The following is a 54366-nucleotide window of genomic DNA, read 5'->3' as shown; positions in this document are numbered from 1 at the left end:
GCAGCCGGTGCGCAGGGCCCGCGAGCGCACAAAGTAGATCTGACAAGGATCGTCTGTAATAAAACTATCTGCTACGGTCTCTCTCATGACCGTGCCTACTCTGCTGCGATCCCGCTGGGCCGCGCTCGGCGTGCTGTCCGCCACGATGTTGATGACCATCCTGGACGGTTCGATCGTGACCGTCGCCATGCCCGCCATCCAGGACGACCTCGGCTTCTCGCCCGCCTCCCTCAGCTGGACGATGAACGCCTACCTCATCCCGCTCGGCGGCCTGCTCCTCCTCGCCGGACGTCTCGGCGACCTCATCGGCCGCCGGACGCTCTTCCTCACCGGGAACGCGCTGTTCACGGCGGCGTCCGTGCTCGCGGGCGCGGCGACGTCGTCCGGACTGCTGATCGCCGCGCGGTTCCTGCAGGGCGTCGGCAGCGCGCTCGCGTCCGCCGTCGTCCTCGGCATCATCGTCACGCTCTTCACCGACGCCCGCGAACGGGCGACGGCCATCGGCGTCTTCAGCTTCACCGGCGCCGCCGGAGCGTCCATCGGGTCGGTCCTCGGCGGGGTGCTCACCGACGCGCTGAGCTGGCACTGGATCTTCTTCATCAACCTGCCGATCGGCCTCGCCACGATCCTGCTCGCCCTCCCGGCCCTGCCGCGCGACCGCGGCCTCGGGCTCGCCGCCGGGGCCGACCTCGCGGGCGCGCTGCTCGTCACGTCCGGGCTGATGCTCGGGATCTACACGATCGTCAAGGTCGAGAGCCACGGCTGGCTCGCCGCGCACACGCTCGGGCTCGGCGCGGTGTCGCTCGCCCTCCTCGCCGGGTTCGCCGTCCGCCAGGCCGGTGCCGCGACCCCGCTGATGCCGCTGCGGATCCTGCGCTCCCGCAACGTGTCCGGCGCCTACGCCGTGCAGTTGCTGACCCTGTCGGCGATGTTCGCGTTCCAGGTCGTCGTCGCCCTCTACATGCAGCAGGTCCTCGGCTACGGCGCGCTCGACACGGGCCTGGCGATGCTCCCGGCGGCCGTGGCGATCGGCGCGGTGTCGCTGCTGGCGTCCGCGCGGCTGTCGAACCGCTTCGGGGAGCGCTTCGTGCTGATGGCAGGCCTCGCGCTCCTCATCGGCGCCATGGCGTGGCTCACGACCGTCCCGGTGGACGCCGACTACGTGACCGACCTGCTGCCCGTGTTCGTGCTGGTCGCCGGGGGCGGGCTCGTCCTGCCGTCGCTGACCGCGCTCGGCATGTCCAGCGCCCGGCCGGACGACGCGGGCGTCGCGTCCGGGCTGTTCACGACCGTCCAGCAGGTCGGGATGGCGCTCGGCGTCGCGGTGCTGACCACGCTCGCCGCGTCCCGCACCGAGACCCTCCGGGCGGACGGACGGGACGCCGCCGCCGCGCTCACCGGCGGCTACCACCTGGCCTTCCAGGTCTCCGCCGGGCTGCTGGTCGCCGCGCTCGCCGTCTCCGCCGTCGTCCTGCGCCGCCCGCCGAAGGCGCCGTCCGCGGACGCCGCCGCGGAACCGTCCGGTACGGAAGCGTCCGGTACGACCGTGAAGGCGTGAAACCGGTTTGTCCGCCGCTCCGGCCCGGCGTTACCTTGCCGAAGTGGATCTCTTCTCACGCTCTTGGACAGCGCTCCGCGCGGCGGTCGACGACCTCTCCGACGACGACATGGGACGGCCGTCCGGCTGCACCGGCTGGCTCGTCCGGGACCTGGTGTGCCACCTGATCATCGACGCCCAGGACGTCCTGATCACGCTGGTCACGCCCGCCGACGCCGACGCCGAACCGACCGCGGACGCGGTGACCTACTGGGACCTCGTCGAGCCCCCGACCGGCGACGACCCCCTCGACGCGCTCATCCCGCGGCTGGCCGCCGCGTACGGCGAGCCGAGGCTGCTGAAGTTCCACTTCGACGACGTGGGGTCCGCCGCCGGGCGCGCGGCGGAACTCGCCGACCGGGCCGCCCGCGTCAGCACCCAGGACAAGGTGCTGACGGCGGGCGACTACCTGTCCGCCTACGTCATGGAATGGACGCTGCACCACCTCGACCTGATCGCCCACCTCCGATCGGCCGCCGGGCCGCCCGCCGAGACCCTCGCGGCCGCCCGCGCGTCGCTGGAGAAGATCGCCGGGGTGTCGTTCCCGGCGTCGTTCTCCGACACGGACGCGCTCCTGGTCGGGACCGGCCGCCGCGCTCCGGCGGAAACGGAGAAGGCCGCCCTGGGCGACCTGGCCGACAAGCTCCCCTCCGTCCTCGGCTGACGGCGGCGCTGACCGCGCGCTGATGGCCGCGCGCCGAAGGCGGCGTTGAGGCGGACGCGGCCCGCGCTCGCCGCGTCAGTGGGGCAGGACGACGAGGAGCAGCGGAACTCCGGCGATCACCGGGACGGCGACCATGGCCGCGAAGCGGGACGTGCGCGGCAGCGTCTGCGGTTCGAGCAGCCGGTTCACCCGCGCCATCACCGGGATGTCGCCGTGCGACGCGACGCCGAGCGTCCCGGACGGAGCCGCGGCAGGGCGGGCGGCGGCGAACCGCAGCAGCGCGGTCGCCAGCTCGCGCGGCGGGCGGCCGTGCCTGGCCCGGTCGTCGGCGGCCATCTCGATCAGCAGCTCGACCGCGTCCAGGCAATGTCCGACCAGCCGGAACTGCGGGAACACCTGCCGCAGCGACGCGAACGGCAGCAGCACGAGATCGTGCCGCTCGCGCGCGTGGGCGCGCTCATGCGCGAGGACCGCGGCGAGCTCGCCGCGGTCGAGAAGCTCCATCGTCCCGGCGCTGACCACGACCTTCGATGACCGCACGCCCGGCACGCAGTACGCCGCCGCACCCGGATGGTCGAGGACGAGCGTGCCGGGAACGGCCGAGTCGGACCGCGACACCAGCGCGAGCAGCGCCCGGTGCCGCCGCCGCGCCCGTACGACCCGGACGACCGCGTACATCAGCATGACCAGCAGCACGCCGGTGAGGCTGACGGCGGCGAGCAGCGCCGCGACCTGCACGGCGTTCAGCCGCGCGGCCTGGTCGTCGTACAGGCCGGGCAGCCCGCCGAGGACGCCCTTCCCGTACGGCAGCAGGGCGAGCCCGAGCAGCGCCCCGATCGTGGCGACGCCCCAGCACAGCCCGAGGGCCTGCCAGAGCGCGATCCCGAGGCGCGGCGTGCGCCACGTCCACCGGGCCTGGGACAGCCAGTGCGCCCCGCCGACGGTCCCCAGTGAGATCAATGCGAGCAGGGCGGTGCCGGTCATGCCGGAGGTTCCTTGCTGGTGAGGCCGGCGAGGGCCTGCCGGATCACGTCGATCTCGTCCTCCGACACGGACTGGACGAAGTGGACGAGCGCCGCGTCGCGGTCGCCCGTCTCGTTCAGCGCGCCGAGCATCAGCTCGGTGACGTAGCCCTCCCGGCTCGCGACCGGACGGTACCGCCACGCGCGCCCGTCGCGCTCGCGCGCGAGGAAGCCCTTCTTGGCGAGCCTGTCGAGCACCGTCATGACGGTGGTGTGCGCGAGGTCGCGGGCGTTGGCGAGCGCACGGCTCACGTCACGGGCGGTCGCCGGGCCACGGCCGGCGTCCTCCCGCGCCCACAGGACCTCCATGACCGTGCGTTCAAGCTCTCCCAGACCTTTCACGCCAGCCAGATTATCCGACGTACCGGACACTGACCACGTCAGGTAGTACTACCACCGGTAGAGGGCGCGACGAGGCCCAGCTCGTAGGCGGTGATGACGAGCTGGACCCGGTCGCGCGCGTCCAGCTTGGCGAGCAGCCGCGCCACGTGCGCCTTCGCGGTCGCCACGCTGATGAACAGCTCCCCGGCGATCTCCTGGTTGGACATCCCCCGCCCGACCAGGGTGAGCACCTCCCGCTCCCGCTCCGTGACGCCGTCGGCCGGACGCGGCGGCTTCGTCCCGGCCCTCGGACGCGGCACTGGCCCGGCCGCGAACTCCTCGATCAGCCGCTTCGTCACGCTCGGCGCGATCAGCGCGTCCCCTCCGGCCACCACGCGGATCGCCGAGAGGATCTCCTCCAGCGCCATGTCCTTGACGAGGAACCCGCTCGCGCCCGCCCGGAGCGAGCCGTACACGTACTCGTCGTCGTCGAACGTGGTCAGCATCAGCACGCGGGCCGTGGTGATGCGGCGGGTGGCCTCGATGCCGTCCATGTCGGGCATGCGGATGTCCATGACGACCACGTCCGGCCGGACGTCCTCGACCAGCCGGACCGCCTCGGCGCCCGTCCCCGCCTCCCCGACGATCTCCAGATCGGGGGTGTCGGCGATCAGCACCCGGAGCCCGGCCCGGATCAGCGGCTGATCGTCCGCCAGCACGATGCGGACGCTCATGCCGCCGCCACCGGCGCCGCCGGTACGGCCGCCACCGGTGAGGGGATCCGCGCCGCCACCCGGAACCCGCCGCCCGGACGCGGCCCAGCCGCGAACTCGCCGCGCAGCAATCCGACCCGTTCCCGCATGCCGACGATGCCGTACCCGGTGCCGACCACCCCGCCGTGCCCGTCGTCGTCGACCTCGATGGACAGCTCTTCGTCCCCGTAGCCGATGGTCACCCGGCACTCGTCCGTGCCCGCGTGACGCACCACGTTCGTGACCGCCTCTTGGACGATCCGGTACGCCGACAGGTCGACGTCCGGCGGCAGCGCTCTCCGCTCGCCCTCCCAGCGGACGTCCACCCGCACGCCCGCGTCCTTCGCCGCGTCCGCCAGGCGGTCGAGATCGTCCAGGCGGGGGGACGGGCCGAGCGGCGCGGCGCCCGGGTCGTCCTTGCGGAGCGCGGTGAGCATCCTTCGCAGCCCCGAAAGCACGTCGCGGCTGGTGGCCTCGATGGCGTCCAGCGCGTTGCGGGCTTCGGCGGGCTGCGTGTCGATCACTCGTCCGCCCACCCCGGCCTGGATCGCGATGATGCCGATGCTGTGCGCGACCATGTCGTGCAGCTCGCGCGCGATCCGCAGCCGCTCGGCGGCCACGGCCTGCGCCGTCGCCTGGACGCGCAGCGTCTCGGCGTTCGCCCGCCGCACCCGGATCGAGTCGCCCACCAGCCACGTGACGGTCACCGCCAGGGTGATCGTCGTGAGCAGGATCGAGTCCGCGCTCAGGAACGCGACGGCGGCCAGGGCCTGGACGGCGAACGTCCCGGCGGCGACCGGAATCGAGACCCTGCGCGAACGGGTGGCCGCGATGTAGCCGACGCCGAGATCGGTGATGATCATCAGCAGCGCGGCGACGCCTTCGACGGGGAGCTGCAGAAGGGCCCAGGTCCAGGCCAGCAGCAGTATTCCCTGGGCCGGCAGCGGATGGCGCAGCAGCAGGGCGGCCACCAGCACCGTGAACACGGCCGACACGAGGATTTCCACGGCGACGAAGCCGCTCTGCCCCTTCATCACTGTGGCGATCAGGACGAAGGGATACAGGACGGCCGCGGACCAGAGCAGGACCTTCCACGCGACCTGGCGCACTCGGCGCACGCGGCTCAGCGTCTGGGCGGACATGCGCCGATCGTAACCGCGCCCGCCTCCGCGCACATTGGCCCGCGGGCCTAATCCCACGGGCTAACACGCCTTTCGCAAATGTGTTCGGCGGCCCGATGCCCTTCTTGCATGGCCACGGCCACCGTTATCCGCATGAAGCGATGGCTGACGTTGGTCCTGGCAATAGAGGTCCTGGGAATCGTGGTCTTCTCGCTTACCTACGACTCGCTGGACTTCCGTATCTATTGGTTCGGCGGCCACGCCGTAACGGACGGCCCGACCCTCTACGAGGAGCGACTGGCCGAGCACTGGTACACCAACACACCGTTCATGGCCGCGCTGTTCACGCCTTTGGCGATGCTCCCGCTCACCTTCGCCAGGGTCCTGTGGCAGCTCGCCTCACTCGCGGCGTTTACCTGGGCCTGCGCGACGACCCTGAAACTGAGCGGCCACGAGGCGCCCCTGAAGCTGAGCGGCCACGAGGCGCCCCTGAAAGTCGCGGTCGCCGGCGGCCTTCTCCTGGCGCCCGTCCACCATTCCTTCTTCCAGGGCCAGGTCAACCTGTTCCTGCTGGCGCTCATCGTCGCCGACATGCACCGCGTCGCGCAGGGCCGTCCGGCCGGAATCGGCATCGGCATCGCGACCGCCGTCAAGCTGACCCCGGCCATCTTCATCGTCCTCCTCCTGGTGACGAGACGAACCAAGGACGCTTTCACGGCCGCCGGAACATTCGCCGTCTGCACCCTCCTCGCATACGCCATCGCACCGGACGCGTCCCGCCTCTACTGGCTGCACACCTTCTACGACACGTCGCGCGTCGGCGTCCCGTACATCAGCAACCAGTCCCCGTACGGCATGCTCCACCGCGTCCTGAGAGGAACCGCCGAAGTAGGCGACTGGTACAACGCAATTCCCCTCACCATCGGTATTCTCGGGCTCACTCTCGCGGCCCTATGGGCGCGACGCGGCGACTGGCTGACCGCCACGGCCGTGACAGGCGTGACCGGCCTCCTCGTCTCTCCCATTTCCTGGGCGCACCACTGGGTGTGGATCGTCCCCGCCCTGGCAGTGCTAATCCGCAACAACAACCGACTCATCGCCGCCTGCGGTTACGTCCTCTTCGTCCTTGCCCCCATGTGGTGGACGCCCCACAATGGCCACCCGCTCCAATACGGCTTCCACCCATTCCTCACACCGGTCGCCAACTGCTACCTGCTGGCGGCCCTGTTCTTCCTGACCTACACAGCCATCCGCCTCCGCCGAGACCCGTCCCGGCCCGGGCTGAGTACACACTCGAAGGCCTCGGAGTGTGTATTGTGAGGGGCATGGCGAGAATCAACATCACGCTCCCGGACGAGCTCGCCGCCACGTTGCAGGGGCTCGCCGAGGAGAAGAAGATCGCCTCGGTGTCCGGTTTCCTCGCGGACGGGGCGCGGCTCAAGCTGGCGTTCCTGCGGGACGCCTCCACGATCGACGACCTGTTCGGGCCGCCGAGCCCCGACGAGCAGGCCATGGTCGACCGGCTCGTCGAAGGCGGCACGCCGAACCGCCGGGACGTCGCGTGATCACCGGTCACGTCTTCGACGCGACCGCACTCCTGGACCTCGCCACCGGCAAGACGATCTACGTCCGCGCCCGGCTGCGCGCCTCGATCGCCCAGCACGCCACGATCGTCATCCCCGCCACCGCGCTCGCCCGCGCCTGGCAGCTCGTCCCCGACCACGGGCGCGCCGTGCTGGAGCGCCTGCCCGGCATGCAGGTCGTGCACGTGGACGACCTGGACGACGTGATCGCCCAGCAGACCGGCCTGCTCGTCACCGCGAACCCGTCCCTCGGCATGGACGCCGCGCAGGCCGCCTGGTCGGCGCGCTGGCGGCGCTGGCCGCTGATCACCGCGGAGCCGGGGGTCTACGAGGACGTCCCCGGCGTCCGCGTCGAGCAGATCCCCTGATCGAGTCTGGAGCGGATTCCCTGATCGAGTCTGGAGCGGATCCCCCGACCGGGTCCGGGTCTCAGGCGTCGTTGATCTCTTCGGCGCGCTGGCCTGTGACCAGGTAGACGACGTTCTCCGCCACGTGCACGGCGTGGTCGGCGAACCGTTCGAAGTAGCGGCCCGCGAGGGAGATGTCCACGGCCGGCTCCACGCCGTGCTTCCACTTGGGGGAGAGCATCATGTCGAAGAGGCGGCGGTGGAGGCGGTCCATCTGGTCGTCGTCGGCGTCCAGTTCGAGGCCCATCTCGACGTCCTTGGACGCGATGACGCTGCCCGTCTTGGCGATCATGCGCTCGGCGATCTGGCCCATCTCCAGGACCGTGGCCTGCAGCTCCGGCGGCACGGCGGTCTCGGGGTGGCGGCGGCGGGCCGTCTTCGCGATGTGCACGGCGAGGTCGCCCATGCGTTCGAGGTCGCCGCTCATCCGCAGCGCGGTGATGAGGATGCGCAGGTCGCCCGCGACGGGCTGCTGGCGGGCCATCAGATCGAACACGGTCTCCTCGATCTCCGTGTCGACCTTGTTGACCTGCTCGTCACCGCTGATGACCTCCTCGGACAGCCGCAGGTCGGCGTCCAGGAGCGCCGTCACGGCGCGGGACATCGCGGAGCGGACGAGGCGGGTCATCTCCACCAGCCTGTCGGAGAGGGAGTCGAGCTCCTCGTGGTAGGCGTCGCGCAATTCGGGGTTCCTTCTATGCCAGGGCACCGGGTGAGGGCGGCAACTGGGTGCCAGAGCGGTGCATTTTGGGGCGAAACGGGCGGTGTTCTGGGGGTTCGGGCGGACTCGCCCACGCCACAGCTTGCCGTCCAGGCATGAACGCGTCCGGGAAAAGAGGTGAACTTTCGAGGAACGGGATCGCCATGACCAGGGCCTCTGGGTGGACCGGCGCCGGACGCCGCTTACGATCCGTGGTGTGGAGGTCGAGATTGTCGCGAGCCTGACCGGGCTTGCCGGGCTCGCGATCGGACTCGCGACTGGATTGGCGGTGCGGGTGAGCGAGCGTGCCCAGCAGGCTGCGGTACCGGCGGCGCCGGTGGGCGGTCTGCCGCCCGGCGTCGCGTCAGTGCTCAGCGTCCTGCGGTCGTCGGCCGTCGTCGTGGACGCCGAGGACCGCGTGCTGCGCGCCAGTTCCGCCGCGCGCGCGTTCGGCATCGTCAGCGGCGACCGCCTCGTCGTGGACGAGGTGCTCGCGATGGCCCGGCTCGTCCGCAGAGACGGGGAGATCCGCGAGACCGAGATCCAGGTCGGGCCGCAGAGCGTGCGGAGCCGGGCCGACGGGCGCTGGTTCGCGGTCCGGGTGGCCCCGCTCGGCTCGCACGGGCTCGTCCTCGTCCTCGCCGAGGACCTCACCGACATGCACCGCACCGAGGCGATCCGCCGCGACTTCGTCGCGAACGTCAGCCACGAGCTGAAGACGCCCGTGGGCGCGCTGTCGCTGCTGGCCGAGACCGTCGAGGTCGCCGCGGACGACCCCGAGGCCGTCCGGCGGTTCGCGGGACGGATGCAGTACGAGTCGGTGCGGCTGACCAACCTCGTCCAGGACCTCATGACCCTGTCGCGCGTCCAGGGGGACGAGCCGCTGCCCGCGCTGCGTCCCGTCATGCTCGACGACGTCACCGCGGAGGCGCTGGAACGCTGCCAGACCAAGGCGTCCGGCAGGGACATCGAGCTGACGTCCGGCGGCGAGAGCGGCCTCCAGGTGCGCGGCGACCAGGAGCTGCTGGTCACCGCGCTCCGCAACCTGGTCGACAACGCCGTCGCCTACAGCCCGGAGAACACCCGGGTCGTCGTGGCGACCCGGCGGCGCGACGACGGGCACGTCGAGGTCAACGTGACCGACCAGGGCATCGGCATACCGGACGGTGAGGTCGAACGGATCTTCGAGCGCTTCTACCGGGTCGACCCGGCCCGGTCCCGCCAGACCGGGGGCACCGGTCTCGGACTCGCGATCGTCAAGCACGTCACCAGCAAGCACGGCGGCGACGTGACCGTGTGGAGCAAGGAGGGCCACGGGTCGACGTTCACCCTCCGGCTGCCGCTGCTCGACACACCGTCTCGTACCGCCGGCGCGCACCTGGCCAGACTGGCCACCGAGAACGCGGACGCCAAGGCCAACGCCAAGACGAATGCGAACGCGGACGCGGGCGCGAAGAGAGACGCCGGCGCAGAAGAGACAGGCGCGGACGCGGGAAAAGTCGCGGACGCGGGGAAGAACACTAAGAACACCGCCCGGGAGGCAACACCGTGACCCGCGTGCTCGTCGTCGAAGACGAAGAGTCGTTCAGCGACGCACTTTCGTACAACCTGCGCAAGGAGGGCTTCGAGGTGGCCGTCGCCGCCACCGGCCCCGACGCGCTGGACATTTTCGAGCGCAACGGTGCCGACCTCGTGCTCCTCGACCTGATGCTTCCCGGACTCCCCGGCACCGAGGTGTGCAGGGAGCTGCGGGCCAAGTCGAGCGTCCCCGTCATCATGCTGACGGCCAAGGACAGCGAGGTCGACAAGGTCGTCGGGCTGGAGCTCGGCGCCGACGACTACGTCACCAAGCCGTTCTCCACCCGCGAGCTGATCGCGCGGATGCGGGCCGTCCTGCGCCGCCAGGGTGAGGTCGAGGAGCTGGCCCCCGCGACGCTGGAGGCGGGACCGGTCCGGATGGACGTGGAACGGCATGTCGTCAGCGTCGGCGGCGATCCCGTCCAGCTTCCGCTCAAGGAGTTCGAGCTGCTGGAGGTGCTGCTGCGCAACGCGGGCCGCGTCCTGACCCGGATGCAGCTGATCGACCGCGTGTGGGGCGCCGACTACGTCGGGGACACCAAGACGCTGGACGTCCACATCAAGCGCCTCCGCGCCAAGATCGAAGAGGTGCCGTCCTCGCCGCGGTACATCGTCACCGTCCGCGGCCTCGGCTACAAGTTCGAGCCCTGATGACATGGGAAACGGCCCGTCCCAGCCGGGACGGGCCGTTTCTCGTGCGTGGGCAGGACCGGGCTCAGTGGCCGGAGCCTCCAGGGGATTGGCCTCCGCCAGGCGACTGGGGCGCACCCGACTGCTCCGCGCCGGGCTGGCCCGCGCCGGGCTGGGGTGAGCCGTGCCCAGGCGAGCCGGGCTGCGTCGTCGTGCCCGTCGCGCCCGGCTGGGGCGCGCCGCCCGGGTTCGGCGATCCGGTCGCCGGGCCGACCGGGCTGGCCAGCGGGTAGCTGCTGTACTCGCCCTGCTGCGGCACGAGCGGCACCTGGAACTCGACGGCGCCGGCCTTCTCGAACTTCATCCACACGGTCACCCGGGAGCCGGCGAGCAGCTCCTGCTTGAGGCCCGTCAGCACCACGAGCGCCTGCTCACCGGTCGGGGTGGTAGGAGCGCCCGTCGCCTGCGCCCCGCCCGTGTTCCCGGACGTCGGACCGGTGGACGTTCCCGGGGTCGTGCCCGCACCCGTGGGCTCGGGCGTCGCGCCCGCACCCGTGCCCGTGCCCGTGCCCGTGGGCTCGGGGACGGGGGTCGCGCCGGTGGGTTCCGGGGTCGCGCCCGCGCCGCCCGGCTCAGGCGTCGCGCCGCCCGGCTGCCCGCCCGGCTGCCCGGACGGACGCGTCCCCGGCTTCTTGGTCTTGGTGTCGGCGGGAGGCGCGGGGTTCGGCTTCGCGGACGCCTTCCCGAGCAGCTTGACCGGGGTGCCCGTCCCGTCCGGCGCGGCGCCGGGCAGCACCAGGCCGCGGCCGCCGTCGACCTCGCCGGGGCCGAAGACCGGGGAGCCGACCGAGATCAGCCGGTCCTGCCCGCCCTTGACCTGGTTGATCATCACGCCGTAGAGCGCCAGCGACGACCCCGGGGGGATCGGCTCGCCGGGCCGCGGGCCCAGCAGGAACACGTTGCGCAGCGCGATCTGCGCGTCCGCCGGCCTGTCCTTCGGGACCGAGACGTTGACGCCGTCGGTCAGCTGCGTGGGGGCGGCGGACTGAGGGTCCTCGCCGGCGCCGCAGCCGGAGATCACCGGCGCGATGGCGACGGCGCCCGCGACGGCGAGCGCGACCATTCGACGGCTGTTTCGGATCACGGCGTCGGTCTCCTCGCGAAATGGCATGGACGTTGTGAGAACGGCGTCGCAGACGCCAGTGGGAAGCGTAGCGATACCTGACCGGAACCCCCGCCCCGGGGTACCTGACACGGGATACCTGACAGCCGTTCGCCCATCCGGAGCCGCGGGCCCCGATTCGGAGCCCGCGAGCGCCGATTCGTCAGCCGTGGGCGCCGATTCGTCAGCCTGTCTTCAGCGCCTTGACCTTTCCGGTGAGCTCCGGCCCGGCCCTCGGCGCCCGGACGATCTCGTTGACGACGCCGTCCGGCTGCACGAACACGGCGGTGAGGCTGGTGGCGGTCGGCCCCGGCGTGCCGGGCGGCGGCGAATAGGACGCGGCGAGCACGCCCCCGCGGTCTTCGAGGAGCTGCGGCGTCCCGTTGTGGGCGGTGCCCGCGCACGCCTTCAGTTCCTTCAGCGACGTGCCCTTCTTGCCGCCGATCGGCCGGGGGTCGGCGACCAGGTAGAAATTCAGCACATTCTCCTGCGTCCTGCCCGCGAGTTCCGCCACCACGCTTTCGCATTCGTACGCGGGCGGGACGATGCCGATGACGCCCGGGCGCAGATCGCGGAGCCGAACGGACGCGCGCTCGCCGGTCACCAGGTCGACGTCGCCCGCGGGCAGCAGCCCGCCGATCTTGCCCGGGCTCGCGGACGGGCGGGGCGCGAGCTGGGCGCCCGTCGGGCGCGGTGCGGGCCGGGGCCCGAACGCGGTCATCAGGACGCCGCTGAGCAGCGCGACCAGCAGCGCGCCCGCGATGATCGGGATCGCGACGCCGAACCGGGTCAGCGGACGGCCGACGCGGCGGAACCGGTCCCTGCGCCGGCGGCGGCGCTCCTCGCGGCGGTAGGCGACGACGTCGCGCTCAAGCTCGCGGGCGTCGTCGGGCACGACGACGTCAACGCGGGGGAGCCCGTAGTCGTCGGGCTCCGAGCCGTCGCCGTCCGGCCTCACGCCGCACCTCCGTCCTGGCTCGCCGGGGCGCTCCACGGGTCCGTCCGGCGGGGCCGCGCGCGCCGCCCGGGCCGCCGCCCAATTCGGACCCTTCCGGGCGCTTCGTACCCGGACCGCCCGGCATGTTCACCTCCAGTATGGAACGCATCTCGGCGGCCGGCAGGCGCGATGCTTGTAACCGGGACCCCCTTACCGGTAATGGCGGCGAGGTGGGATCCAGGTGGTCTCTCCACTACGCTGAGTACGGGGAACTGGACGGCGATGCACCATTAAAGGCCTTTGTCAATACCCCAATATGCAGCTTGACCTGGGCATTTGTCTGGAAGGTCGGTTCAGCCACCCTCGTTTCCGTGGTACCCTGGTTCTAGCGGAAGGGGTACTTGTCACATGACTTTCCAGGTCGGCGACACCGTCGTCTACCCCCACCATGGGGCTGCTCGGATCGAGGCCATCGAGACTCGCACCATCAAAGGTGAGGAAAAGACCTATCTGGTCTTGAAGGTCGACAAGGGCGACCTGACAGTGCAGGTCCCGGTCGAGAACGTCGAGGACGTGGGTGTCCGCGACGTCGTCGGCCAGGAGGGTCTGGAGAAGGTGTTCGAGGTGCTGCGCGCGCCCTACACCGAAGAACCCACCAACTGGTCCCGCCGGTACAAGGCGAACCTCGAGAAGCTCGCCTCCGGCGATGTGAACAAGGTCGCCGAGGTCGTCCGCGACCTGTGGCGGCGCGACAAGGAGCGCGGCCTGTCGGCCGGCGAGAAGCGCATGCTCGCCAAGGCGCGGCAGATCCTGGTCAGTGAGCTCGCGCTCGCGGAGAAGACCAACGAGGACAAGGCAGAGGCCCTGCTGGACGAGGTCCTGGCCAGCTGACGGCCGGCCGAGTTGAGCGCACGGTTTCCACGGGTGGGCGTCGGTACCGACGTCCACCCGTTCTCGTCCGAACCGCGGCCGCTGTGGGTCGCCGGGCTCGAATGGCCCGGTGAGGGCCACGGCCTGGCCGGCCACTCCGACGGCGACGTCGCCGCGCACGCCGCCTGCGACGCCCTCCTGTCGGCCTGCGGCCTCGGCGATCTCGGCGCCGTCTTCGGCACCGTCGACCCCCGCTGGTCCGGCGCCTCCGGCACCGTCCTCCTGCGAGAGGTGGCGCGCCGCGTCGACGCGGCCGGCTTCACCGTCGGCAACGTCGCCATCCAGATCATCGGCAACCGTCCCAAGATCGGCAAACGCCGCGCCGAAGCGGAGAAGACCTTGACCGAGTCCCTCGGCGGCGCCCCGGTCACCATCTCCGCCACCACCACGGACGGCCTGGGCCTCACCGGCCGCGGCGAAGGACTCGCCGCCATCGCCACCGCCCTCGTCCTCCCACCCACCTGACCACCGGCCGCCACCCCCACCACGCCGTGCCGACCAGGCGGCGCACTTCCTTGCTGCGTGGCCGTGCACACCTCGCTGTTGTGCGGCCGTGCACACCTCGCTGCTGGGCAAGGGCGCGCGCCTTGCTGTTGTGCGGGCGGACGCAGCATGCCGTTGTACGGGCGCTGTGAGCGTAGTGGTGTGCTGATCAGTCGATTGTGTGTCGTGGGCAGGATGGGCCGATATTGAAGGCCATCGAGGATCTACCAATTGCCTACCACTCTACGTATTTGTATCACTACTCATCGTATAAGTTCGGGAAGTGTACGGACCTTGGCATTTCGGAAGGAGTCGACTGTCATGCGCTTTCCGCCACGTCCCATCGCCTCGTTCGGGGTTCTGGCCGTCGCCGCAGCGGTGGCCACGGGGTTGATGCTTGGTCCCACCGCCTACGCCGCCGCCCACGGCGTCCGCGCGTCCGTCTGACCCGCGTCCGTCTGACCGCGTCCGTTCGTTTCGCCGCGTCCCGGTGGTCTGCCTTGTGCGGAGTGCCGGGGCGTTGGTCGTCGGGCGGCTCCGTGGGCTAGGGGCGGGTCGGGAGGTCGTAGTAGCGGCGGGCGCTGGAGCCGATGCGGTTGAGGTCGGTGCCGTAGATGTGCAGGGACACGGCGACGCTGTCGCTGATGTTGCGGACGCGGTGGATGTCGCCGGGCGGGGCGAAGCCGCTGATCTCGCCGGCCGGGGCGCGGTTGCTGCCGGCCTCGACCAGGGTGGTGCCATCTTCGGAGAGCGTGTAGAGGTCTTCGTACTCCACGCCGGTCAGGACGCCGAACACGCACCAGGTCACGTGGTCGTGGACGCGGGTCTGCGCGCCGGGCTGCCAGACGATCGCCACCATCGAGAACGAGCCGTCCGGCTCCACGTGCAGGCGGTGGCTGGCGAAGGTGCCGTGTTCGCCGGTGAGCTGGTCCGGGGTGAGCAGTTCGGCCGGTGGGAGGTGCTCGCGCAGCGCGTCCGCCACGTGGGACGCGGTGCCGCGCCAGTCGGCGGGACGGGCGACGGCGGCGCGGACCGCGGTGACCAGTTCGTCCAGGTCCGTGGTGGGGGGCGCGGTTAGGGTGTTCATGGTGTCCTCCTCGTGTGTCCGGGGCGTGCCCTCGTGTTCCGGGGTGTGTCTCCAGCGTCCGGCCTGAGGGGCGCCGCGGTCATCCGTGGCGCCCGCAGAGCGTCACGGACGCCGGCACGGAGAGATGCCGGCGCGAAAGGGGACGAGGGGTGGCGGAGCGGATATCCGAGCGGGAGGCCGAGGTGCTCGCCGCGCTCGGCTCGCGGCTGTCCAACGCGCAGATCGCGAACCGGCTGCACGTGTCCGTCCGCACGGTGGAGAGCCACGTGTCGTCGCTGCTGCGCAAGTACGGCGTGTCCGACCGGTGGGCGCTGGCGGAGCTGGCCCGCTCCGACGCGCCGGAACCGGGCCGCGTGGCCGGGCTGCCCGCGTCCGGGACGACGTTCGTCGGCCGCGACGCCGAACGCGCCGAAGTGCTGGCGGCGATGGAGGACGCCCGGCTCGTGACGCTGCTGGGCCCGGGCGGCGTGGGCAAGACCCGGCTGGCCGCGGTGGTCGCGGCGGACGCGGGCGCGCTGTTCCCGTCCGGCGGGGCGTTCGTCGACCTGGTGCCGGTGCGCGACGGGTTCGTGGCGAGGGCGGCCGCGACCGCGCTCGGGGTGACCGAGGGGTCGCACCAGCCGCTGGCGGACGCCGTCGCGGCACGGCTGGGCGCCGGACGATCGCTGCTCCTGCTGGACAACTGCGAGCATGTTGTTAACGCCGCTGGTGAGATCGTTGATCATTGCTCTGACGTGCGGTTTACCCTTCACGGCACCCCATGACTTTGCATCGAAATCAGGGCGGGCCATGATGGAATCATGCACGGTCACGTGTCCTCGACGTTCGCGCCGCTGTCACAGCGCGTAGTTCGCGCCGCCGCTCGTCCGGCTGCGCTGCAACGTCCTGGCCGACGCGCTATCGACGACACTCGACGCGCCCTCGACGTCGACGCGCCGGCGCGTCAAGCGCGACCGGACAGCGACACGCGACGCGCCCTCGACGTGGACCAGGTCGCGTCCGTCGAGAGGTACCGGGACGCGTCCCAGACCATGCCCGGACGCGCCGTCGAGGTCGACCAGCGACCGGACGTCGACGGCGACCGGACAGTGTCTCTCGACGTCCCTGGACGCGTCGGCGACGTCGGCTCGCCCGTCCGTCGAGTCGACATGTTCTCGTCCGTCCGGCCGTCGAGAGCCGGACGGCAGGTCGACAGGCCGTAACAAACACAAAGAGCCCCCCTTTAGGGAGGCTCTTGTGCGTATTCAGTTATAGGGGGCGGTCACCCCGGACGTTATCGGGGGCTTACAGGTCGTGCCGCCCGCGCTTCACGTCCAACAGTACGGCCGCCCACGCGGTCCGGTCCACCGTCAGCTTAGGGCCGTCCGGGTCCATTGAGTCCCGCACAGCGATTGACCGTTCAAGGTCTGCGAGTTCGACACAGTTACCGCCATTGGCGGAGCTGTACGACGATTTACGCCACTTCTTTACGTCCATAGTTCGTGTGCCAGCCTTGTTATGAAGTCGATTGAGTCTTGTGCGCGTAGCGCATCCGATCGGAAGATGTTGAACATACGTCGAAGCCGTGCGACTTCTTGTCCGTCCTCGATGACGTCGCCGCTAATGGCGTTGTCGACGTACGCGACTTCGCCACCGTCGAAGTTTGCAATCACGAAAGGTCCGGTGAATCCGGCGCAGACTTCGGAATCGGCAGGAATAATCTGAACGATAATGTTTTCACGTCTCGCCATTTCCGCGAGGTGAAGAAGCTGCTCATGCATCACCTTCTTTCCGCCCATGTTGTTGCGTAGCGCGGCTTCCGCGATAAGGGCGACGAGGGTTGGCGGGTCCTCCTCCTCGTCGAGGATCTTTTGCCGCTCTAGGCGTGTGGCTGTTTCTTCTTCTGGGTCGGCGTTGTGGTGCGATGCGTGCAGAACCGCGGTTGCGTACTCCTCGGTCTGCAACAGGCCAGGGATTACGAAGCATTCGAACGACCATAGCTCCGTGGCTTGCTCCTCGACCTTTTGCCACTTCCCGAACCATTCGAGTGGTACCGCGTCGTTAATAAGGTCCTCTCGGATTCTGCACAGAATTCCCGGATCCTTCCCATCGCCGAACCCTAGGAGTCTTTCCACGGTCCGGAGGGTGTCCGGTTTCGGTAGGCGGGTTCCGTTTTCCCATGATTTGACGAGAGATTCGGACACCGGGACCTCTTTGGCCAAATCGTCCCGGGTCATCCCTTTAGCCTCTCGGGCCTGCTGTATCTCTCTACCAAGGAACTTGCGGGGGGACCGGTTGTTCCGCGTGATCATGGGGTCACAAGCTCCGCACAACTAGGGGGGTGGGTTTTGTGCCGGGGATGTGTCTGTGCTCCGGCTACCAATCGTATGCCGTTCGCGTCACGGTGAGTACCCCAGGACCCACAGGATCCCGCAGGTGAGGACGCCCAGACACAGGGCGGCCCCGCCCCGGTGACGTCAACACCGGATGCGGGACCTTGATCGGAAATGAGGTTCCGACCCGTGCGCAACCTACCCGACTCCCCGTCGAGTAACAGCGTTCAACTGCACAGAGTGCCCGAGGACACAACCGCCCTGCAGGTCCAGGCCCAGACGCGCGGCCGCTGGGTGTGCTGGTACGGGCACGCGACCGAGCACTACTGGGGCACGCCGCGCCCGCCGTACCCGCGGTTCGGAGGAGTCGTCGAGGCGGAGACGCCCGAGGAACTCTTCAAGCGCATGGGGGAGATCCACGTCAAGTACGCCCCGGGACGGCGGCCGTGAACCTCAAACCCCGAACGATCAGCCCCGGTACCGCGAACGTCCTGGGCGTCGAGACGTTCCAGCGCGACGTCTCGGAGGTCACCCGTGCCCGCCACTGGATCGCCGGCGAGGTCCTGCCCGGACTTGACCCGAAGGGCCAGGCCCGCGACGCGCTACAGATCTGCACGTCCGAATGCGCGACGAACGCTGTGCGGCATGGCGACGCCGGTTCTGAATTCGGAGTGATAGTCGTTCGCTGTCCCTCCAGTGCGGCGCGACCGTCCGCTATTCGCGTCGAGATCATCGACGGCGGCAACTCCCAAAAGGGCGCGCCCCGCATGCTCCCCGATAATCCGAACGGATTCGCCCAGAAGGGGCGTGGGCTGCGAATCGTCGCCGAATACGCGACAGCGTGGGGATACGGGAAAGACCCTGACGGATCCGGACACGTTGTGTGGTTCGAAATCCCCGACGAGCAACCGGACGCGCCGTGACACGTTCCGTCTCGCCCATCCTTACGGCTGCGTTGCCTGATCTCGCCGGCGAGATACACGGCGAGATCCTCGACGCTGCGCCGCCGGACGCCCGCGCACTGGTCGACCTGTTGCACGGTCGGTTCCGGGCGCCGCGCACTGACCGATGTCTAGCGGTCTGTCTCGGGCTGTCCCTCGACGCGCTTACGCCGCTCATGGACACCTACGGCGCGGCGCTGGAAATCGGGGACGTGATGAAGTTGCGCGCGATAAACCAGCTCGAACTGGTCGACGACCTCACCCCCCGCGACGTGCACGAGATCGAATTTCTTTTGGAGGCTCACGGGTTTCTGCCTCCGCAACGTCCCGCCCCTACTCGTTAGAAAGCCCCCCGCTCAATGGATGACGGCCGCCGAACGTTCCTAGCGCTCCGAGACACGCTCGAAATTATGGGCGTGAAAACCGCAGACAGTGAAGGCGATTACGAATACTTCACCGCCTATACGGAGACCAACAAATGGGGAAACCCCGGTAACGGTGTGTTCGTGCACGCTCGCGACGACAAGCCGGTTTTCCGCTGGGGTGCGTTTAATCGGCATCCCCTGGATGACGTTTCCGGCGCCGCGCAGCGTATCCGCGATTTCATCGAGGCGCAGTCCATCCTCAACCGGTTCGACGATCCGCCGGCGGAGGTATGACACATGGCCGACGACCTATCCCACCTTGAGAGCCTCACGACGGAACTAGACCGTCTCGACGTGTCGCACGAAGCGCTACGGGTGCCGTCATCGATCCCGGGCGAGGACGACCGCGACGCGTTGCGGGTCTTCGTGCGGCGATGCCCCATTGCCCGGACACCGCTTAGGGGCGTCATGGCGGTGGTGAAAGACGACTGCTTTTGGTGGGGCTACAGGGCATTCCATCCGGTCGACGACCCGCACGGTGCGGCACTGGCAATTCAGACCGACATCACCGTTCAGGAAAACCGGACCTTCCCAATTATGGGGCGATAGCAGTCGGCTACGCCCGAAGAAAAGAAGGGAGAACGATTGGACGGAATCCTGATGTGCACGTGTTCGCCGGGGGGTAATGGTTGCCCGGCGTGCACGTCCCCGCAACCGCCGTCCAAGCCCGAGAAAGAGAGTTAGTCGCCCATAAGGGCACGGTGCAAGGGAGAGTCATGAACCAGACCGCCCCTATTCGGGTGGTTTTCCCCGAAGAGTTCCACTCCGGGTGGAACCGAATTGACGGCGTCGCCGTCGAGGGGAACAACCTCACGATCCACCCCGACGCGTATTTCTTCCGGTACGAGAACCCGTCGTGGATCGTCTGCGACTGGGAGCACGTGAAGGCCGGTCTCCTCGACGTCCGGGAGACGCCCACGGAAGCTATCGAGCAAAAGGCCCTGGACTTTGTCCAGACCTACGGACGCACGACCGACGATGCGGCGACCGTGCTGGGCGTCGCGTGGCAGGTCAACGCGTGGATGTTCCGCGACGAGATCACCGCCGAGCCCGGAATGGCCGCTCTCGGCGTCAAGCCGGTGCACGCGCGCATGCTGCGCGAAACGTCGACGCTCATGGCCCTTAACCGGGTCGAACTGTCGGGGCGTATCAGCAACGTCGGGCCGGCCTGGATGTTCCCCGTCGCGTGCAAGGTCGTCTACGGTCTCGACGAGCCCGAGGCGCGGCTAGTGGATGAGCTGTACCACGGGACGTGGTTCGATGAGAGTCGACGCGTCGAGGCGGTCAAGGCTAACGCCGCCCTGGGTGGCAAGCTGGTGCACGGATGCCAATCGTCGGCGGACATGCGCGGCGGCGCTATCGTCCCGTTCGGCGTCGACATGACCGAATTCCGGCGGGAACTCCGGGACTTCGGCGACGACTGGATCAGCCGAGTGGAGTCCTGTGCCCGGTAAGTCCGGACTGGAGGGGGCGGGCGCGGTGTCCGCCCCCTTCCCCGTCCTGAACGAAATGCTCATTGCCCACGACTTCCCGCCGGCCATCAGGCGGGAACCGATTCACGTATGGGCCATGTCGTCGGTGGAACGCGTCCATCTGGAGGACGAGCAAACCGTCATCCTGAAATCCGCCGCATCGCCGTTCGCCCGTGAGGCGTCCACCCTGCGGCACGTCGCGGATCACGTGCCCGTGCCGCGCGTGCACGCGTCGCGCATCCTGTCAGACGGACGTCTCGCCATGCTGTTGCAGGACTTGGGCGAGCACCCCGAAGACGACCCGTCGCTAACGAGGGGCGCACGCGCAGCCGTCCGCATCCACGAGTGCATGCCTCCCCGGAACCTGCCCCGCCTGTCACGGCCACGACTCGCCAGTCTGCCAGTCGACGCCCTAGCGTCCTGGGCGGCGCTGCAACGCGCCGGCCGATGGACCGACACCGAAGATATCCGGCAGGCGCTTTTCACTCTGGGGGATATCGGTCATTACCGTTCGCGCGGCGCGACAACCCCGCCGTTCGGGCTGTGCCATTCCGAATTTCATCCGACGTCACTGCACGACGGTCCGGCGGGGCTGTACGTCCTGGATTGGGCGCGGGCATTCGTCGGTCCGGGCCTGCTCGACCTCGCATCGTGGGAGGACACACCGAAACCGCTCAACACCAACGCGATAGCGGACATGATCGTCCGCTATGTCGAGGAAGGGGGACATCCCGAAGCAATGGCGAAACGCGACGGTCTCCCGCCGCAGATATGGGCCGGTGGATGGCATCGCGTATGGATCAGTGAATGGTACATGCAACAGTGCCTTTTCTGGATACCGGATCCGGCGAATGACGCCACCGTGCAAAAGGCGGTTCGGCGACATCTCGGGGAGGCTCTCGAATGTCTCGGGTAGACAATCAGCACGAGTCCGAGCCGCTCGTCACACCGCAGAACGAACGGGTCCAGATAGACCTAGAGATGATCCCGCTCGTCCGGGCGCTCTGGGCACTCGGCCTCGACACGGCCGGCTGCTGTCAGAACCTCGGCGAGTCCGTTCTCTGGGGCGGCGAATCGGACGTCAAATACGGCGGGCGCGACCGACACGCCCTGTTCTACGCGGGGCAAGCGTGGCTCAAGATGCCGACCGTCGACGCGTGCGGGCTGCTTACCGTTCTGGCGAGGTATCCGGAGTTTCAGGACCGGCTTAACCGGTGGACGATGCCGGGCGCGTGGGAGTGCTACGTCTATCTCTTGGCGGACGAGGGCAAGGTTTCGCCGTCGCCGCTGGCGCAAGTGCACTTCCCGCAAGAGCAGATCACCGAGGTTACCGCGGTGCTCACTCATGAGCACGAAGCCCGACGCGGCTAACGCGACACAGACACGGCCCGCGCATCTCTTGGGGGGGATGCGCGGGCCGTTCGCTGCTTGGAGCTGTGCGCGTCGACGGGACGTCGACCGGTCGTCCTCGACGTCCGGTCGCTGCGCGACGTCGAGGACGTGTCGCGTCGACGTCGAGAGCGCGTGTCGCGAGTCGCTGTCCGGTCGTTGTCGACAATGACCACAGTTCGACCACGTCTTAAGCCGGACAGCCGTTCAGCGTGCATCACCGCCTAGGGTGTAGTTACACCCCAAAGGGAAGGACGCACAATGACCGACATGCACCCCGTGGACCGCATGCGCGCACAAGCCGCAGCGATCAAAGAGAGCGCAAGCAAGATCGACGTTTCCCGGACCGAATCCGTAACCGTCGCGGACTTGAACGACAACGACGTCATCACCGAGCTTGGAAACGTGACGTTCCCGTTCCCGTTCACGCTCTCGCAGGTCCGTCGATTCCCGTTCGGAACCGTCCTCCACGCTACGCACGGTTGGTTCACACCGCGTCCGCTCCCAAACGACGAGCACGTTAAGCGCGTCATCACCGACTGAACCTCGACACACAAAAAGAGAACCCGTCTTCCCGAAACCGGGAAGACGGGTTCTCTCTTTTTGCAGTGCTAAGCGGAACCGGTCACGACGCTGGACCGGACGTCCGGTCAGTGTGTCGCGCTAGGTATCCAGCAGTGAACGCGACGACTCCCGGAACCACCACATAGACGAGATCGATCACCGCTTGCGGAACGTCATCGCTGAACACGTGCTCACCCAGAAGCATGACGACCAGTCCGGACAGCACGGTTCCGAGCGTCGCCGCGGTTACCTTGCTCTCTACACGATTATTCATTGCCATCACTTCCCGGTGAGCAGGACGCGCCATGTCACCGGTCCCGCGATACCGTCGACCGATATCTGATATTGCGCCTGTTCCTCGCGAACCCGCCGCTCGGTCGACGGACCGAAATCACCGTCAATCGCGATATCCGGACCCATAGCGCACAGCACACCTTGCAGGACGCGCACAGCCCGACCGGTCGACCCGCGCCGGACAGTCGATAGAGACATGATGATTCGCTCCGTCCAGTCATCGCCGGGCGCCGGGCCGGGTCGGCTCGGCGGGTCGGGGGGCGTGGTTCCGCGACCTGGCCGCGGAGCGCCTTTCCGCACCCAGGCGTATAGCGCTGATCCGGGGCAACTGGTCGGCAGGAATTGGCGGTGCCCTTTGAGCGCCGAGCCCGCCCCGCGGGAACGCATGTAGTCGATTGCGTCGCGCACCCCGGACTTAATGGCGTCGGCGGCCGGGTCTCTGTCGCCGATGAGCGCGCAGACGGCGTAATAGTTCTGGTTTGACGCGGTGGTGCCGTTCGCCGCAGTGCGGTACCCGAGCCCGCGCCCCTCGAAAACATATCCGTGCTCGCATACAAGATAGCTGTAGGCGATTCCGGACCATCCGTTTGTCTGTACGTGGAAACGTTCGATGGCGCGGACACGGCCGGCGCATGTCGAATGTGAGTTCCCGGTCAGTTTCCCGCCGCCCTCATAGTGGACGGCGACGCCTCCGCGGGACGGGGTGATGTTCGTATTTCCGCGACCGTATCGCGCGCCCCATGATGCCCGCTTGACGAGTTTCACGGGCCAACGTCAATCGTTTCGAATTCCGGTTCCTCGTCCGGTCCGTCGGTGAGCGATTCACGTAGCGTGTCATCGCTGCAACCGGCGTCCTCGGGTTCGTCGAGGTCTTCGGGTTCGCGCATTGGCAATGTCACTCCCTTTTCACACATGCGGTTGTGTCTTGCGGACCGGTGGGGGTGAGCACCGTGATCTGTCGCGCCTCATAGCCGGCCGGACATGCGGGACCGGGCGGGCCGGTCGGCCCGGTGGGTCCTTGTGGTCCGGTCGGGCCGGCGGGTCCTGGTTCGCCGGGTTGTCCGGACGCGCCCGGCGCTCCGGACGCTCCGGGCGCGCCGCTGGGGCCTGTCGAGCCGCGCGGCCCCGGCTGGCCTGTGGGTCCGGACGCGCCGGGCTGTCCTGGGCGGCCTGGGGAGCCCGCGGGGCCTGGTGCGCCGGACGTGCCCGGTTCGCCCGGACGTCCGGACGCGCCCGGTTCGGGGGTCGGAACCTCGGGCACCCCGCCCAGCCGGCGGACCTGGTCGGCGAGTGTCTGAACCGACGTCTCTAGGCGCGTCCGGTCGCGCCGTAGCTCGGTGAGCGTTCCGGCGATCCACGCGCCGCCGAGGACGAGCAAGAACACCCCGACGATGACGAGTAGTTCGCGCAGTCGAGGGCGACGACTCATGACGTCCTCAGAACTGTCGTGACAACGGCGACAATGAGACTCGCGACGACCGATGCGGCGGCGGCGTACATGGCCCCCCGTATCGCGGCGCGCGACGATTCGGCCTGATTCTCTAGCCGGGCGATGCGTTCCAGCATCGCCGCGCGCTGTGCCTCATAGACGGCGGTCAACACGTACCGTTCAAGCTGCGCGGCGTACGTCGCGGAATCGCGGGCGACCTGTGTCTTTAGGTCAATAATGTCTTCACGCGTCTCCGCGTAATTCCGTTCAATGACGCTTTTAAGTTCCCAGTTGCTCGGCTCAATCGGAATCACACTCGCCGCTAGACGGCGTCGACCGCTGAAACAACCGGGCTCGTCGAGAGGTCGTCCACGGATCCGGAGACACCCGAGGTTCGGAAGTCGTTTCCGTACCGCACCACCTTGGAAACGGTCGACGTGAGCGACAGACCATAGGCGGCGTGGTTACCGGACGAGCGGCGGCGAACCTTGTTACCGGCGATGATGACCCATGAGACGGTGGAACTTCCGCGAATACCGTAGTGCGTATTGTTCGCCGCACGTCCTGACCCAATGATGGTGTTCCCGCGGATACCGACCTGGGTCACGTCATCGTTAAGCCAGATTCCCGAGCGCCCGGAATCAAAGATCTGGTTGTCATGGACGTCTACATACATGCTTCCCTGACAGACCGCGATTCCCTCACCCTCAGACCGCCACACCTGGTTACCGGCGATAAGCGCGCGTTCCCATTCCACCGCCTGAATACCGCAGTCGGTGACGGAATCGATGATGTTGCCGGCAACGCGAATGTTCGTCTGTCGGGGACCGGCCAGGTTATGCGACCCGACCGCACGCGGCCATGCCTGGGTGCCCGTGGTTCCCGACGCTCCGAATCGGCATCCGGTAATGGAAACGTCATCGCACGCGGTTCCGTCATAGGGTCCGCCCCACGGGTAAACGCCCGTGCTGGTCATGGCGTCGAGTTGGATTGCTTCGCTGTATGCGCGGTCGCCCGAGTGCCAGAAACCGGCGAACGCGCAGTCACGAATCTTGACGTTCTGGCATGCGTTGATTTCGATGGCATGCCATCCGGGAACATCCCACACGGTGACGTCACGAATCAGCACATCCGACGCGTGCGCTATCGCGATAGCTCCCGAGTAGGTCGGGCGCTCCATAGCGCGCACGTCCCATATGCCGCCCTCGACGACCAGCCCGCCGGGCGCGCCGCTGTATCCGCCCTCGACAGTCCCGCCCGCCGGAGTGTTGGTCACTATCACGTCATCGTGCGCGCGGACCAGGTGCGCGCCGGGCGCAAGCGTGAGACGAGTTCGCGCGCCGATGCGCAGCATGCTCTCTAGCCGATAGGTCCCGGCGGGCACGTACACCCATCCACCGGCGTCTAGCGCGCTCTGTATCGCGGGCGCGTCGTCGGCGATACCGTCACCAATGGCCCCGAAAGTCGTTACGTCATTCACGCTGGCAACTCCGCTTCATACGTTCCGAATGTTCTAATCGTGTCGCCAGATGCGAGAGTGATCGGGACTGTGTTGGTCACACCGTCCAAATCTGCGGCGCCCTGAACTTGTAGAGGGACCGTGGTCTGCAAAAGCGCGCCGGTCTGTCCGGCGTAAGCCTGGCCCGAGCTGGCGTCACCGACGCGCGTCATGAGGTATTGCGTCGGGTTGGCGGTGCGCGCATTGACGGGAAGAGAGAGACTGTAATTGCCGTTCCCGAAGGCGGTGGTTGAGCCCATGATTATCTCGGCGGCGAAGGTGACCGTTTGTCCGTGCCGGATATAGCGGCCGAATCTTGCGCCGTTCCCTAGGGACGGCTGGGTTCCGCTGCTCGTCCAGGCCGGTGTATACGTGCGCCATTCGCCCAACCCGATGAGGTCGCGCCATTCCGTACCGGTGTACGCGCGATAGATATCGACGTCCTGAACGTAAATGACCATGCCCTCTTGCGGCGACGTGATCGCGGCTTCCGCCGCCGCCGCGCTTGCAAACGACATCACCGTTTGCGTCATCAGGTAATTCATGACGTTTGCCGCGGTCAGAACTTCACCGACGGCAAACGAGTGATATCCGCTCCCCACGGGGCCCCCTTCTAATAAGCGAGCGCGTTACTGTCGAGTCGCCCTAGTTCCGCATGGTCCAGGGTGAAGAACGACCCGAATTTCTCGGCGCTCTGTAGAGTCCACTTGGTGCGCCAATATTTGGGCGAGAACTCGTGCGCGATACCGCGTATGAACTGGTCGCGGGTGATGGTGCCGCCGCCGGGCGGACGACGAATGACGGTGATGCGGTCGCCTAGTCCGCGTCCGAGGGAATGCGGGAACAGCGTTGCGGGGTCGCTGCGAGGGTTCACCGTCAGTTCCACGAATCTCAGTTCGGGATCACGCGACACATGCAGGATCCATTGCGCGTAATTGAGCGCGTCGGCGTCGGTGACGAGTATCAGGTCTTCACTCGGCTTGAACGTGCGCGGATAGTAGACGGCTTGTGACGCCGAATCCGTCACGGATTGCTCTGTGCCGCCCGCACGGGTGACGCGGACCGCGTTGAAGAACGTCGCGTCGTCGGTCGATATGAATAGGTCTTCATACGGCAATTCGCCGCCGCCGCCGTCGCCGAATACGGCTTGCGGGTCGGTCGACCGGTGGTCGGTGATCAGCGCGGTACGGTTCCGGAAGACGACGCGCCCGCCGGCGTCGATATACAGTTCGCCTATCTCTGAATCGGCCGTCTTCTGCATTTCGGCCAGCGCGGAACCCTCTAGCGTCGTCGCCTGTACGGTGCTGTCCCCGGCGGCAATGGTGCGGTCACTGGACGGCCATCCCGCGGAATCGAGGATCCGCGCGATACGGGCGCCGGTGGTTTCGCCCGCGCCTATCTCCGGGACGGCGGGCCGGTCGATTCCGGAAAGGACTTTGAAACCGTCCGTCGCGGTCACCGTGCATTCGCTGTAGGACGGGTTCGACCACTCGACGTCCCAGGCGTCGACGAAACCGCGGAACAGTTCATAGGTCGTGTCCGCCCACGTGGCCATGACGCGTATCGCGCGCATGGCGGTGACCTGGGTCGTGCCGTTGATCGGGTCGACGTATGGACCGTCGAGGTTGCTCGGATCAAAACGGCGGTCGGAGTTGTCCAGCGTGACCGCTAGTGTGCCCGCCTCATACTGAATGATCGGGGTCTCTACTCGTGAGGCACCGCGCTTGATAGATACAGCGCGCGTCCAGGACGTGACGTCGACCCACACCGGGCCGGGGGCTGCGCCTCCGAGCGTCCCCGTGTCGAGGCGACCGCGCCCAGGGTCGTCCAGGTGCAACAGGGGCGACGTCGACGCGCCGGCCGAGAACGCCACCTCGACGCGGACAGTTGGCATGTCCAGGGACGTCATGAACGCCAACCGCGCCCATTGCGGCGCTCATACTCACGGATGAGCGTCACGACCTGTTCCGCCGCCGCCGCAGTCGACCCACCGGGCGCGACTTGAACCGTGATGTTGTAGGTGTTGCCGCCGCCGGCTAGTAGATCCTGCTGGGCCCCGGAGAGAACCATTTCCGAGCGGCTCGACGCGTTCCGGATCAGCGAAAGCGAGTTGGGCGGCAGAGCCCCGCCGCCGTCCATGATCCACGGCGGAACTCCCCACCACGGCGTAGCGCGGTAAAGACGATGCTCGCTAATGCGGGTGCCGGTCTGCTGGGCCTCGACGATTCTTCCATTGCCCGAATACATGTAGGTGTGACCGGCGTGCGGTTGGCCTACGGCGCCCGGAACGGGGCGCGGCACCGAGCGGAGGAAGTTCCGTTGTGTGTACGTGGTGCGGGTGATGTCCTTACCGCCCGACGCCTTGCCCCATGCGAATTGCATTAGAGAGGAGCAGTCGAAGCCGCGGGTTCCGGATCCTCGCCCGATGCCGTAGGACGGTCCGCCGAGCCCGCCGCCGCCCCAGCTATACGGGATACCGATTTGTGAGCGTGCCGCGTTCACGGCGGCCTGTGATCCGCGTCCGCTCATGTTGGGCGCGACCGTCTTCTTAATGAACGACAGGAACGCGTCTATTAGGTTCTTGGGCAGGGTCGCTAGTGCCTTTTCCCACAGCGATTTTCCGCCGGGGATTTTCCGGAGGATCGGGTTAAGGACGGACTTTGCGAACCAGTCGACCCCCTTTGTCATGATAGGGTCGGCCGCTTTTTTGACCCAGTTGGCGGGTCTCTTGAGGATTCCGACAATGCCGCCGTCGGCGAAACCGGGGAATCCGGACGGGTCACCGACACCGGCGACCAGTCGCGTAACGGCGTCGGCACCGCCGCGTTTTGCGTTGTGGTTGACGCTATTGATCCAGTTCTCGCCCAGGGCTTTAACGGCTTCCGGGCGCAGAATGCCCTCACCGGGCGAGAGCATCGCCATTACGGAGTCTCGTCCGGGCGCATAGCCGGGAAGCACACCGCCGGCGGCGAATCTCACATACGGCAGATCAGGGAGCGCGGGAACCAGCTTGCGGACGCCGCCCCACACTTTCCGGATGCCGTTGTTGTAGACCGTGTTGACGAAAAAGGACACGGGTCGGCGCGTCGCGTCGCGTAGCCGGTCCCAAATAGTTCGGATGGCAGAGACGCCGGTAGAGAAGGCGGACTTGACCGCGCTGATTCCGGACTGGACGCGCGACCTCACGGAACTCATGAATTCCGTCGTCCGGGACTTTATGAAATTGTATCCGCGGGTGAAAACTGCGAGCGTTGCAGAAAGGGAGCTGGAAACAATATTCTTTGCGGCGGCGAGCCCGGCGGCGATCTTTTGTCGCACATATGCGAGCATTTCGAGCGTGCGGGACTTAATCTGGCCCCAATATTTCGTCACAAGTGCGATCACTAGGCCGAGCGGTCCGAGGAAAATGGAGATCAGTAGCCGCCAACGCGTGCGCACCTGATTGAGCACCCACGAAACGGCCGCGCTAAAGATCGCCTTAATTTGCGACCAATATTTAGTGACGAGCGCGATCACAATTCCAAGCGGGCCGATCAGGATCGGAAGAATCAGCCGCCAATGGTCGCGGACGAAATTGATCGCAAAAACGACGCCGGTTTTGAGTGCCCCGAAAATCGCCTGTACGCCTGCACGGAACCAATCGACCTTTTTATAGGCGAGAACAAAGATTGCGATGAGCGCCGCCACCGCAACAATGACGATACCAATCGGATTGGCGGTCATCGCCGCATTTAGAATCCATTGGACGGCCGCCCAAGCTTTTGTTGCGGCGGCGGATATCTTTTGCCAGACCACTAGCGCGGCGGTCTTGGCCGCCTGGGCGGTGGCGGCGGCTCCGGCTTTGAGGTGGGATGCCGCTAGGGCGAGATTCGAGCCGGCGGCGGTTACTGCGGCTCTCGCGCCCGTAGCCGTGGCGACGGCCGCACGACGTACGGCATTGCCTACGGCGGACGTCTTGACGGCCTGTGCCGTGGCTGCGGCTCCGGCCCGTGCATGGGACGCGGCTAGCGCAGCATTCGCCCTGGCGGCGGTCACGGCGGTTCGCGCGCCCGATGCCGTGGCGGCCCCTGCGCGCTTCACGGCTTCACCGGCGTACATGGCGCGTAGCCGCATCGAATCCATTGCCGACCCGAACTTTGATATTCCGGTGGCTTGGTCGGCGCGAAAGAACCCGACCGTTTTGGAGACCCCGCCGACTACGGTCTTGGTCGCGGTCGCCGCGACCGTGACGCCTTTGAGCGCGACCACCAGAGCGCCGAGCGCTAGGGCGCCCTTGACGATGTCGCCCGGCTCGACTCCGAGCGTTTTTAGTTTGTTGCTGAACGCGTCGAGAGCGGGGAGGACGTCGGCGACGATGGTGGAAACGACCGCCGTTTCTACGCCGCGCTTCCATTTCTGGAACTCGGCCGCGGACGTCTCGCCCATTGCCTTGCTTGCGCTGTCGGTCGCGCCCTGCAATTGGCCGAGGCTTTGCACCGCGGTTGACGGGTCAAGCGCATAAAGCGACTTTCCCAAGTCTTCGGCCTTGGTGCCGAATAGCGCGACCGCGGTCTCATTGCGCTTGACCGGGTCTTCCATCGCCTTGAGTCGTTCAATGACGACTCTGAAAGCCTTATCGGCGGCCGGTCCGCCCGCCGCAAACGTCGCGGTCATTTCCTTGACGTTCAGGCCAAGGGCTTTGAACCCGGCAATAGTGTTGGGATCAGTGGCGGTCTTGGACCGGATGGCGAATTCCTTGATCGCGTCCGCCGCCGTGTCCGCGTCACGCGCACCCGCCCGAATCGCCTGGGCGATAAGGCCCATTGCCTTCGGGCCGCTTAGACCGACCTCCCGGAACTGGGTCGAATATTCATTGATCGTGTCTAGGAGGTCTTCGGATTTGTTGATCCCCGCTTGGGTGGATCTTGTGATGAGGTCGAACGCCTCTTGCGAGTTTTTCGCGAGATGGGTCCGCATGAGTTGCGCAACAGCGCGTGTTACGCCGCCTACCTCTTCATCCATGATCGCTGCTAGCGTCATGGCCCGTTCGGACGTCTTTTGCAGATCGGCGGTTGACGCCGTTCGCATTCCGTCCATGTTCTGGATGACGGACTTAACGGCGGCGTTGACTTCCTCCATGCTTTCGCCGTAGGCGTCCGCGTACAGCTTTCCGGCGACGCCTCCAATGCGCTTGCTCTCCTGGGCGGTTAGCCCGAGCTGGGCGCGTAGCTTGCCCTGGGCGGCGGTGGCGTCGAGTCCTTTTGCCAGGGCGGCGGCGAACGCTGCGCCGCCGGCGAGCCCGGCGCCCGCCATGACGCCCTGTAGGCCCGCCAGCTTTTGCTTGAACGCGTCGACGTGCCCGGACGCATTTTGGAACCCGCGGGCTAGGAGACTGTCGTTCAGGTTCAGGTTGATAGAGATTGTGCGGGCCACCGGCTGTCACCCGCCTTACTCCTGGGCGCGTCAAAAGAGCGCGTCGAATTCCGCTTGCGTTAGTCGTTTCCCGCCGTTGGTTTTCGCGGTCCTGGGTGCCGTCGAGGTGGGCGGGTGGATGAGCGCCGATTCGGGGACGCGTTTTCCGGCGCGTTGCCCGTTCGCGTATTGCAACGTGTTGGCGATGCGGGCGAGTAGATATGTGTCCTGGGACCAGTCGGCTAGTTCGCCGTGGATCGCTCGGGACGTCGCGGATTCCTGGGGAAGTCTCGATACGAGAACCCAGAGCCGGCGCAGCGTCATCGCCCCGGCGTAGAACGCGCCGAGCTGGTCGGCGTCGCGCGGATAATGTCGCGCTAGGTCTGCCTCGACGTCCTCACTGTGGTTTAGCGCGATGTGGGCGAGGCTGACGAATTTCCCGCCGACGTTCCCCCGAGGGCCTCGGCGAGTGTCTCCAGGACGTCGGAGAATTCCTTTTCGTCGATGTCGATTTCGTCGAGCCGTTCGACCTGCTCGACGCCGAATACGCTTTCTAGCGCTCCGATGATGTCCCCGGAGTTGATCCGGCGGAGGAACTTGAAACGCTGCCAGCGGCGGGGCACCACAAGCGTTATCGCGTCCGGTCCGTCTCCGAACGTCACGCGGGTTTCGCGCCGCTCGGCTTCCTCCGCTAGGGACGTGACCGATGCCGCGCTAGGGGTCGCTTTGCTCATCCCTCGACCTCTCGTTTTATCCTCGCAATGATTTCGTCGGTCGCGCGCAACAGCCGTTTGTCGGCGGCGTTCACCGTGCGCGTGAAATACGGGTGAGGTCTTTGCGTCACCCATGTGTCAGTGCCGAATACGGGATGCCGGAAACGGGTATAGCCCGGCGTCGCCTCGAAATAGGCCGGAAGTGCCTTTGTTCCATCGGCCATGCGGCGCGGATTCATGAACAGTGATACGCCGGCGCGTCGCCCGCCGGTCCGGACTTGCACCGTGACCGCTCGGGCGAGCGCCGTTCGCATTCCTGGGCGTCGACGACCGGCGCGCGACCGTTGCGCGTTGCTGCTGTTGGGTATCGCGCGGATTGCGCCTCTCACCGCGGGAACCATCGGCGCGGCCGCCGTCTTGAGTTCCGCGCGCATGGCTCGGAGGCGCTCTTTCCCGTCCGCTTGGCGACGCAGCATGCGGGACAGTTCGCGGAGGTCGTCGGCCGAATCTCGGGCCATCTGGGAGCCGCCTAGGCGGTGGCTCGGGTGAGTACGCCCGAGCCGGGCCAACTGACGGAAGTCGTCGCCAGGTCGCCGACGCCGCCGTCTATGGGGCTGTATTCAGAGACGAGCGCGGTTCCGCTGTAGATCGGATTCGTGGGCCCGGTCGCGGCCGACGTCGCCTTAATGGTGATAGGCACATTGGTACCGAGTAGCGGATAGACGGTTTCGTCGACGGCGGACGCGCCAAAGTCTGCGTTGAAGTCGATATCTAGCGACCACTCTTTGAGCCCGCCCAACCTGGTCCGGAATCCGGATCCCATGGCCGTGCTCTCCTGGTCGTCGACCTCGACGGACAATGTCACGCTAGTGACCCACCCCGACAGATTGACCGCGTTCACCGTAAGCGTTGCATCGGTGAGTACAAAAGTGGCCATCATTCCCCCATGCGGAAAAGGGCCACCGGCGCGGCGGCCTGACTTTCAGAAAATGGGAAACGTCGCGTGTCCTACGCGACGCCGATTGCGGCCGCGACCGAGAACGTTCCGCTAACCGCGGTCGCGTTGATCCGGTAATGGGTGCTGCTGATCGGGCCCGCTAGTCGCGTCATCCAGACACCGCCGGTCGCGGTAAGCGGCCCGATACTCGCCAGCGCTACGGGCGCCGGAAACGCGCCCGAGGTGTCGCCCTCGACGGCGAGCGTGATGGACGCGCCAGCGTCCAGGACGTGAACGGCGACATACAGAAATCGCCCGGCGGGCACGTCACCGGTCGGCGTAAGCCCGGTGACGCCCGAGCCGACCGGACCGACCGCCGAAACGTTTCCGCGGGGCTGGGCGACCTTTCCGCGGACCAGGCCGGCGGCGCTGGTCGACATCATCGAAACCGTGAACGGCGCGACGTCGCCGATATCGCCGAAGATCTCATACGAGAACCGGCCCGCCTGGAAAAAGTAGGCCGGTGATCCGGCCTCGCCGGTCGGCGCGACGGTCACGACCTCGTCACGCGAACCGAGGTTGTTGAAAACCTGCGGGTCGACGGCGGCGGATTCCGCAGACTGCCAATAGCCGGAAATCTCGGCCTCGACGCTTCGGAGCCCGCCCACCCGTGACCGGAATCCGTTCGTTCCGAATGTCGTGTTCTCCTGGTCGTCGACGTCGACCGATAGCGATGCTTCGTTCGTGTCGGTGGTGAAGTCGTGACCGGCGACCATCGTCGTAACGTCGGTGAGAATCAGCGTCGCCATTTAGCCGCCGTCCTTCGCCGCCGTCTTCTTTAGCGGCGCGCGGGGCTCGTCGTGCTGTTCCTCCAGGTGAACCCCTAGAAGCGGCTCGACAATCGCGCCCGCCTTTTCCAGTGCGTCACTGGTGACGGTTCCGCCGGGTGCGACGCCCGCGACTTCGCACGGGCCGATCACTCGATATTTCTGCACAGCACAACCCCCAGATGTTGTCGACAAAGGGCCAAGAAAGGGGCGGGTCAGGATCCGGCGGTGATGACGGTGAGTTCCCAGGCGCCGCCGTAATAGCCGATCTGGCCGACCTCCTCGACGCCGAGGGGACGGAATGACCGGACGATGCAGTCCTCTGCGATGCCGCCTAGCGTGCGGTCGCCGTAAATGGCGGTGATGAGGGATTCCGGGCCGGTGGGGTCGGCGTAGCCGGCTAGCTTTTCCTGCCCGATGCGGTCAAGCGCGGCGCTGACGAGGACGTAAACGGTCGGCTCATAGGTCGCGCGTCCGCGTCGCATCGTCGCGTGATACGACTCGATAGGAGGAACCCCGATGATTGCCTGGGGCGGGGTGATCTGATCGGGCGCGATACTCGACACGCGTAGACCGGGAATGGTGCTTAGGCGGCCCTGTAGTCCCCGCATGACGTCGAGGACGGTCGGCGCGGCCATTTACCCGACCAGCACCCGGTAACGCTCATACGGCGAGATCATCGCCGCAGCGATGGGGTTTTGCCGGACGCGGATCATGCCCCACTCGCCGAATCCTGCGACGCCGAACGGCGCGTCTCTCAGCTTGTAGATCTCGGCGGCGACGATGAGGCAGGCTTCCGCTATGGGCGCGGGCACGGTCGACCATCCCCACCGTCCCGTCACGCGCAGAGCTGGACGCGCCGACGCGCGTTCACCGGCGCAGTAGGGGAACGTCCGGGCGCCTACGGCGTTGATCTGGATGAACGGCCAGCCGGGTACGCCCTCGACCACGCCGCCCGCGGGCGCTAGTTCGTAGTCGGCGCTCGTCCAGGTCTCGGCGTAGGTGCCGTTGCGCGTCCGGTCGACCTCGACGAGCAGGCCATCCGCCGTCGACAGGTCGTCGAGATCAGCGCGATACGGCGAGTCGACCGGGAACGTGCGCGCCGAGGCTGCGCCCGCATCGTGAAATTGCCGGGCCGTACAGTGCTCGATTCCCCTCGACGCCGCGTTCAGGGCCTGGGCTAGGCGGGTGTCGTCGCCGGTGTCGGTCTCAGCGATGCCGAGCCGCGCTTTCAGCGCTTCAACGGTCGCGTAGGGATCGCCAAGCGGCATACGTCACCGGCCATCGCCCGAGCGGTTCTTAGGCGGGCGTCCGCGACGGGGGGCGGTGACCTCGCGACGCTCACCCGGCGCGGCGGTGGCGTCCTCGACGTCCGCCGCCTTCTCGACGCGCGCCGCGACGTACTCCGACGCGTCCTCAAAGAAGTGTTCGCGTCCCCGGTAAATCGGGTCGTCATCGTCCACCAGGTCGCCGCCGGCGACGACGCGCGGCACACCTTCGGCCGTCCAGACGGTGAACGCGGACTTGCATCGTTTGACGCTCATTTGACATACCTCCTGCCGGACGGCAGAAAGGGAACCCGCGGGGATGTGCCGGGTTCCCTTTCTGTTCCGGAATGCCGAGCCGGGGGATTAGGTGACGTTCAGCATGCGCAGGCCGCCGTCATTGACGGTGTCCGCGCCGACTCGGTAATAGGCGTACCAACCGCGCTGTCCGGTCGGGCGTCTGTTGGTTCCGACCAGATGCGGAATGAATTCGATCTGCATTCCCACCCGATCGGCGATGACGTAGTTATTGAAGTCGCCGTATACGAGTAGGTAGTTCTCGGCGGTCGCCGTGACCGAACCCGCCATGTCTTCCGCCTCCAGCGCGGGACGGCCGAGGAGTTGCGGCGGCACGTCGGCGCCGATGCGTTCCCACATCTGCGCGCCGCCCTGGGTGTCGAATTGGCGGACGAGATTGTAGATACTGCGATTGCCGAGCCATGCCGACGACGCGCGATACCGGGCCGGTAGTGCGGCGTCGAGTTTGTAGATGTCGGCGGCGGCGAAAACGTCAGTGGTCGTCGAGGTGACGACGCTCGGCGTTCCGGTGAGCGCCGTAACAATGCCGGTCGGCTGTCCCGCACCGCTACCGGTCGTGAATGCTTCCGCCTCTAGGACGTCACGCCCGAAAGCCAGCAGTCGCGCAACCTCCGCGGTCACGTTGGCCTCATCCTCCAGCGCCTCAATGGAAATGGGGATGAATCCGGCCGCCTTGTGCACGGGAATGGACGGCTGCGCGAACGTGGGCGCGTCGTCGCTAACCTCGGTCGCTTCGGCGTCCCAGGACCACGAAACGGCCCCGCTGGAAACTCCGTTCCAGAGGTCGCCGGTCGCGATAACCTGGCGCGCTACCTGGCGAATCTGGTTGCGTGATCCATCCGCCGAAATGATCACGGTCGGGTCAAGCTGGAAAGGAACCAGATACCCGCCCTGTGCATCCGTCAGGGACATTGCGCGTTCTAGTGCGCGCTGTTCCTCGGTCGAGATCATGTGCCCGCGCCCGGATGCGCACTTGCTCCACGCGCGCAGATATTCCGGCGATGACGTAGCCAGGCAGAGACGAGCAATCCGGGAATCACCGTCGTCCCAAGATTCGATGATGCTCGTTCCCGCCTCACGGACGGAATCCGATGCGGCTCCCATCTTCTCAATCGCCGAGATAGCGCGGGCGCGGAACTCCGCCGCGACCTCCGGCTTTGAGCGGGAGAACGTCCGAACCTCGGAAAGGTCCCACGGATTGCGGAAACGGCAATCCTCGACGGAATCCGGATTGAGAATCGGGTCCAGGTCGTATCCGTCGTCGGGATTCACCGACGTTCCGCGCTCAACAGCACCGTGCGGCGAGTCGAGAGCGGCGCGGACACGCGCAATATCGGACGCCCGTTCGAGATTCTTGCGGTGCCCGTCGAGTTCCTCGAATTCGCGGACGAGTTCCACCCAGTGGGTTTCGTCCTCGCCGTTCAGGGATTCCTTACCGCCGATGCGCTCGATTTCGTCCTGAATATCGCGCATCCTATTCAGCGCTTGCTTGTGGCTGTACTCGGTCGACTTTCGACCGTCATTCGCGCTCATAGCGCGCACTCCCCTTGACAATGAGACTCAAGTATTCGGCGCGCATAGCGGCGTCACGCCGAATGCGTTCCGGATTGAGTCGACTTACAGACATTGCCGGCGGGTGCCCTTGCTCGGGCGGCGCGTCGGTATTGCTCGACGGGTGCCCTTGCTCGGGCGGCGCGTCGCGATTGTTCTCGTCGTCGGTGGTCGGCGGATCCTCCGGGGAGGAAACGTCATCGGCGGGAATGCGGTCACCAGCCGCATGCGCCGGCGGTTCCATGAGAACCGCGGTCGCGACCTCTCGCCGAAACGCGGGGTCGTCGAGGTCGCCAAGTGTTGCGTTCGTGTGGGCGAGACTTTCCCGGACCTTGCGGCGTAGCGCGTCGTCCTGCTGGATCGTCGCCGCCATATCGCGGGCTCTTACGCCTACAGTCGTCGAATCATAGGCGGGCCATACAACCGGGCCAAGTTCATGGACGCGCAATTCAATGAGGGTGCGCTCTAGCGGCCCGCGTTCACCCGGCGACCAGAGAAGCGCGTCTAGCTCGTCAGGCTTGACGAGTTTCCCGTTCGTGTCCCGCCATTCTTCCCGGATGACGGTAAATCTAAAAGACATTCCGTCAATCGCGCCGTCCGCGATTGCGTCTCTCACCGGCTGGATCAGCCAATTGTCGGAGAGTCGCGCGGCCGTCCACAGTCCGGCGTCGTCCTCGCGGAGCGTGTCAATTGTCCCGATGGGAATGGAGCCGATGAGAGGGTGCCGCCCGTGGTCGAACTGCATTCGCGGGGTGCGTTCGCGGATCGACTTTCTGAAAGCGCCCCGGCGGATACGTTCGTTGAACGTGCCTTCCCATGAGTCAATCAGGGTGGGCGAATCCCAGACGGCGGCGTAGCCCTCCAGTGTGAGCCCGTCGCCGGGCGCGTCGTCGGGATTGTCGACCGCACGGAACGCAATCGTCCGAACGACATTGTCTCTCGGCACCATGGCTAGTCCCCCGATTCGGTGGAGTCGTCGGCCGGCGCGTCGTCGCTGGACGGGTCCGCGTCATCAGTCGAGGTGTCGGGCGCGGCGACCGTTACCGGGGGCTGTAGCTGGACGCTGAACAGCCCGGAATGGGAGCCCAGCAGTAGCGACAGGTCTTCCGATTCCGTCGCGCGTATGGCGGCGTCAGCGTCGAAACCGGCGTCTATGTAGGTGCGCACCGTCTGCGCCTTGACGCTGGCGATATCAGCGGCGTCCCGCCGGTCTTCCCGCAGAAATGGGATATCGCGTGCGTCGTACCACAAGCGCGAACCGGTTGGCACCGGCATGAGCGTTGACAGACTTCCGGCGGCATTGCCCCAAAGGGGATGCGCCGTGCCGTCGGCGAAACGTCGACGAGCCTGCGCGTAGTTGGAATACGTGGCGGCCTGGAGACCTTCGGACAATCCGACGATTACCGGGGGCACACCGGCGGCCGCCGCAATCCGCGTTTCGCCGTGACCTTGCACCGACGAAAAACTCATTTGCTCGAAAGAGTTCCCGACGACCTCAACATCTGCGCCGCCCCCGAGATACAGGGTTTTGTACGCGTTGTTGACGCCCCTATGCGCGTCCTCGGTCGCCTCAATGAATTCTTTAAACTGTTGCTTGGTGACCGTCTCTTTGAAAGAGACGATCATGTTAGGGGTCGCGCCGTTCTCGAAAAACTTCCCCTTGTGGCGGGCCATTAGCCCGTCATTGATGACGTCGCGGATAATGGGCGTGAGCCAGCTCATCCCGCGGTACGTCGCGAGTGGATCAGCCAGCGGCGCGAAATGCGCGACGTCCTTTGCGCGAAAGAGAGTGGGTTCGGCGCCGGATCCCGGACCGCCCTCGGTATAGGTGTATCCGATGCGCCGGAATCCGACATGCCCGCCACCGATGCGACGCGGTTCTAGAACGATCCCGACCCAGTCCGGGCGCAGCCGGACTAGTTCATTGTCCGCAAGTGTCCAATACGAATTGCCGGTAAGGTCGGCGTCCTGGATCATGCGCGACAAAAGGTCCTGTGTCGTGCCGCCGGGCCAGGGCGCCTCCAGAATCCGGAGTGTCTCGGTGCCGAATAGCTCGGACGGGCGGCCGAGACTGAATCGCTGATACTGGAAACGCGCGGCGGCGAACACCAGCATGCGGACGCTCATGCACGCGAAAACCACGCTGTTGGCCCCGAACGCTTGGGACGCGTACCCGTTCAGGGTTTGCGTGACGCGCTCTGTCTCGCCGTTAAGCGTCTGCTGTGTCACGCCGAACGGATAGACGTTGCCGTTGAATGAGAACGCGTCGAGGGCGGCGGCGTAGTCGTCAATGGTCTGAATCGACCGTGCCGGGCCGCGTGACATTGCCCGCCGTAGGAGGTTCATCTATTCGCCCCCTACGTCTCCCAGCAATAGAAACGACACGGCGGCGACCGCGCCCCCGAGCATGAGCGCGGCGGCTGTTCCCCACTCGATAGCGACGCCGGCGACGATTGCGCAGCACCCGGCGGCGTATCCGGTCAGTGCACGCACCACCCTCGACGGCCGGCGCGGACGGGGCACTTAGGCGAACACCGCCCACGGTGCCGACGAGTGGGAATCGTCTAGACCCCGCTCGATTGCATGGGAGCCCGCAGCATGAGCCAGAACGGCCGCTACGGCGGCGTCAATCCACATGCCGTCACCCCGCTTCGCCAGCTTCAGGTAATGGGTCGCGAGGGTCTCGTCTTCCCCAGGTCGCGGTTTCCTGCGGCCGCCTTTGACGACCACGGCGTTACGGATGTGCCGCCCGAGTAGCTCGTCATCGTCGTGCGTGATGTCGCCGTTTGCGAGCGCCGTTGAAAAGCGTTCTATGGCGGCGTCCATGCGGATTTCTTGGTTGGTGGGGAACTCCAGTACCCGACCGGGAAACGTCGCCGCCCAAAGGTCTAGATAGTCCTGCCACCGGAACGGGTCGGCGAACATGCACGCGACGCGATAGGCCGCGAACACTTCCCGCACGACCGTGTCAACCTCGGCGGTCGGCACCCGCCAATCAGCGTCGGCGCCGTCCGGGCGTTCCCATGTCCGGATCATGAACAGTCGCCGGTCGGAGAGTCTCGACGCGACCAACGAAGTTGCGTCGCGTTTCTTGCTGCCGTCGAATCCGAGCGCTATCGCCGTATCCGGTTCCAGCGGCTCATCCGGGCGCGCGGCGATTGCCCACCGTTCCGGCGCTATAAAGGTACTTTGCCCGACGACGATTTCATTGAGAAAGAAGCGGCGCCGGTCGGACTCCAGATGGATCGTTGACCGGACCTCATGCATGATGCGGCCGGTGACGTTCACCCAGCCGCCTTTTTCCCTCGACGAGTCGCCGTATTGGCGCAAGAGTTCCCGGTAAACGGCCTCGGTGTCGTCGAGGGACTCGACACGGTGGGGCTCGATTGTGTCGACGAGCACCCGCGGGTTACCGGACTCGGCGGTGATCTGTGCTTCGGAGCCCTCGACGGGATCCCACGCATTCGTCAGTTCCAACCATCTGCCGTCCATTCCGGCGATGTTGCGTTTTACCGCGCCCGCGACTCTGCGGAACCCGCCTTGCAGCGTGAAAAGGTGGGATTCGGTAATCGTGGCCATCGTCATGGGCGCGCCGAGTCGCGCACGCGCCGAACACGAAACCGGTTCGATCTTCCCGCCGCCGGGCAGGATGCATCTCGTCTCGCCGATATCCAGGCCCGTGACGTTCCCGAGCGGCCCGTTACGCGCCATCGACAACAGCGGCCGCCACGTGTTGTCAGTCTGTTCCTCCGACGTCCCGAGACAGGCAATCAGCGGCGTCGGATACGGTGCCCCGACCGGTTCGCCCGACGCGTCCCACCCCGCAAAGCGCGTCGGCCCGAGAGCCTCAGCCCACAATATGGACGCGCCGAACGGGTCCTTTCCCCATTTCTGCGCGCGTCTCAACTGGCCGCCGTAGAACGCCATCGAATCCGCCGCAGGCCACGGGGCGGCATCGTCGAGGACGCGGTAATAGCGAAGTAGGAAACGCCACATTTCGTCAGTGAGACGGAACGGTTCACCGCGCCGGTAGCCGTCCGGAACGACGCAATGCGCTTCTATCCATTCACCGACCAGATAGCCGAGCGTGGGATATTCGCCGGGCTCGGATGGACCACGCCAGGGCATCGGGCAATCACACTCCCGAGCGTCGACGACGCGGAAGGATTCCTAGACCGCCTTGATTCGCTTACGGATATCGGTCACCGATTCGGCCGCCGTCTGCTCGGGCTCGGCCGGTGCGACTTCCCAGAGCAGTAGCCGCATGCTTTTCGGGTTGAGTCCTAGCCGGTCTTCCATAGCGACGACTTGCGCCAGCAGGGCCGGGGACGCGTCGACCGATTCAGCGCGCACCATGTGCCGGCAGTAGCGAGCAACACCGCGCGTCCATCCGAACCGCTCCCAGGCCACCGCCTGCGGGAGGGTCCACAGCGCACGCCATGCGACGACTTCCCGACGCGTCGGTTTGCCGTCCAGGGGCCATGCGGGCGCGCCGCCGGACCGTCCTTCCGCGGGAAGTCGCAGCGGTCCGCGGCCGGCCTGCTTACCGCGCGCAGGATCCCATTTCGGGGGTGTGGGCATCGTGCATCACCACTTGAACGGAGTAGCGCGGGACGCGACCTGGCCGACGTCGACACGTCCTCGACGGACGCGCGCCGGGCCAAGCCTGAGAGCAACCGAGGCGAGAGCGATACATGCCGGCTGTTGGCACCCCGCACACCGGTTGAGAGCGTCGACGTCATGGACAAGAGCACCGAAGCGACGACCATCGTTGTTACCGTCGACCCGACCGGAACGTCATCCGAGCGAATCACGGCCGAAGTGCGCGCGACGCTTGCCCGCCTGGGCGTCGAGGTCATTCCGTGCGCGTGGTCGCCCGATCCCGACACCATCGCCGAATGCAGCAACGTCGACCGCGTGACCGTGCTTGATCTGAACGACTAGGGAACGCTGCGCGCCCTCGACGGGGCGAGCCGCTGTCCGACGTCGAGACGTCTAGGAATATGTGCGAGCCACGATTATGTTTCGGTCGTTCGCTTCGCTTGGCGCGTCTTGTCTCGCCGCATAGAGTGTAGTTACACCACCAGGGAGAGACGCGACATGAACCACGACAACCCCGAAGAATTCGCCGTCGTCAACGGATGGCGATTCGACCCCCAGAATCAGGAATGGACGAAGCGCACCTCTACCGGATGGTTGGTCGTTAAAGGCGACCTCGAAAATCCGCCGACCTGGGCGTAATCCCCCCGGAAAGACGACCAAGCGAGTCCCCGTTTCCCAGCCTCAGGGAGACGGGGACTCTCTTTTGGTCCTCGACGCGCGTCTAGACGTCGCTGTGCACGTCGAGACGTCCGCACCTGTGGGGGGCGGACGGGTTTCGAGTGCAGTCACCCCCGGACGCTCGTCGAGTCGGCCCCCGCTCGTCCGACGTTCGCCCCGCCGCTCGTCGGACGGCTCGTCGACGAGCGGCGCCGGTCACCCCCCACAGGCCCCGGCCTGCGATGCGTCGACGTTGCGAGAAAGGTTGCGGCGGGGTCATCTGGCCCCGCCGATTCCTCGACTCGGCCCCGCCCCCCGGCTGCGCCCCTACCCCGTCCGCTCGTTGACGATCGTCAAGGCCATGCGCGTCAGTGCCGCGCGCTGTTGCAGCGTCGACACTCGGGCCGATAGTTGTCCGGGCTATTCGAGCCGCCCTTGTGGCGGGCGATGATATGTCCGGCCGTGATCGGGTTGTCTGCGGTTCCGGTGGCGCCACAGTGGACGCATTCGGATTCGGCTCGTTTGTATGCGCGTGACATTGCCGCGTGTTGGCCGGATAGTCCGCGTTGTTTGGTGGTGCCGCGCCGGTTGTAGCGGGGTCGGTCGTGTTGGCGTCGGCACGGGTCGCAGCGTGCGTTACCGGTGATTGGTCGTCCGCATGTGAGACAGGGACGCGGGGCCATGAGGGGTTACCTCCCATGCCCTTACCGGTCGGGGCTGTGAGAGCGCGTCTAAGCGTGGTGCGTTCGCTGCTGTTGTGGGTGTGCGCGTCGGGTGTCGTTCGCGGTTGTGTCGCGGTTGTGTGCGCTTATGGAGTGATGTTCCGGGCGGGGCCGGGCGGGTGCCCCCAACCCCTAGGGCCCCGGTCTTCCGGTGCCCCGCCCGGAACGTGCGCCGGCCCGCCGCTGGGTCCGAGTGTTCAGCGGCGGGCCGGATGTATTTGGGCATGAAGCGTCAGGCACATAATTACGGGTCAGAATCGTGTTCGCAAGTCGCAGCCTCGGGGTTGAGTCGGGTTCTTTCGTTGATGACGATTGCGTGGATGTCGAGTAGGTCTTTGGCGGCGTATGTGCGGGGTGGGCGTCCGGACGTGTATCCGGGCCGGAGTGTTCCGCGGGGTGGGATGTGAAAGAGCTGGATCATGCGGCGTATTTCGGTGGTGGTCATGGGTGGGTCCAGTAGCGCGGTGGCGTCGTCGAGGGTCCATAGGTTAATCATTGGTAGGTGACTTCTCGTCCGTCGGCGAATGCGAGGTATGCGTCTCCGGATAGGGGCCCGTGCGCCATGCGTGCGATAGGGCGGCGGCCGCGTGCGTCTGCGCATTCGGGGTTGATGCATCGGACTTCACCGGCGCGTCTGCTCATGCGTAGGGCGTAGGTGTCGCAGTAGGGGCACGGGGGCGGGTAGTGCCCTGGGGTGCGGGGTAGTGGGACCCATCGGTCGGTGTGGTCGATGTCGCGGATTTGGCGGGCTGCTGTTACCCATCGGCTGACCAGGTGGGCGGCGTTCTCGACGTCGGGGGCGGGTAGTGCGTAGGCGAGTTGGGTTATGTGGTTGAGGGCGTTGCGGGTGTTTTTGTCGGATCCTCCGCGGGGGCGGGTTGTTCCGGTGAGTCGGTAGCGCATTTCGTTTTCTAGTTCGCGGGCTCCGGCGTGGATTGTCATGAGTATTTGCCCGGCTTCTGGGTGCCAGGGGATGGGGGGTGCGAATGTGTTTTTGTGTTGGGTGTTTGTGTCGAGGGTGGAGGGTTGTGCGGTTAGTAGGGCGGTGAGTTGGTCGATTAGTCCGCCGGGGTTGGTGAGTTCCTCGACGTCCCATGTGAGGCGTTCGCGGGTGTGGGGGTCGGCGGTTGTGGTCATGCTCGGGTGACCTCCTGACGGGTGGGTGTTCTGGTTCTGGTTGTGTGGAGAACGGGGGGGCGCTCTGAGGGGGCGTTCTCCTATATAGGGGAGAACGCCCCCCTCTGCGAGTGTGCAGAACGGGGCAGAACGGCCAGAACGCCCCCCGTTCTGCCTGTTCTCAAGAACGGGCCAGAACGGGCCAGAACGGCAGAACGGCTAGTCGTTGGTGTCGGGGCGCGACGCGCCGCGGACGGTGATGAAGTGCTGTTGTGTGCTGGTCTTTTCGTCGCGCTTGATCTGGATGAACCCTTCCTCGATTAGCCGTTTCCGCGTTGTGCTGATCTTGGTGTTGTCGCCGGGTATCGCTTCGTGAATGTCGCGCGCCGAGCATCCTGGGTTAGCGGATATGAAGTCGCGTAGCTCGGTCTCGAATCGCCGTCGCCGTTCTGTTTTCCGGTCGCCGCCTGTGCATTTGAGTCGCCGGGTGTCGGCGTCGAGGAGGAGTCGCGTTTCGTCGAATTCGACGTCTCGGCCGGTGGCGCGGAGAAACCGGAGGTTCGTTTCGTCGCGGGTGAGGATCCATCGGACGTCGGCCCAGTCGTCGAGTCGGGTCGCGCCGCGTGCGCGTTCGCGTCCTTCCTCGACTTCGGCACGGCCGGTGTGGGTGGCGAGTATGAGGTTCGCGACGCCGGCTTGTTTTTTGATGTCGTCGAGGATGTCTAGCGCGGCGGCTACGTCGGAGTTGTTGTTTTCGTCTCCGCAGCCGGTGAAGGCGCGGGCGAACGGGTCAACGATCCACGTCTCGCATTTCATGTCGAGTAGCGTCGAGTAGATCCATTCTTGGGTGATGGGCGCTAGCAGGTTGAGCCGGATCCCGCGGAGGTGGACGAGTGTGATGCGGTCGGGGGCCGCGCATCCTATGTCGCGCCACCAGCGCCGGTATTGGTTGACGTCCATTTCGTAATTGAAGATGACGACGCGTCCGGGGTGGTCGGTTACGTCGAATCGGTCGAGGAATGGGGTTTGCTCGGCTAGGGCGCGTGCGCAGTCGTTGACGAGTGTCGTTTTCCCGGTTTTGTATTGCGCGGTGAGTAGGACGTTTGATCCGGCGGGCATGATTTCGTCGATGATGTACGGGGTTTCTATGTCGGGTTGAGCGAGATCATCGGCGAGTGTGGGGAGGTGCGCGGGCCAGGGGAAGTCTTTTGCGGCTTCCTCGGCGTCGAGGTGTCGTCGCGCTCTGCGGCGTATGCGGAGTTGCCTGATTTCGTGTGCGAGCGCGATTGCGTCGAGATCGACGTTTGGCGGTTCGGCGCCGGGGGTGGCGTTGTCCTGGGCGGGCGGCGCGTCGGGCGGCGCGTGCGCGTCGAGGGACGTCCAGGGCGTGCCCGCGTGCGCTGTCTGCTGGTTGTGTGCGGGCTCGTCCTGGGCGGCGTCCAGGGACGTCGAGGGCGCGTCGGGTGGTGCGTCCGCGGGCGCGTCGACGGGCGCGACCTGGTCGACGTCGACGGCCGGTCCTGGCGCGTCGAGGGACGCTGTCTGGTCGTGGTCGGCGCGGCGCGGCGCGGCGGAGCTGGTCGACGTCGAGGCGGCGGGGAGCGCTTGACGGGGTTTCTCAGCACCGCCGGCGAAACCGCTTTGGATGGTTCGCGCAGTCTCGCCGGCGGGGAGCCCGGCGGCGCGTGCGGCGTCGGTGAGCGCTCCGCGCGCGGTCGCCTCATCGATCAGTCCATGCGCGACGAGTTGCCCAATCGCGAACGCACTGTCGTTCAACTGGTCATTGCGTGCACCTTCGGGGGTGTGCCGGACGGCGTCACATTCGCCGGTGAGCGCGCGTAGCGCGTAGGACGACATTTCCCCTGGGCCTGCGGGGACGGGCGGCGCTGGCGGGTTGTGGGTGTCGCCGGTGGCGCGTCGAGCGGTAAGCCATGCGTGCGCGTCGTTCCAGGACACTCGTCCGCCGCTGGTATCGCCCCATCGGGTCACCCACTGGTAACGCGCGCCGGTGATGTGCTGGGACGGTACGGCGACCACGTATCCGCCGGTTCCGCGACAGTCGATGCCGGGCGGGATTCCTGCACGTCCGCCGGTGAAGTTCCGGGCGCCGGGTGGCTGTAGATAGTGCTGTCGGCCGCCGTCCGCGCGTCCGGTCTGGACGATGGCGAGAGCGTGAACGTCGCCGCCTAGCGCGTCGCAGAGTTGTTTGTAGGCGGCGAATCCTGCCGGTCCGTCGAGGTCGAGAGCATCGAACACGATCCCGGTTCGTAGTCCGATGTTTGCGTGAGGGTGCGCTGTCCACCATTGGTTGATCCGGTCCGGGTCGGTGGTGGCGTCGTCGAGTCCATGCGGGGTGAGGTTCCCGATCGGGTGTTTCGCCGGGGATGAGCATTCGCGGGTTCCGCATGAACATCGGTAGCCGGTCCCGACTGGTATTGGCCAGTGCAGGGGTAGCACGGGAACACCTTGGGTCGCGTACCATTGCGCGGCCGCGCCCATGTCGGGAAGGGTCGTCACTTCCTATCGCCCCCTTTTGCGGTTCACGTGCGGGGTGGTTGGGGTTCAGAAGAGAGCGGCGCCGAGTATGAACCCGATGACGAATGCCCATACGGCGATGCGCGCGAACGTGTTCCATACGATCGGGGCGCGAGTCCAGTGGTAGTCCCGTGAGTATTTGATGTTCCCTTTCATTGCGGGGTGTCGTTCTGCGGGATTGTGCCGCTGTCTATCGCGTCGCGGAGGTATTCGTCTATGGCGGCGTCGAGTCTCACCGGTTCGCGTGACTGCGCCGGCTCGGCCGCGGGGCGGTGCTGACAGTCGCACCAGGTGCCGCCTGGGCATGCGTCATGTTTCCGATTTCGGCAATCGCGGCAGATCATGCGGGGTTGTCCTTTCGCGGTTCTGTCGAGGGTGTGAACGCGACGGGGTTGACGGCTCGGAGCATGAGCCGTAGCGCGTGCGCGGCCTGCTGGGGAACGACCCCGTTTCCGATTGCGGTGAGTTGCGCGTTCCGCGACAGTCCGGGAACACTGGTGACGTGTCCGACGGGTAGACCCATCATCCATTCGGAGAAAGCCGGAGAGAGACGGGCTTTTCCGTCGCGTCCCGGTTCGGTGGGTGCGGGCGCGGGTCCGTGGATCTGTTCCCATCGTGCTATCGCGGGCGCGTAGCGTCCCCAGTTCACCGGCGTCACGGAGTTCGGACCGGTGAGCACGGTGTAAAGCTGTTTCTGCCGTCCGGCGTCGAGACGGGCTTGCGTAATGGTGTGGTGGTTCGCGTCATCGGCCATAGGGGTAGGGAGTAGTCCCGTGCCCGCGGGCGTGACGTCGTCGAGGTTCGCGAGTAGGGACGGAAGCATGAAAGCCCCGCCGCTACTGCGCTGGTTCGGGCTCCCGTGCGTGCCGTCTGTTGCGAGCGGTGTCGGTAGGAACTGCGCGTCTGTCGACGCGGAATCGGCTTCTAGGGCGATGTTGGGAAGTTGTTTGATCCCGTTCCGGCGTTTCGCCGGTCCTTTCCCGTCTCGCGACGTCGGGGTGGGCATGAGCGCGTCATCGTCCATCGGTTGTCTAATCCTTTCTCTCGACGTCGCTTGGCTCGGACGAGAACGCGTCGAGAATCGACGTTCTTAGATCATCACCGCCGTCCCCGTGCTTTCCCGCACCATGCGCGTCGGTGGTGCGGGGCGTGGGAAGCAAAGTCATCGGTAGGGCGGCCACGTCGAGGATTGCCGGTTCCGGTTCTATGCTGCGCGCCCAGTTCACCAAACTGACCTGCCGTCCGTGGGCTCGGCGTTCCGCGACGGTCGCTTTCCGGTCCGGGCCGTCACCGGCGATAGGAGTCGGCAACAGCGCCAGGCTTTGAATCCAATGTGTGAGGTTGATTTGTCGTCCGTCGCGGGCGCGTTCCTCGACTGTGTTCCTAGATCCGTGCGAGTCGTGAACCTGGGGTGTCGGTAGCGCGGGGCCAAGCGAGTATGAAAACGCGTTCGCGCCGGTGAGGTGTGCCGATATCGGCGGCGCGTACACAACTCCATTCCGCATCGAACCCGATACGGGCCAGGTCTGCGAGTACGGCACCGAGTGCCCGCACAGCAGACTTAGCGCCGGTGTCTCCCACACACCACGGGCAGGGTTCCATGTCGCAATCGGCGTCCGCACTGAGTAGCCCCCGAACGTTTTCTAGGATGACCAGACTTGGCCGTAGTGTTTCGATCGCATCGGCGACGTGCACCCATATTCCGGTGCGGGTGCCTTTCCGTAGGCCGGTGCGGCTCCCGGACATGGACACATCCTGACACGGGAACCCGGCGCAAATGATGTCGACGGGTTCCACGCGGGCCCAGTCAATGGTGGTGATGTCCCCGAGGTTCGGCACGTCTGGGTAATGATGTTTGAGTATCCGTTCACTCGCCGGGCTGTTGTCGGCGACCCACACCGTTTGCACGTCCAGGACCATCGACACGCCCATTTCTAGGCCGCCGTATCCCGAACAAAGGGAACCGAGCCGCATCATTCGCGGTTCCCGCGGTGGAGTAGCCGGAAGATGCGCGTCTCTGTGCGGGCGATGTGCGCCCAGGTCGCGACGAGCGCGGCACCGGTGAACACGTCGAGTACGCCGATCCACGGTTCACCCGTGACGACCTCGACGGCCCCGCCGACGGTGAGGACGCCGCAGACGCCCAGGACGACCCGCGGGACGTAGATATGCCGCAGCCGTAGCCGGCGCGTTCTCGACGTCACTGGGGGACCCTGGGGGCGCTGTGGATGGGACACAAGTCGAGTCCGGGTTCGCGTGTCCATCCGGCATCGTGAGCTTTCTTGCGGGCGAGGTATTGCGAGTCGTCGGTGATCTGCGCCGGACAGCCGGGACTGTCGCAGGTGATGACGTGGCGTCGTTCGGTGACCACGGCGGGGACCTTTCATTGACGGGGTTTCCCTTTTCGATGGGCGGGCGGCGGGACACGTGCTGGTGCGAGGTCCCGCCGCCCGAGGTGGGGTCGAGGATGAGCGGACGGTTTAGAACGGCGGGGTTTCGCGCGGCGCGGGCTGTGCAGGCTGCGCGGGCGGGCGGGTCGTCGAGTTGCCGGACGGCGGGTCGAGGCTCGTCGAGAGATAGCGGCGCGCTAGTTGCCGGTCGTTTTCGCTCGGGTCGCTTAGCTGCCACTGAAACGCGCCCTTGGTCGACGCGCCTTTGATCAGACGTCCGAGCGTGCGCCGTCCGGTGCCGACGCGCGACCGTAGTTGGCCCTGTAGCCCGCTCTGGAAGATCCATAGACCTTCGAATTCCTCGACGCCCCCGCCGTCGCCGAGACGGACAACGTCCGCCACAGTCACATCACACTTCCCGGAACCGTCTTTTGAAAAATCGGATGGAATGTCTTTCAGGATCTCGGTCGCGGTGATGAGCAGTAGCTCACCCTCAAAATCAGTGATCTTGGTGCGGGGTGGCGGCGGCGCGAAATCGTCAACGTCGGTCATGCCGGATGTCCTCCCTTATTCGTCGTCGCGGGTCGGGTTCTACAGACAGTCGGCGATTGCCATTTCATAAAGTCGGATGATGTCGAGTTTCGTTTGCGCGTGATAATCGTTGAACATCGGAATAGTGACCTCCGTGCCGGTGAGCGCGGTCGCGGCTCTCTCTAGCCGGTCGTGCGCGTCGAGTAGGCACCAGCCGGACACCGCCTGGCCGTGCCGGCGCGCGGTGACCTGCGCGGCGAATAGCGCACCGGTGGCGCACACCCCGCCGTCTGACTCTCGGCGGGTCGCGTGTTGGATCCAGGGCCGGTTACGAACCTCGGTGAGCGCGGCGTTCAGGAAATCGCGCGTCGCGTCGGCGTCGGTCGTCGTGATGACGTTCACGGGTTCCCCCTGACTATTTCCGCCTTCCGTGCCGCGCACTGGTTCAGTAGGTCGTCGTCCCAGCGCGACGCGGCCACGGCATCGGCCCAAATCACATGGAGTTCCTCGACGGTCCGGGCGCCGCTGATCCGACGCGCCCAGTAGGCGCCGGACTCGTGGGCGGGAAGTCGACGCGTGAACGGCCCTACCGTCTCGGTGAACGCGTGAATACGGAGCATGGCGGTAAACACGTCGAGGAGTCCGGATAGGTCGGCCTCATGGAGTTCATAGCTGTCCGGGCGTATCCGGAGGATCAGGGCGCGCGTCGAGTCGACTGCGGGCATGGCCGATTCGTGGATCTTCGGGCGCCGGTCGTCGCTTTTGGTGAGGACGCATTCACCGGCTGCGTAGGCGGCGAGTTGAACCGCCCATTCGGCGTAGGGACCGGTGCGACCGGTTTTGTAGTCGGCGACGAGCGGGAGCCCGGCATAGGCGGGTAGGCGCATGACGGCGTCCGCTGTTCCGCCGTAGCCCAGGGTCCGGTTAAGAACGGTCATCTCGGTGTGCGCGATTTCCGGGGACCAGTCGGCGAGAAACGTTTCATAGTGGGCGAGCATCGCTTTAACGTCGCTGTGCAGGTCGACCGGTAGGGCTTCGCCGCGTGCGTGCCGCTCGGCCAGGTCGTGAAGGTCGCTCCCTTTCACGGCGGCGGACCGTGCGGCGTCGCGCGGTGCGGCGGCGAGCCACTTAACGGCGGACTCGACGCCGTCCAGCCGTACCCGCCGGCCCAGCTCGGCCATCTGGTCGACCGCGCGTTCCGCGGTCTGTTTGGCGTACCAGGTGTTGAGCGCCGGTTTAGACAGAGCTGTATCAATCACGGTGGTGACGGACGGATAGCGGCCGCCGTTGACTGTGTCGATGTAATAGCGGCCACGTTTGGTGATGGTCGATGCGGCGGGCGCGGTCATCGGGCACCGCTCCGCGTCGAGGGCCGCCATTGCCCGGCGGCGATTTCGCGCATGACGGTCCGGCGGGTCGCGTTCACGTGATCGTATGAGAGCCCGAGCCGTTCGGCGCATTCGCGGACGGTCAGTCCGTCTCTGCTGATCATCATTTGCGTAACCTCGTAAAGCGTGTATCGCGATATGCGGCGCGTTCCGTGCCTTGGCGGGTCCTGGGTCGCGTCGGTGCCCGTGGCGCGTTCTGTGTCGTTTGTGCCGCCCCAGATACCGGTTTCGCCGTGGTGGGTGGCGTAATCGCGGCACTGTTTCCGGTATCGGCATCGGCCGCAGATCTGTTTGGCGCGGGCCTCGTCGACGCCGAGGGGATGCAACGCGGGTGGAAAGAAGATGTCGGGTTCGTTTACGCATTCGGGCGGGTCGTCGTCGAGGTCAAAGCGCGGGTAGTCAAACATCGCCGTTGTTGCCCGGTTTCCGTGCTGGTGCTGATAGATGGCTAGTCGATGCCGAGGGCGTTGCGGAGTAGGCGGGTGAAGGTGTCGCCGTCGAGGGTCACGAACCAATCGGCGGGATCACCTTTTCCGCGTCTCTTGTGCCAGACCGCGCCGTAGTCGGCTTTGCCGTTCACTGTTTCGCGTCGGGTTTCGTCGACCCATGCGGCCAGCTCGGTACGGGCGTGCGCCTTTACCTCAATGACGACCCCGACGATTCCGGCGATGTCTCCGCGGTCCAGACGTCCGGCACCGGCGCGGCGCTCGGCATGCGGGAAGCCGTGGCGCTGTAGATGGGTGACTATCGCGGTTTCTGCGGCTGTTCCTTTTGCGCGTTCACGGCTCATGCGGGGGACTTTCGTGACGGGGTGCGGTCGGATGATGTCGGGCCTTGCATGCAGACAAGTGGATGACCCGTCAATAAAGAGCCGAGGCCGATGCCCGCAAATGTCCAATTTGGTGAGATGATCAGCGGCTCTCGACGTCGGCCGGCGGGTATTCGTGCAGGACGTTCGCCGGGCCCGCTACCGCTGTCCGCGGGGGGATTCGACGTCCCGGCGACCGGTTTCCGGTCGGTTGCGCTCGGTGACGGTGCACAGCGTGACGCATCGGTCGGGCATAAGGGGATGTTTCGGACAATCTACGCTCATGCGGCCCAGACTGACCGGACACGTTGCATGGATGCAAGCGCGCAACACCCGTGATCTTCCACGGGTTTCGGTGGGGGTCCTGACAGTGGTTGTGGACGGACCTGCGGGCGGCCTCAAGCCCTTGACGTGCGGAGACTCTCGACATGTCCGTTACGTCACGTGTTCACATAGTGACAAAAACTCGCGCCGGTCAGGGGGTTGACCCCCTCGGCGGTGATCGCTAGCGTCCGTGTCCGCAAGCAAGTCGGGCGACTGGCCACCAACGCACAGTTACCGGGTGCTGAGAGGAGATACCGCCCCATGTATGACCCCGCTCGCTGGATGTCGTTTCTCTCCGAAGCGATGAGGGACGCCGATATCACCGGACCGGCCGATCTGTGCCGGCGTCTCGGCGTCAATCACAGCGTCTATTCCCGGTGGGAATCCGAGAACCGCCAGCCGAGTAACTCAATGTTGCGGAAACTGGCTCCCGTCCTGGGCGTGTCGGTGCGCACGCTGCTCGTCGAGTCCGGGCATTTCGAGCCTTACGAACTGGTCGGCGGCGACGACGCTTTGAACGAGATTCTTGCGTCAGACAAGCTGAACGACCGCGCAAAGTTGGAACTGATCGGCGAATGGCGTAGGGAGGAAAGAGCAAGGGAACATCGGTTCATCAGGTTCATTGAAACCCTGTTGGCGCGCGTGGACCGCGATCCCGAGGAATCGAGCCCTTTGCCGTGACCAGCCGCAAAGACATTGATCAGCTCATCGGGCGAATCAATGCGACGCCGGGTTTCGTCGTCCCGGAGGAACGCACGTCAAAATGCCACCGGCGTGCGTTCCGGGCCGACGCGAACGGCAGACCGGTAGGACGGGGTGTCACGTTGCCCGGCACCCCCGGCGACTACAACCAATTGCATACGACCAGACGGAAGCTAAGACGCAACCTCGGTTGGCACGATCCACTAGCGAAAACCAATCAGCAACGCAGGAAGAAAAAGAAGCGGCGCGGTAAGGATGTGACGGAACCCATGCCACAGGTAAGCGACGTTGCGCGGCTCGTCAGGTTCGATGACGGCGCGGCCGTCCGTGAGGCACGGGCCGGCGAGACTCCAGCGCAGCCGCCCGCGGGCTCGGCTGGGACGTCCACCCCCGCGACGGTCGCGCAGTCGTCCGCCTCCGTGCCGACGTCCCCGAGCGCCGCCCCCTCGACCGACGACCGCCCAGAACGTCCCCAGGTCACCACTGGGAGCGTTCGGGACGTCGCCCGATACATGCACTGGCACCTACAGCAGAAAGCCGCGCAGAATCCGGACAACCGCACCACCAACAAGGGTGCGACCGGATGGCAATGGGTCGGGCGGCTCGGCGACGAGATGACCGACGTCTACCCCGAGTTGCAGGGGCTCGACAAGCGACAGTTCACGTACCTACTGAACCGCGTGCGAAGCATCCTCACCGCGGACGGACGTCTCGTAAGCGTCAAGGCCGGTAATCCGGTCGTGCCCTCCGTCTACTTCGTGAAGGAACAGGCCATCCAGCGCGCGGACGCCGCACCCGCTGTCATATCCGCTCCCGCCGCCCCTCCAGCGGCGCCGCCGGTCGACTCGGCATCGACCGGTGCCAGCGTTACCCCGCAGGACATCACCCCGCGCGGTCACAAGGGGGTGAACCCGACCGCCGCAGACCTCACGCGCAACGACGCGCAGAATCCCAAACGGATTTCAGTTGAGGACGTCTTGGGGTTTCTCGGCGAGCACGAAACGATGCTCAAAGAGCGTGACGAGCTGGAGCCGCTCGCCGTCGAGGTCGCGGAACTCTCCGACCAGCTCAACAGGGCCGCAACCGCCCTAATAGCAAAGCTGAGGGGCCGCCGTGACGGTTCGCCGTAGTCGAATTCTGTCTCTGCTCATCGGTGTATGCGTAGCCGGGGCGCTAATGCTTTTCCTCATGGAGTGGATGGGTTACGCCCTCCCCTCCTGGGTGGAGGAGTTGCGCTGGGTTCTGCTAGTCGCCGGCTCACCCACCGCCGGAAGTCTCGCCGTGATCCGCCGCATGGACACGAATCGAGAATCGTTCCGGCTCGGTGTCGTGGTAGGTCAACAGCAACAGATCAGCGACCTACCCACAACGGATGCGGGAACCCGCCCGCATCGTAGAAGGGGCTGCTAGTCCCGGAAAGGAACAACCCCAATGACCAGCGTCGCAACCGAGCGCATCGGCGAACACGACCCGCCCGCGGAGCGCATCATGCACGACCTCACCGACCCGAGCGCCGACGTCCGATGGACGCCCGGCGACGCTGAAAAGGTCGACCAGGCGCGTAAGGCGTTCGCCGCGCACATGTCCTCGGGCGCAATCGCGTACCGCGCCGACGACCCGCAGAGCGGCGGGGAACAGATACGCGAATTCGACCCCGAGGCGGCCGTCATCGTCATCACGCGGCCGCTCCAGGGTGGCTAGAGGGCATGCCATGCGCGCCCGGCTGCGCCGAGTGTGCGCGTATGCAGCGGGACCGCGCGTCAATCGAGGAACGCGCGGAGAAACGCAAGATGCTCGCCGAGAAAGCGCGCCGGATCCTCCTGGACCTGCTCGACGACGAAAACCGGCAGCGACTTAAACAACATAACCGCGTTGAGATCACGGGGTCTAACGGCGGCCGGTTCCTGGTCGCCGTCGGCTACTCCGGAAACGTGTATCGACTCGACGCCCGAGGGGGGATCCTCCAAAGCTATTGCGCGCATCCCTACATGATGCTCCGCGACGCGACGGAACTTCCCTACGAAGTCGCGATGATCAGTCAGATTCTCGCGATTCGCGCCGACGAAACCGGTTTTCTCAGAGTCGCGAACTAGAAAGGCAGGCGCATGACGAAACGAGAACGGGCACCGTGACGGATCATCGATAGACAGCGCTCGAATGATCCGGGCGGGTGCCGATACGGAACCAGCGAAACCGACGCTAGTTCCATCCCTTGCAACCGTCGCGCCCGCCCGGAACATTCCCGAAAGGTCACGATCACAACAGAACACCCCGCATGCTTTCCAGACGGG

69 protein-coding genes (1 of these 69 cut by a window edge) are annotated in these 54366 nt (G+C 66.3%); 28 read left to right on the top strand and 41 right to left on the bottom strand.

The genetic code is table 11. The annotated features are described in order from the left end of the window. The 3 genes in view from ACH34T_RS14270 to ACH34T_RS14260 are tightly spaced (at most 48 nt apart) and all read left to right on the top strand, a layout consistent with a single transcriptional unit that may run on beyond the window. Window positions 1–37: the end of a MarR family winged helix-turn-helix transcriptional regulator gene (locus ACH34T_RS14270; RefSeq protein ID WP_395992561.1), read on the top strand. It extends 452 nt beyond the left edge of the window; 37 of the gene's 489 nt are visible here — the last part of the coding sequence; its start codon lies off the left edge, out of view; its stop codon occupies window positions 35–37. Window positions 38–85: 48 nt separating this feature from the next. Next, window positions 86–1558, top strand: coding sequence for an MFS transporter (locus ACH34T_RS14265; protein WP_395992560.1), 1473 nt, complete (start codon window positions 86–88; stop codon window positions 1556–1558). Between the two features lie 43 nt (window positions 1559–1601). Continuing rightward, window positions 1602–2261: a maleylpyruvate isomerase N-terminal domain-containing protein gene (locus ACH34T_RS14260; protein WP_395992559.1), complete on the top strand. Its 660-nt coding sequence runs from the start codon at window positions 1602–1604 to the stop codon at window positions 2259–2261. 75 nt (window positions 2262–2336) lie between these two features. Here the strand turns inward: ACH34T_RS14260 and ACH34T_RS14255 are convergent, their stop codons facing one another. From ACH34T_RS14255 to ACH34T_RS14240, 4 genes are read right to left on the bottom strand one after another with little or no spacing between them, the layout of a single operon-like run. Further along, complete coding sequence (locus ACH34T_RS14255; protein WP_395992558.1) at window positions 2337–3245, bottom strand: M56 family metallopeptidase; 909 nt, start codon at window positions 3243–3245, stop codon at window positions 2337–2339. After that, window positions 3242–3625, bottom strand: coding sequence for a BlaI/MecI/CopY family transcriptional regulator (locus tag ACH34T_RS14250; protein WP_395992557.1), 384 nt, complete (start codon window positions 3623–3625; stop codon window positions 3242–3244). Before ACH34T_RS14250 ends, ACH34T_RS14255 begins: the two co-directional genes overlap by 4 nt. A 38-nt stretch (window positions 3626–3663) precedes the next feature. Then, on the bottom strand, window positions 3664–4338 hold the full coding sequence (locus tag ACH34T_RS14245; RefSeq protein WP_395992556.1) for a response regulator: 675 nt from the start codon (window positions 4336–4338) through the stop codon (window positions 3664–3666). Continuing rightward, window positions 4335–5498, bottom strand: coding sequence for a sensor histidine kinase (locus ACH34T_RS14240; protein WP_395992555.1), 1164 nt, complete (start codon window positions 5496–5498; stop codon window positions 4335–4337). Before ACH34T_RS14240 ends, ACH34T_RS14245 begins: the two co-directional genes overlap by 4 nt. Before the next feature lie 132 nt (window positions 5499–5630). On the opposite strand from ACH34T_RS14240, the gene ACH34T_RS14235 reads away from it, so the two are divergent. The 3 genes from ACH34T_RS14235 to ACH34T_RS14225 are packed head-to-tail and all read left to right on the top strand — an operon-like array spanning window position 5631 to window position 7428. Then, on the top strand, window positions 5631–6797 hold the full coding sequence (locus tag ACH34T_RS14235; protein WP_395992554.1) for a glycosyltransferase 87 family protein: 1167 nt from the start codon (window positions 5631–5633) through the stop codon (window positions 6795–6797). 5 nt (window positions 6798–6802) lie between these two features. Further along, a complete protein-coding gene (locus ACH34T_RS14230; protein ID WP_131966931.1) occupies window positions 6803–7042 on the top strand; it encodes a ribbon-helix-helix domain-containing protein in 240 nt (79 codons plus the stop codon). After that, window positions 7039–7428, top strand: a complete 390-nt coding sequence (locus ACH34T_RS14225; RefSeq protein ID WP_131966930.1) for a hypothetical protein — start codon at window positions 7039–7041, stop codon at window positions 7426–7428. The genes ACH34T_RS14230 and ACH34T_RS14225 overlap by 4 nt, the downstream gene beginning before the upstream one ends. Window positions 7429–7489: 61 nt before the next feature. Here the strand turns inward: ACH34T_RS14225 and phoU are convergent, their stop codons facing one another. After that, on the bottom strand, window positions 7490–8149 hold the full coding sequence (phoU, locus tag ACH34T_RS14220; RefSeq protein ID WP_395992553.1) for a phosphate signaling complex protein PhoU: 660 nt from the start codon (window positions 8147–8149) through the stop codon (window positions 7490–7492). A gap of 235 nt (window positions 8150–8384) precedes the next feature. Between phoU and ACH34T_RS14215 the strand changes: the two genes are divergently transcribed. Both ACH34T_RS14215 and ACH34T_RS14210 read left to right on the top strand, forming a co-directional pair. Beyond that, window positions 8385–9719: a sensor histidine kinase gene (locus tag ACH34T_RS14215; RefSeq protein WP_395992552.1), complete on the top strand. Its 1335-nt coding sequence runs from the start codon at window positions 8385–8387 to the stop codon at window positions 9717–9719. After that, complete coding sequence (locus tag ACH34T_RS14210) at window positions 9716–10396, top strand: response regulator transcription factor (RefSeq protein WP_132180688.1); 681 nt, start codon at window positions 9716–9718, stop codon at window positions 10394–10396. The genes ACH34T_RS14215 and ACH34T_RS14210 overlap by 4 nt, the downstream gene beginning before the upstream one ends. 64 nt (window positions 10397–10460) lie before the next feature. Here the strand turns inward: ACH34T_RS14210 and ACH34T_RS14205 are convergent, their stop codons facing one another. Both ACH34T_RS14205 and ACH34T_RS14200 read right to left on the bottom strand, forming a co-directional pair. Beyond that, a complete protein-coding gene (locus ACH34T_RS14205) occupies window positions 10461–11519 on the bottom strand; it encodes a hypothetical protein (protein WP_395992551.1) in 1059 nt (352 codons plus the stop codon). A gap of 202 nt (window positions 11520–11721) precedes the next feature. Then, window positions 11722–12495, bottom strand: a complete 774-nt coding sequence (locus ACH34T_RS14200) for a hypothetical protein (RefSeq protein ID WP_395992550.1) — start codon at window positions 12493–12495, stop codon at window positions 11722–11724. Between the two features lie 387 nt (window positions 12496–12882). Between ACH34T_RS14200 and ACH34T_RS14195 the strand changes: the two genes are divergently transcribed. From ACH34T_RS14195 to ACH34T_RS14185, 3 genes are all read left to right on the top strand, one after another. After that, complete coding sequence (locus tag ACH34T_RS14195) at window positions 12883–13365, top strand: CarD family transcriptional regulator (RefSeq protein ID WP_067459337.1); 483 nt, start codon at window positions 12883–12885, stop codon at window positions 13363–13365. Window positions 13366–13398: 33 nt separating this feature from the next. Beyond that, complete coding sequence (gene ispF, locus ACH34T_RS14190) at window positions 13399–13869, top strand: 2-C-methyl-D-erythritol 2,4-cyclodiphosphate synthase (RefSeq protein ID WP_395992549.1); 471 nt, start codon at window positions 13399–13401, stop codon at window positions 13867–13869. A gap of 339 nt (window positions 13870–14208) precedes the next feature. After that, window positions 14209–14334 carry a hypothetical protein gene (locus ACH34T_RS14185; protein ID WP_395992548.1) on the top strand — a complete coding sequence of 42 codons (126 nt, stop codon included), beginning with the start codon at window positions 14209–14211 and terminating at the stop codon, window positions 14332–14334. A 97-nt stretch (window positions 14335–14431) separates the two neighbouring features. Here the strand turns inward: ACH34T_RS14185 and ACH34T_RS14180 are convergent, their stop codons facing one another. After that, window positions 14432–14974 carry a cysteine dioxygenase gene (locus ACH34T_RS14180; protein WP_395992547.1) on the bottom strand — a complete coding sequence of 181 codons (543 nt, stop codon included), beginning with the start codon at window positions 14972–14974 and terminating at the stop codon, window positions 14432–14434. Between the two features lie 149 nt (window positions 14975–15123). Here ACH34T_RS14180 and ACH34T_RS14175 point away from each other — a divergent pair, with 149 nt between their 5' ends. Then, window positions 15124–15738, top strand: coding sequence for a LuxR C-terminal-related transcriptional regulator (locus ACH34T_RS14175; RefSeq protein ID WP_395992546.1), 615 nt, complete (start codon window positions 15124–15126; stop codon window positions 15736–15738). Between the two features lie 36 nt (window positions 15739–15774). Beyond that, window positions 15775–16176 carry a hypothetical protein gene (locus ACH34T_RS14170; RefSeq protein ID WP_395992545.1) on the top strand — a complete coding sequence of 134 codons (402 nt, stop codon included), beginning with the start codon at window positions 15775–15777 and terminating at the stop codon, window positions 16174–16176. A gap of 82 nt (window positions 16177–16258) precedes the next feature. On the opposite strand, the gene ACH34T_RS14165 is transcribed toward ACH34T_RS14170, so the two are convergent. Both ACH34T_RS14165 and ACH34T_RS14160 read right to left on the bottom strand, forming a co-directional pair. Next, window positions 16259–16450, bottom strand: coding sequence for a DUF397 domain-containing protein (locus tag ACH34T_RS14165; RefSeq protein ID WP_395992544.1), 192 nt, complete (start codon window positions 16448–16450; stop codon window positions 16259–16261). After that, complete coding sequence (locus ACH34T_RS14160; protein WP_395992543.1) at window positions 16441–17265, bottom strand: Scr1 family TA system antitoxin-like transcriptional regulator; 825 nt, start codon at window positions 17263–17265, stop codon at window positions 16441–16443. The genes ACH34T_RS14165 and ACH34T_RS14160 overlap by 10 nt, the downstream gene beginning before the upstream one ends. 261 nt (window positions 17266–17526) lie before the next feature. Here ACH34T_RS14160 and ACH34T_RS14155 point away from each other — a divergent pair, with 261 nt between their 5' ends. The 9 genes from ACH34T_RS14155 to ACH34T_RS14115 all read left to right on the top strand — a co-directional run bounded on the left by ACH34T_RS14155 (window position 17527) and on the right by ACH34T_RS14115 (window position 22056). After that, on the top strand, window positions 17527–17736 hold the full coding sequence (locus ACH34T_RS14155; RefSeq protein WP_395992542.1) for a hypothetical protein: 210 nt from the start codon (window positions 17527–17529) through the stop codon (window positions 17734–17736). Beyond that, window positions 17733–18209, top strand: a complete 477-nt coding sequence (locus ACH34T_RS14150; protein ID WP_395992541.1) for an ATP-binding protein — start codon at window positions 17733–17735, stop codon at window positions 18207–18209. Before ACH34T_RS14155 ends, ACH34T_RS14150 begins: the two co-directional genes overlap by 4 nt. Before the next feature lie 32 nt (window positions 18210–18241). After that, a complete protein-coding gene (locus ACH34T_RS14145; protein WP_395992540.1) occupies window positions 18242–18571 on the top strand; it encodes a hypothetical protein in 330 nt (109 codons plus the stop codon). Window positions 18572–18637: 66 nt separating this feature from the next. Continuing rightward, on the top strand, window positions 18638–18886 hold the full coding sequence (locus tag ACH34T_RS14140; protein ID WP_395992539.1) for a hypothetical protein: 249 nt from the start codon (window positions 18638–18640) through the stop codon (window positions 18884–18886). Between the two features lie 3 nt (window positions 18887–18889). Further along, the gene (locus ACH34T_RS14135; protein WP_395992538.1) at window positions 18890–19201 is read left to right on the top strand and encodes a hypothetical protein; all 312 of its coding nucleotides are present in this window, start codon (window positions 18890–18892) and stop codon (window positions 19199–19201) included. 167 nt (window positions 19202–19368) lie between these two features. After that, window positions 19369–20106: a hypothetical protein gene (locus ACH34T_RS14130; protein ID WP_395992537.1), complete on the top strand. Its 738-nt coding sequence runs from the start codon at window positions 19369–19371 to the stop codon at window positions 20104–20106. Continuing rightward, on the top strand, window positions 20096–21040 hold the full coding sequence (locus tag ACH34T_RS14125) for an aminoglycoside phosphotransferase family protein (protein ID WP_395992536.1): 945 nt from the start codon (window positions 20096–20098) through the stop codon (window positions 21038–21040). Before ACH34T_RS14130 ends, ACH34T_RS14125 begins: the two co-directional genes overlap by 11 nt. After that, window positions 21028–21495: a hypothetical protein gene (locus tag ACH34T_RS14120; RefSeq protein WP_395992535.1), complete on the top strand. Its 468-nt coding sequence runs from the start codon at window positions 21028–21030 to the stop codon at window positions 21493–21495. Before ACH34T_RS14125 ends, ACH34T_RS14120 begins: the two co-directional genes overlap by 13 nt. A gap of 279 nt (window positions 21496–21774) precedes the next feature. Continuing rightward, window positions 21775–22056 (top strand): hypothetical protein, encoded by a 282-nt coding sequence (locus ACH34T_RS14115; protein WP_395992534.1) that lies wholly within the window; start codon window positions 21775–21777, stop codon window positions 22054–22056. Window positions 22057–22356: 300 nt separating this feature from the next. Here the strand turns inward: ACH34T_RS14115 and ACH34T_RS14110 are convergent, their stop codons facing one another. The 21 genes from ACH34T_RS14110 to ACH34T_RS14010 all read right to left on the bottom strand — a co-directional run bounded on the left by ACH34T_RS14110 (window position 22357) and on the right by ACH34T_RS14010 (window position 40881). Then, window positions 22357–23136: an N-acetylmuramoyl-L-alanine amidase gene (locus ACH34T_RS14110; protein ID WP_395992533.1), complete on the bottom strand. Its 780-nt coding sequence runs from the start codon at window positions 23134–23136 to the stop codon at window positions 22357–22359. Beyond that, window positions 23133–23258: a hypothetical protein gene (locus tag ACH34T_RS14105; RefSeq protein WP_395992532.1), complete on the bottom strand. Its 126-nt coding sequence runs from the start codon at window positions 23256–23258 to the stop codon at window positions 23133–23135. The genes ACH34T_RS14110 and ACH34T_RS14105 overlap by 4 nt, the downstream gene beginning before the upstream one ends. 538 nt (window positions 23259–23796) lie before the next feature. Further along, entirely contained in the window at window positions 23797–24114 is a 318-nt protein-coding gene (locus ACH34T_RS14100) for a hypothetical protein (RefSeq protein WP_395992531.1), read from the bottom strand. An 8-nt stretch (window positions 24115–24122) separates the two neighbouring features. After that, window positions 24123–25280, bottom strand: a complete 1158-nt coding sequence (locus ACH34T_RS14095) for a right-handed parallel beta-helix repeat-containing protein (RefSeq protein ID WP_395992530.1) — start codon at window positions 25278–25280, stop codon at window positions 24123–24125. Continuing rightward, window positions 25277–25900: a hypothetical protein gene (locus ACH34T_RS14090; RefSeq protein ID WP_395992529.1), complete on the bottom strand. Its 624-nt coding sequence runs from the start codon at window positions 25898–25900 to the stop codon at window positions 25277–25279. Before ACH34T_RS14090 ends, ACH34T_RS14095 begins: the two co-directional genes overlap by 4 nt. Window positions 25901–25911: 11 nt before the next feature. Further along, window positions 25912–27207, bottom strand: coding sequence for a hypothetical protein (locus tag ACH34T_RS14085; RefSeq protein WP_395992528.1), 1296 nt, complete (start codon window positions 27205–27207; stop codon window positions 25912–25914). Further along, entirely contained in the window at window positions 27204–30710 is a 3507-nt protein-coding gene (locus ACH34T_RS14080; RefSeq protein WP_395992527.1) for a phage tail tape measure protein, read from the bottom strand. The genes ACH34T_RS14085 and ACH34T_RS14080 overlap by 4 nt, the downstream gene beginning before the upstream one ends. Before the next feature lie 30 nt (window positions 30711–30740). After that, on the bottom strand, window positions 30741–31013 hold the full coding sequence (locus ACH34T_RS14075; protein ID WP_395992526.1) for a hypothetical protein: 273 nt from the start codon (window positions 31011–31013) through the stop codon (window positions 30741–30743). 83 nt (window positions 31014–31096) lie between these two features. Further along, complete coding sequence (locus ACH34T_RS14070; RefSeq protein ID WP_395992525.1) at window positions 31097–31423, bottom strand: hypothetical protein; 327 nt, start codon at window positions 31421–31423, stop codon at window positions 31097–31099. After that, window positions 31420–31836, bottom strand: coding sequence for a hypothetical protein (locus tag ACH34T_RS14065; protein WP_395992524.1), 417 nt, complete (start codon window positions 31834–31836; stop codon window positions 31420–31422). The genes ACH34T_RS14070 and ACH34T_RS14065 overlap by 4 nt, the downstream gene beginning before the upstream one ends. A gap of 95 nt (window positions 31837–31931) precedes the next feature. After that, window positions 31932–32339, bottom strand: coding sequence for a hypothetical protein (locus ACH34T_RS14060; protein WP_395992523.1), 408 nt, complete (start codon window positions 32337–32339; stop codon window positions 31932–31934). A 71-nt stretch (window positions 32340–32410) separates the two neighbouring features. Then, the gene (locus ACH34T_RS14055; RefSeq protein WP_395992522.1) at window positions 32411–33148 is read right to left on the bottom strand and encodes a hypothetical protein; all 738 of its coding nucleotides are present in this window, start codon (window positions 33146–33148) and stop codon (window positions 32411–32413) included. Further along, window positions 33149–33334 carry a hypothetical protein gene (locus ACH34T_RS14050; protein ID WP_395992521.1) on the bottom strand — a complete coding sequence of 62 codons (186 nt, stop codon included), beginning with the start codon at window positions 33332–33334 and terminating at the stop codon, window positions 33149–33151. It abuts the gene before it with no gap. A gap of 47 nt (window positions 33335–33381) precedes the next feature. Beyond that, the gene (locus ACH34T_RS14045; RefSeq protein ID WP_395992520.1) at window positions 33382–33804 is read right to left on the bottom strand and encodes a hypothetical protein; all 423 of its coding nucleotides are present in this window, start codon (window positions 33802–33804) and stop codon (window positions 33382–33384) included. Continuing rightward, window positions 33805–34437 carry a hypothetical protein gene (locus ACH34T_RS14040; RefSeq protein ID WP_395992519.1) on the bottom strand — a complete coding sequence of 211 codons (633 nt, stop codon included), beginning with the start codon at window positions 34435–34437 and terminating at the stop codon, window positions 33805–33807. A 3-nt stretch (window positions 34438–34440) separates the two neighbouring features. After that, window positions 34441–34710: a hypothetical protein gene (locus ACH34T_RS14035; protein ID WP_395992518.1), complete on the bottom strand. Its 270-nt coding sequence runs from the start codon at window positions 34708–34710 to the stop codon at window positions 34441–34443. Between the two features lie 87 nt (window positions 34711–34797). Next, window positions 34798–36282 carry a phage major capsid protein gene (locus ACH34T_RS14030; protein ID WP_395992517.1) on the bottom strand — a complete coding sequence of 495 codons (1485 nt, stop codon included), beginning with the start codon at window positions 36280–36282 and terminating at the stop codon, window positions 34798–34800. Beyond that, window positions 36269–37249, bottom strand: a complete 981-nt coding sequence (locus ACH34T_RS14025) for an HK97 family phage prohead protease (RefSeq protein ID WP_395992516.1) — start codon at window positions 37247–37249, stop codon at window positions 36269–36271. Before ACH34T_RS14025 ends, ACH34T_RS14030 begins: the two co-directional genes overlap by 14 nt. 2 nt (window positions 37250–37251) lie before the next feature. Next, window positions 37252–38646, bottom strand: a complete 1395-nt coding sequence (locus ACH34T_RS14020; protein WP_395992515.1) for a phage portal protein — start codon at window positions 38644–38646, stop codon at window positions 37252–37254. Between the two features lie 177 nt (window positions 38647–38823). Continuing rightward, window positions 38824–40428, bottom strand: a complete 1605-nt coding sequence (locus tag ACH34T_RS14015) for a hypothetical protein (RefSeq protein ID WP_395992514.1) — start codon at window positions 40426–40428, stop codon at window positions 38824–38826. Window positions 40429–40470: 42 nt separating this feature from the next. After that, on the bottom strand, window positions 40471–40881 hold the full coding sequence (locus ACH34T_RS14010) for a hypothetical protein (RefSeq protein ID WP_395992513.1): 411 nt from the start codon (window positions 40879–40881) through the stop codon (window positions 40471–40473). Window positions 40882–41040: 159 nt separating this feature from the next. On the opposite strand from ACH34T_RS14010, the gene ACH34T_RS14005 reads away from it, so the two are divergent. Beyond that, window positions 41041–41244, top strand: a complete 204-nt coding sequence (locus ACH34T_RS14005) for a hypothetical protein (RefSeq protein ID WP_395992512.1) — start codon at window positions 41041–41043, stop codon at window positions 41242–41244. A gap of 156 nt (window positions 41245–41400) precedes the next feature. Beyond that, the gene (locus ACH34T_RS14000) at window positions 41401–41541 is read left to right on the top strand and encodes a hypothetical protein (protein WP_395992511.1); all 141 of its coding nucleotides are present in this window, start codon (window positions 41401–41403) and stop codon (window positions 41539–41541) included. A gap of 386 nt (window positions 41542–41927) precedes the next feature. Here the strand turns inward: ACH34T_RS14000 and ACH34T_RS13995 are convergent, their stop codons facing one another. The 10 genes from ACH34T_RS13995 to ACH34T_RS13950 all read right to left on the bottom strand — a co-directional run bounded on the left by ACH34T_RS13995 (window position 41928) and on the right by ACH34T_RS13950 (window position 51031). After that, window positions 41928–42098: an HNH endonuclease gene (locus ACH34T_RS13995; RefSeq protein WP_395992510.1), complete on the bottom strand. Its 171-nt coding sequence runs from the start codon at window positions 42096–42098 to the stop codon at window positions 41928–41930. 1518 nt (window positions 42099–43616) lie between these two features. Beyond that, entirely contained in the window at window positions 43617–45896 is a 2280-nt protein-coding gene (locus ACH34T_RS13990) for a bifunctional DNA primase/polymerase (protein WP_395992749.1), read from the bottom strand. A 376-nt stretch (window positions 45897–46272) separates the two neighbouring features. Then, complete coding sequence (locus ACH34T_RS13985; RefSeq protein ID WP_395992509.1) at window positions 46273–46956, bottom strand: hypothetical protein; 684 nt, start codon at window positions 46954–46956, stop codon at window positions 46273–46275. 359 nt (window positions 46957–47315) lie between these two features. After that, on the bottom strand, window positions 47316–47906 hold the full coding sequence (locus tag ACH34T_RS13980; protein WP_395992748.1) for a DNA cytosine methyltransferase: 591 nt from the start codon (window positions 47904–47906) through the stop codon (window positions 47316–47318). Next, window positions 47906–48136 (bottom strand): hypothetical protein, encoded by a 231-nt coding sequence (locus ACH34T_RS13975; protein WP_395992508.1) that lies wholly within the window; start codon window positions 48134–48136, stop codon window positions 47906–47908. Before ACH34T_RS13975 ends, ACH34T_RS13980 begins: the two co-directional genes overlap by 1 nt. A gap of 276 nt (window positions 48137–48412) precedes the next feature. Then, window positions 48413–48874 (bottom strand): hypothetical protein, encoded by a 462-nt coding sequence (locus ACH34T_RS13970; protein ID WP_395992507.1) that lies wholly within the window; start codon window positions 48872–48874, stop codon window positions 48413–48415. A 39-nt stretch (window positions 48875–48913) separates the two neighbouring features. After that, a complete protein-coding gene (locus tag ACH34T_RS13965) occupies window positions 48914–49255 on the bottom strand; it encodes a hypothetical protein (RefSeq protein WP_395992506.1) in 342 nt (113 codons plus the stop codon). Further along, window positions 49252–50202 carry a hypothetical protein gene (locus ACH34T_RS13960; RefSeq protein ID WP_395992505.1) on the bottom strand — a complete coding sequence of 317 codons (951 nt, stop codon included), beginning with the start codon at window positions 50200–50202 and terminating at the stop codon, window positions 49252–49254. The genes ACH34T_RS13965 and ACH34T_RS13960 overlap by 4 nt, the downstream gene beginning before the upstream one ends. After that, the gene (locus tag ACH34T_RS13955; protein WP_395992504.1) at window positions 50199–50648 is read right to left on the bottom strand and encodes a WhiB family transcriptional regulator; all 450 of its coding nucleotides are present in this window, start codon (window positions 50646–50648) and stop codon (window positions 50199–50201) included. Before ACH34T_RS13955 ends, ACH34T_RS13960 begins: the two co-directional genes overlap by 4 nt. Window positions 50649–50689: 41 nt before the next feature. Then, window positions 50690–51031 (bottom strand): hypothetical protein, encoded by a 342-nt coding sequence (locus ACH34T_RS13950; RefSeq protein WP_395992503.1) that lies wholly within the window; start codon window positions 51029–51031, stop codon window positions 50690–50692. Between the two features lie 603 nt (window positions 51032–51634). On the opposite strand from ACH34T_RS13950, the gene ACH34T_RS13945 reads away from it, so the two are divergent. The 4 genes from ACH34T_RS13945 (at window position 51635) to ACH34T_RS13930 (ending at window position 54168) form a co-directional block, all read left to right on the top strand. Further along, window positions 51635–52054, top strand: coding sequence for a helix-turn-helix domain-containing protein (locus tag ACH34T_RS13945; protein ID WP_395992502.1), 420 nt, complete (start codon window positions 51635–51637; stop codon window positions 52052–52054). After that, window positions 52051–53205, top strand: coding sequence for a hypothetical protein (locus ACH34T_RS13940; protein ID WP_395992501.1), 1155 nt, complete (start codon window positions 52051–52053; stop codon window positions 53203–53205). Before ACH34T_RS13945 ends, ACH34T_RS13940 begins: the two co-directional genes overlap by 4 nt. A 301-nt stretch (window positions 53206–53506) precedes the next feature. Continuing rightward, the gene (locus ACH34T_RS13935; RefSeq protein ID WP_395992500.1) at window positions 53507–53776 is read left to right on the top strand and encodes a hypothetical protein; all 270 of its coding nucleotides are present in this window, start codon (window positions 53507–53509) and stop codon (window positions 53774–53776) included. Between the two features lie 41 nt (window positions 53777–53817). Beyond that, window positions 53818–54168, top strand: a complete 351-nt coding sequence (locus ACH34T_RS13930) for a hypothetical protein (protein WP_395992499.1) — start codon at window positions 53818–53820, stop codon at window positions 54166–54168. Window positions 54169–54366: the final 198 nt, after the last annotated feature.

Source organism: Actinomadura sp. 9N215 (genome assembly GCF_044326345.1).
In the GTDB taxonomy this organism is placed as follows: Bacteria; Actinomycetota; Actinomycetes; order Streptosporangiales; family Streptosporangiaceae; genus Spirillospora.
Note: the sequence above shows the minus strand (reverse complement) of the source record. Positions and strands in the feature narration are given on the sequence as shown.

Coding starts and splice junctions, on each gene's coding strand:
- ACH34T_RS14265 (WP_395992560.1), top strand. CDS start 86: ATGACCGTGCCTACTCTGCTGCGATCCCGCTGGGCCGCGCTCGGCGTG.
- ACH34T_RS14255 (WP_395992558.1), bottom strand. CDS start 3,245: ATGACCGGCACCGCCCTGCTCGCATTGATCTCACTGGGGACCGTCGGC.
- ACH34T_RS14245 (WP_395992556.1), bottom strand. CDS start 4,338: ATGAGCGTCCGCATCGTGCTGGCGGACGATCAGCCGCTGATCCGGGCC.
- ACH34T_RS14240 (WP_395992555.1), bottom strand. CDS start 5,498: ATGTCCGCCCAGACGCTGAGCCGCGTGCGCCGAGTGCGCCAGGTCGCG.
- ACH34T_RS14235 (WP_395992554.1), top strand. CDS start 5,631: ATGAAGCGATGGCTGACGTTGGTCCTGGCAATAGAGGTCCTGGGAATC.
- ACH34T_RS14230 (WP_131966931.1), top strand. CDS start 6,803: ATGGCGAGAATCAACATCACGCTCCCGGACGAGCTCGCCGCCACGTTG.
- ACH34T_RS14195 (WP_067459337.1), top strand. CDS start 12,883: ATGACTTTCCAGGTCGGCGACACCGTCGTCTACCCCCACCATGGGGCT.
- ACH34T_RS14185 (WP_395992548.1), top strand. CDS start 14,209: ATGCGCTTTCCGCCACGTCCCATCGCCTCGTTCGGGGTTCTGGCCGTC.
- ACH34T_RS14180 (WP_395992547.1), bottom strand. CDS start 14,974: ATGAACACCCTAACCGCGCCCCCCACCACGGACCTGGACGAACTGGTC.
- ACH34T_RS14170 (WP_395992545.1), top strand. CDS start 15,775: ATGCACGGTCACGTGTCCTCGACGTTCGCGCCGCTGTCACAGCGCGTA.
- ACH34T_RS14165 (WP_395992544.1), bottom strand. CDS start 16,450: ATGGACGTAAAGAAGTGGCGTAAATCGTCGTACAGCTCCGCCAATGGC.
- ACH34T_RS14160 (WP_395992543.1), bottom strand. CDS start 17,265: ATGATCACGCGGAACAACCGGTCCCCCCGCAAGTTCCTTGGTAGAGAG.
- ACH34T_RS14140 (WP_395992539.1), top strand. CDS start 18,638: ATGGGCGTGAAAACCGCAGACAGTGAAGGCGATTACGAATACTTCACC.
- ACH34T_RS14135 (WP_395992538.1), top strand. CDS start 18,890: ATGGCCGACGACCTATCCCACCTTGAGAGCCTCACGACGGAACTAGAC.
- ACH34T_RS14130 (WP_395992537.1), top strand. CDS start 19,369: ATGAACCAGACCGCCCCTATTCGGGTGGTTTTCCCCGAAGAGTTCCAC.
- ACH34T_RS14120 (WP_395992535.1), top strand. CDS start 21,028: ATGTCTCGGGTAGACAATCAGCACGAGTCCGAGCCGCTCGTCACACCG.
- ACH34T_RS14115 (WP_395992534.1), top strand. CDS start 21,775: ATGACCGACATGCACCCCGTGGACCGCATGCGCGCACAAGCCGCAGCG.
- ACH34T_RS14105 (WP_395992532.1), bottom strand. CDS start 23,258: ATGCGCGAACCCGAAGACCTCGACGAACCCGAGGACGCCGGTTGCAGC.
- ACH34T_RS14085 (WP_395992528.1), bottom strand. CDS start 27,207: ATGACGTCCCTGGACATGCCAACTGTCCGCGTCGAGGTGGCGTTCTCG.
- ACH34T_RS14075 (WP_395992526.1), bottom strand. CDS start 31,013: ATGACGCTGCGCCGGCTCTGGGTTCTCGTATCGAGACTTCCCCAGGAA.
- ACH34T_RS14070 (WP_395992525.1), bottom strand. CDS start 31,423: ATGAGCAAAGCGACCCCTAGCGCGGCATCGGTCACGTCCCTAGCGGAG.
- ACH34T_RS14065 (WP_395992524.1), bottom strand. CDS start 31,836: ATGCGCGCGGAACTCAAGACGGCGGCCGCGCCGATGGTTCCCGCGGTG.
- ACH34T_RS14060 (WP_395992523.1), bottom strand. CDS start 32,339: ATGGCCACTTTTGTACTCACCGATGCAACGCTTACGGTGAACGCGGTC.
- ACH34T_RS14055 (WP_395992522.1), bottom strand. CDS start 33,148: ATGGCGACGCTGATTCTCACCGACGTTACGACGATGGTCGCCGGTCAC.
- ACH34T_RS14045 (WP_395992520.1), bottom strand. CDS start 33,804: ATGGCCGCGCCGACCGTCCTCGACGTCATGCGGGGACTACAGGGCCGC.
- ACH34T_RS14040 (WP_395992519.1), bottom strand. CDS start 34,437: ATGCCGCTTGGCGATCCCTACGCGACCGTTGAAGCGCTGAAAGCGCGG.
- ACH34T_RS14035 (WP_395992518.1), bottom strand. CDS start 34,710: ATGAGCGTCAAACGATGCAAGTCCGCGTTCACCGTCTGGACGGCCGAA.
- ACH34T_RS14030 (WP_395992517.1), bottom strand. CDS start 36,282: ATGAGCGCGAATGACGGTCGAAAGTCGACCGAGTACAGCCACAAGCAA.
- ACH34T_RS14025 (WP_395992516.1), bottom strand. CDS start 37,249: ATGGTGCCGAGAGACAATGTCGTTCGGACGATTGCGTTCCGTGCGGTC.
- ACH34T_RS14020 (WP_395992515.1), bottom strand. CDS start 38,646: ATGAACCTCCTACGGCGGGCAATGTCACGCGGCCCGGCACGGTCGATT.
- ACH34T_RS14015 (WP_395992514.1), bottom strand. CDS start 40,428: ATGCCCTGGCGTGGTCCATCCGAGCCCGGCGAATATCCCACGCTCGGC.
- ACH34T_RS14010 (WP_395992513.1), bottom strand. CDS start 40,881: ATGCCCACACCCCCGAAATGGGATCCTGCGCGCGGTAAGCAGGCCGGC.
- ACH34T_RS14005 (WP_395992512.1), top strand. CDS start 41,041: ATGGACAAGAGCACCGAAGCGACGACCATCGTTGTTACCGTCGACCCG.
- ACH34T_RS14000 (WP_395992511.1), top strand. CDS start 41,401: ATGAACCACGACAACCCCGAAGAATTCGCCGTCGTCAACGGATGGCGA.
- ACH34T_RS13995 (WP_395992510.1), bottom strand. CDS start 42,098: ATGTCACGCGCATACAAACGAGCCGAATCCGAATGCGTCCACTGTGGC.
- ACH34T_RS13990 (WP_395992749.1), bottom strand. CDS start 45,896: ATGGGCGCGGCCGCGCAATGGTACGCGACCCAAGGTGTTCCCGTGCTA.
- ACH34T_RS13985 (WP_395992509.1), bottom strand. CDS start 46,956: ATGGACGATGACGCGCTCATGCCCACCCCGACGTCGCGAGACGGGAAA.
- ACH34T_RS13980 (WP_395992748.1), bottom strand. CDS start 47,906: ATGCGGCTCGGTTCCCTTTGTTCGGGATACGGCGGCCTAGAAATGGGC.
- ACH34T_RS13970 (WP_395992507.1), bottom strand. CDS start 48,874: ATGACCGACGTTGACGATTTCGCGCCGCCGCCACCCCGCACCAAGATC.
- ACH34T_RS13960 (WP_395992505.1), bottom strand. CDS start 50,202: ATGACCGCGCCCGCCGCATCGACCATCACCAAACGTGGCCGCTATTAC.
- ACH34T_RS13955 (WP_395992504.1), bottom strand. CDS start 50,648: ATGTTTGACTACCCGCGCTTTGACCTCGACGACGACCCGCCCGAATGC.
- ACH34T_RS13950 (WP_395992503.1), bottom strand. CDS start 51,031: ATGAGCCGTGAACGCGCAAAAGGAACAGCCGCAGAAACCGCGATAGTC.
- ACH34T_RS13945 (WP_395992502.1), top strand. CDS start 51,635: ATGTATGACCCCGCTCGCTGGATGTCGTTTCTCTCCGAAGCGATGAGG.
- ACH34T_RS13935 (WP_395992500.1), top strand. CDS start 53,507: ATGACCAGCGTCGCAACCGAGCGCATCGGCGAACACGACCCGCCCGCG.
- ACH34T_RS13930 (WP_395992499.1), top strand. CDS start 53,818: ATGCAGCGGGACCGCGCGTCAATCGAGGAACGCGCGGAGAAACGCAAG.